Origin of the sequence: Cryobacterium sp. N19, from assembly GCF_002929595.1 — a bacterium.
Lineage (GTDB): Bacteria > Actinomycetota > Actinomycetes > Actinomycetales > Microbacteriaceae > Cryobacterium > Cryobacterium flavum.
The window spans coordinates 1-55298 of record NZ_PJJR01000051.1 but is presented as its reverse complement, the minus strand read 5'-3'; the positions used below and the strand labels follow the sequence as shown (position 1 = coordinate 55298).

Here is a 55298-nt window from a genome sequence, read left to right as displayed (position 1 = left end):
CCTCCTTCGACAGCGCGGCGCCGGCGATGTCGATCACGGTGAGAAGCGGAAGCCCGAGTTCTTCCGCAAGGCGCATGCCGCGGCGGGCCTCCCGCAGCGATCCGGGGCCCATCCTGGTGTCTTGCGACGGCCGCGGCCGGATGTGCCCGAGCACGATGCAGCTCTGCTGCCCGAACCGTGCCATGGCGAGCATGAGCCCCGGGTCCTTCTCACCCTGGCCCGTGCCGTTCAACGGCAGCACGTCGTGCGCGCCGTAGGCGAGCAGCTGGCGCAGGTCCGGTCGCCGCGGGTTGCGCGAAATCAAAATGGATGACCACGCGCCGCTCGCTGCCGGCCGCACGTTCAGGGTCTCCGGTGCCGCCACCGGCGTAGAGGCCCGGTCGGTAAGGATTGTGAGGGCGCGGTGCACGATCTCCGGCAACTGCTCCGGCGGCACAACGGCGTCGATCAGCCCTTGGTTGAACAGGTTTTCGGAGACCTGCACGTTTTCCGGAAATTTCTTGCCGTACAGCGCCTCATAGACCCGAGGGCCGAGAAACCCGAGCAGCGCGCCCGGCTCGGCCACCGTCACGTGCCCGAGTGAGCCCCATGAGGCCATCACCCCGCCCGTGGTGGGGTGCCGCAAGTACACCAGATACGGATGCCTCGCCTCGCGGTGCGCGCGCACGGCCGCGGTGATCTTCACCATCGACAAAAAGGCCAACGTGCCCTCCTGCATGCGGGTACCGCCGGATGCCGGTCCGGCCAAGACCGGCAACCCCTCGCGTGTGGCCCGTTCGATCGCGTTCACAATCCTGTCGGCAGCAGAAAGCCCGATCGATCCGGCGAGAAACGCGAACTCGCTCACCACGATCGCCACCCGGCGGCCGCGGATCAGCCCCTCGCCGGTGAGCACCGACTCGTCGGTGCCGCTCTTCGCTCGGGCCTTCACGAGGTCGGCCCGGTACTCCTCGTTCGGGGCGGGGTCGACCACGGGCTGATCCCAGCTCGTGAAGGAGCCGTTATCGAGCACCACGTCGATGAGCTCCGTGGCGTTCAGGTGGCGAGTTGTGAGCGCGGATTGAGAAATCACAGTGAGATACCTTCCAGTGAGCGGTTGAGCCAGGTGCGAATGTCGGTGCCGTGCTGGTCGAGCACCGGCGGAGCGGAGTGCATCGTGTTCGTTGTCTCGACCGTATCGGCGGGTCCGAAGAACCGAAGCGGTGGACCGGGGAGGCTGATCCGGCCGAGCACCTCGTGTTCAACGTCGATCAGCAGCCCCTGCGAGAGCACCTGATCCCATTGATAGACCTCATCCAGGGAACGCACCTTGCCGGCCGGGATTCCGGCGTCGGTCAGTTTCTTCAGCAAGGTCGCGGCATCGAAGTGGGCGAAGGCATCCGCTATGGCCTCCTTGAGACCCTCCCGATTGCGCACGCGCTGCGCGTTGGTGGCCCACTCGGATTGCGCAGCATCGAGCCCGAACTCGGCTGCGAAGGTGGCCCAGAGTTTCTCACTGCCGATGCTGATCTGCACACTGCCGCCGCGGCAGGGAAAGAGCCCGTAGGGAGCGATCGACGGATGGTGGTTGCCCTGGGCCTCCGGCACCTCTCCGGCCACCGTGGCGCGGGTACCCTGGAAGGCGTGCACTCCCACCAGCGCGGCGAGCAGTGAGGTGCGCACAATCTGTCCCTGACCCGTGCGCTCGCGCTGAAGCAGCGCGGCGAGCAGTCCGAACGCGCCATACATGCCCGAGAGCAGATCGGCGATCGGCACGCCCACACGCTGCGGGTCGTCGGGGCCAGAGCCGGTGAGGGACATCAGGCCGGCCTCGCCCTGGAGAATCTGGTCGTAGCCGCTGCGGCTCGATTCGGGGCCGTCGTGGCCGAAACCGGTGATCGAGAGAATCACCAGCGCCGGGTTGAGAGCGTGCATCGCCTCGGGCGAGAATCCGAGCCGGTCGAGCACCCCTGGACGAAAATTCTCCACCACAACGTCCGCGCGCAGCAGCAGCTCGCTGAGCACCTCCCGGCCGTCGTCACTCTTCAGATCGAGGGCGATGGATTCTTTATTGCGATTGCAGGAGAGAAAATACGTGGATTGCGGATCGTTCGCGGGGCCCACGAAAGGCGGGCCCCAGCCGCGGGTATCGTCTCCCGTGATGGGGTTCTCCACCTTGATCACGCGCGCGCCGAGATCGGCGAGCATCATGGTGGCGTGCGGGCCGGCAAGCGCGCGGCTCAGGTCTACGACGAGATAGCCCGACAGCGGGCCCTGCATACCGGTTTCGGAGCGGATGTTGGTACTCATGTTCGGTCCTTTCTCAGTATTACGGCAGGTGGCGGGTTACAGCCAACCGGGCAGCACGAGCACGGCCCAGGCGATGGCCGGCCCGGCCACGACGACGATTCCGCTGTAGGCGAGAATCTGCTTGTAGAAGCGGTCCTTGTCCACGTCGTCGGGGGCGTTGGCAAGCACGAGAGCACCATTGGTCGAGAACGGCGACACGTCCACGATGGTCGACGCGACGGCGAGCGCGCAGATCACGCCGATGGCGCTGATATCCCCGGTAGCGAGGAACGGCACGGCGAGCGGAATCAGCGCAGCCAGAATGGCCGTTGACGAGGCGAAGGCCGAGACGACGGCACCGATGTAGCAGATCAAGAGTGCCGCAAGCAGGGGCATGCCGAGGTTGGCCACCGCTCCCGATACGTATTCGATGGTGCCGGCCTCTTCGAGAACACCGACGAACGTGAGCATGCCGCAGATGAGCAGCACGGTCGACCAGCTGATCTTATTGACCGCGCCCTTCTGCGCCGCGGGCGAGACGAGGGCGAGGATGACGGCGATTGTGATGGCAACGAAGCCCACGTCAACTTTGAAGCCGAGCGCGATCACGGCGAGGGCGATGAGGCCGGCCACCGTCACAAGCTGAGGGATGCGCTCTCCTCGGGTGGCCGTGGCCTCGACTCCGTCGCCCGCGGGGTCGCGGGGGCCGTAGATGCCGGAGCCGAAGCCCTTGAACGCCACATCACCGCCGGCGCGCGCACCGACACTTACGGCCATGCGCGCTTCGGCGGCTTGCTCCACGAAATGTCCGACCCGGCTCGACATAAGGTTTCGGCCACCGAGAACGATGAACAGCACGACGGCGATCAGAAAGTTGAAGATGAGGCTCGACAGAAACACCGCTGTGGGGCTCGCGTCGAGCCCGGTGGTCGAGATGAGGCTGTTCACGATCACGCCGTAAACGGCGATCGGCGAGAATCCGCCGCCCTGCGCGCCGTGGATCACCATCATGCCCATCAGCAGCGGGCTGATCTTGTACCTGCGGGCAAAGCCGAGCGCAATCGGCGCCACGATGGCCACCGCGGCCGGGGAAAGCGCACCGACGGCCGTGATCACGGCGGTGATCACGAACATCACCCAGGGGATGAGGGCCACCCGACCGCCGACGAGCCGCACTGCGCCGCGCACCAGCAGGTCGATCGTGCCGTTGCCCTGCGCAATCGCGAACAGGTACGTAACCCCGACGAGCGTGAGGAACAGTCCGCCCGGGAAGTTGGCGAGAATATCGGTGGTCTCCATGCCGAGAAAGACGGCACCGAGCAGAAAGGCACCCACGAAGGCCAGCGCACCCATGTTGACGGGCAAAAGCGTGGCGATCAGAAACATCACCGCCAGGATGATGATTGAGATAACGGGAGCGGACATCGTTGTTCCTCCATAGGTTCAGGTGAATGTGGGCTATTGGCTCACTGGACTAGCCTCCTAGACAGTAGGCGACTTTGTCAAGAGCCGTGTAACCTTGGGTCGAATACTGATGGGGAGGCAGACATGACGAGGGATGCAATACCCCAGCCGCTCATGCGCGTCACGAAACCACGCCTGTACGAACAGCTCGTGGCCCAGCTTCTCGCCTACATCGAGTCCGCCCGCCTCGGCCCCGGCGACCTGTTACCCGCCGAGCGCGACCTCGCCGAACGCCTCGGCGTTTCCCGCGCCACGCTCGCCCAGGCCCTCGTGGCTCTCGAAGTGCTCGGCGTCATCGATGTTCAACACGGCACCGGCGCCGTTCTCGTCTACCGGCCGAGCATCGCAGCGGTGATCAGTGGGCTGCGGGAGCACCGCAACCGGCTGCCCGAGATTGTCGAAGCCCGCACCACCCTCGAGGTCAAACTCGCCGAGCTCGCCGCGGAACGCCGAACGGATGCCGACCTGCTCGCGATCGAGGATGCGCTCCGGGCGATGGCAGAGGAAATCGCCGTCGGCGACCGCGGGGCGCACGGCGACGAGCTCTTCCACCAAGCCGTCACTGCGGCGGCTCACTCCCCGGTGCTCGCCCAACTCATGACGTTCATCGCAGAGATGATACTCGAAACCCGGCTCGAATCCCTCGCTCAGCCGGGCCGGCCGGAGCAGTCCCTCGCCTCACACCGCACCATCACCGAGGCGATCCGGGCGCAGGACGCCACAGCGGCGACCGCGGCGATGCTCTCGCACATCGAGCTCGTCTCCGACGTAGCCCTGCTCAAGTAGGGGAGAACGGGCGTCCCGCCGCAGCCCGATCAGAGCGAGAGTAATCGAATAGTGGGCGCCACGGCCCAAGGTCACGGCATCGAGTCGGCCAGACGCGTCCAGCGCTGGCCGTGACCCGTGAGGGTCAGGGTGCGCGGTTCGTCAAGGTCGTGATCAAGGTCGAGAAAGGATGCCGCCGCATCCGTTTCACGCGCTGCCTCCGCGCGACCCTGCGGTCGCTCGATCTCGATGTCCAGCCAGGATTCGGTGATGCCGTCGAGCAGGCCGCGGCCCCACTCGACCACCACGATGGAGCGGGCGAAATCAATGTCGAGGTCGTCGAGTTCCATGGCACTACCGAGGCGGTAGGCGTCGACGTGCACGAACGGCGGCCCGCCGACCAAGCTTGGATGCGTGCGGGCCAGCACGAAGGTGGGGCTGGTGACGGCTCCGCGCACCTGCAGCCCCTCGCCCAGGCCGCGGGTGAGGGTGGTTTTACCCGCCCCGAGTGGTCCGGTGAGCACGACGAGGTCCCCGGCCTGCAGGATGCCGGCGAGGATCACGCCGAAGCGATGCATCGCCGCTGCATCCGCAATCGTACGAACGAGCTCAGCCATTGAGGTGCCGCCGGATCACCCGGTGCCCGATGCGGGTGACGATCTCGTAATTGATCGTGCCCGCTGCATCGGCCCAGTCGGTGGCGCTCGGCGCACCGGTGGCCGGGTCGCCGAACAGCACGACCTCATCGCCGACGGCGACGCCGGGGTTGTCGGCGCCGAGGTTGACCACGAACTGGTCCATCGCGACCCGACCGACCAGGGGATAGTTCTCGCCGTTGATGTGCACGAGCGCCGTTCCCGACGACTGCCGGGGAATGCCGTCGGCGTAGCCGAGCGGCACGAGCACGAGGGTGGAATCCTGCGGCGCCCGCCAGAGGTAATCGTAGGAGACACCGGCGCCGGCGCTCACCCGGCGTACCAGGGCCACCCGGCCGCGCAGGGTCATCGCCGGAACCAGCCCGAGGTCGTCGCTGCTCGCATCCTCAAACGGCGACAGCCCGTACAGGGTGATGCCGAACCGCACCATGGTGAAACGGGCGGCCGGCAACCGCAGGGCCGCAGCCGACGACGCGAGGTGCACGAGCGTGGGGGTCAGGCCGGCGGCGCGGGCAGCCGCAACGCCGCGTTCAAAACAGTCCAGGGCGTTCTGGTCGTCCTCGGCCGAGGCGTTGGCGAGGTGGCTCATCACACCGTCGACGCGCAGCAGGCCGACCCGCTCTAGGGCGGCGGCGAGCGCGAAGACGGCGGCCCAGTCGTATTCGTGCACGCCGTTGCGGCTCAAGCCGGTCTCGAGTTTCAGGTGAACGGATGCGGCCCTGCCGAGTTCCGCCGCTGCATCCGCTACCTGCTGCACCTGACGCACAGACGACAAGGCCAGGGTGACGTCGTCGTCGATGGCGGCGCTGAAATCAGCGTCGGGGTCGTGCAGCCAGGCCAGAATCGGTGCGTCGATGCCCGCGTCTCGCAGGGCCAGGGCCTCGTCGATGTCGGCGACGCCGAGCCAGTCCGCCCCGCCGGCCAGGGCTGCGCGCGCCACCGGAAGGGCACCGTGCCCGTAGGCGTTGGCTTTGACCACCGCCATCGCGTGCGGGGTGCCGGCTACGGCGCGCAGGTGGGCCATGTTGTGGCGAATGGCGGCGAGGTCGATCACGGCCTCGCGAAAGCCGGTCACGCTTCACCCTCCGCGACGACGAAGGCGCAGGCCACGCCGGCGTCGTGGGTCATAGTGACGTGCACCCGGCTGATGCCGCGGCCGGTCAGCGCGTGCAGGGCAGCCCCGCTCAGCTTGAATTCGGGGTTGCCGTGCGGGTCGTTCACGATTTCCATCTCTTGCCAGGTGGCCCCCGCGCTGTCGCCGAGGGCCTTGATCAGGGCTTCCTTGGCGGCGAAGCGCGCCGCGAGGGAATGCACCGGCAGATTTCGTTCGTTTTCGGTGAACAACCGCGGCACGAGGCGCGGTGTGCGTTCGACCTGGCGGGTGAAACGCGCCAGGTCGACCACGTCAACCCCGATGCCCTTGATCACGCTGCTCGATTCAACGTGGCTTATTCGACCGTGACGGACTTGGCGAGGTTGCGCGGCTGGTCGACGTCGAGGCCCTTGGCAATGGCCAACTCCATCGCGAACATCTGCAGCGGCACCACAGCCAGCAGCGGTTCGAACAGGGGGGCCGCGAGCGGAATGTGAATGACGGTGTCGGCAAACGGCAGCACGGCGGCGTCGCCGACCTCGGCGATGGCGATGATGCGGGCACCGCGGGCACGGATCTCCTGGATGTTGGAGACGACCTTCGGGTGCAGGTGGGCGGAGCCGCGCGGGCTCGGTACCACCACGAACACCGGCTGGCCGGGTTCGATCAGCGCGATCGGGCCGTGCTTGAGTTCTCCGGCGGCGAAGCCTTCGGCGTGGATGTAGGCGAGTTCCTTGAGCTTGAGCGCACCCTCGAGCGCGATCGGGAACCCGACGTGACGGCCGAGGAACAGCACAGCGCGGGTGTCGCTCATCCAGCGGGCCAGCTGACGCACCTCGTCTTCGACGCCGAGAACGGCCTGGATCTTCTCCGGAATGGCCTGCAGTTCGGCGACCTGCACGGCCTGTTCGGCCTCGGTGAGGCTGCCGCGCACGCGGGCGAGGTGCAGGGCGAACAGGTAGAGCGCGGTGATCTGGGCGACGAAGGCCTTGGTCGAGGCCACTGCGACCTCGGGGCCGGCGTGCGTGTAGATGACGGCGTCGCTCTCACGCGGGATGGTCGCACCTTGCGTGTTGCAGATGGAGATGGCCTTGGCACCGAGCGACATGGCGTACTTGACGGCCATGAGCGTGTCCATGGTCTCGCCGGACTGGCTGATCGAGATCACCAGGGTATCGGCGCTGAGCACCGGGTCGCGGTAGCGGAACTCGTGGCTCAGTTCAACGTCCACCGGCACCTGCGCCCACTTTTCAATGGCGTACTTGGCGGTCTGGCCGGCATACGCGGCCGTGCCGCAGGCGACGATGACGATACGACGGATGCCCGCGAGCACGTCATCGCCGAACGCGGTCAGTTCGGGAACGACGACCTGGTCGTCATCGATGCGGCCGCGCAGGGTGTTGGCGACGGCGTCCGGCTGCTCGGAGACTTCCTTGGCCATGAAGCTGGACCAGCCGCCCTTTTCGCTGGCGGAGGCATCCCAGGCGATGTCGAACTCTTCCGTCTCGACGGGGTGACCGTCGAAGTCGGTGACGGTGACGGCATCCGCTGTGATCGTGACGATCTGGTCCTGGCCGATGGCGACGGCGCGGCGGGTGTATTCGACGAACGCGGCCACGTCGGAGCCGAGAAAGTTCTCGCCCTCGCCGAGGCCGATGACGAGCGGGGAGTTTCGGCGGGCACCGACGACGACGCCGGGCTGGTCCTGGTGCACGGCGAGCAGCGTGAAGGCACCGTCGAGACGGGCGACGATGATGCGGAAGGCTTCGGCCAGGTCGCCGACGCGCTGGTATTCGCGGCCGAGCAGCACCGCGGCGACCTCGGTGTCGGTCTCACTCAGAAAGGTGTATCCCTCATTGAGTAGTTCCTCGCGCAGGGGGGCGAAGTTCTCGATGATGCCGTTGTGGATGAGGGCGAGCTTGTTGTTGTCGCCGAGGTGCGGGTGCGCGTTTTCGTCGTTGGGTCCGCCGTGGGTGGCCCAGCGGGTGTGACCGATTCCGGTCGTGCCGTCGTTGATGGGGTGAGCCTTCAGGTCATTGGTGAGGGCCGACAGCTTGCCGGCCTTCTTGGCGGTGTTGAGTACACCGAACTCATCGATGACGGCTATTCCCGCGGAGTCGTACCCACGGTATTCGAGCCGTCCGAGCCCGCCCATGAGAACGTCAACGGTTTTATTGCTTCCGACATAACCTACGATTCCGCACATGGAAGTCGATTTTAGTCGGACTAAGCTTGGGGGAATGTCCGATCCGGTGCTGGCCCCTGTATTGAACGGTCACGGTACCCCTTTTGTGGAGCTCGACCGGGCCGATTGGGCGGCCCTCGCGCCGACCACTCTGCTGCCGCTGAAAGAAACCGAGATCGTGCAATTGCGCGGCATCGGCGAGCCGCTCGACATCAACGAGGTGACGGATGTCTACCTGCCGCTGAGCCGCCTGCTCAACCTCTACGCGGCCAATGCCCGCACACTGCACCGCGCGACCAGTGGATTCCTGGGCGAACGCGCCCGCCCGACCCCGTTCGTGATCGGTGTGGCCGGCTCCGTCGCGGTCGGTAAATCCACGACCGCCCGATTGCTGCGGAAGATGCTCGCCCGCTGGGACGACACCCCCCGGGTGGAACTGGTCACGACCGACGGGTTTTTGTTTCCGAACGCCGAGCTGAACCGCCGCGGGCTGATGGAACGCAAGGGTTTTCCGGAGTCCTACGACCGACGGGCCCTGCTGCGCTTTGTGAGCGCGGTAAAGAGCGGCGCCCCCGAGGTGCGCTCACCGTTCTACTCGCACCTCAGCTACGACATCGTGCCCGACGCGCAGATTGTGGTGCGCCAGCCCGACATTCTCATTGTCGAGGGTCTCAACGTGTTGCAGCCGCCCGGCCCTGGGCACGGCCTCTCGGTCAGTGACCTGTTCGACTTCACCATCTACGTGGATGCCCGCACGCAGGACATTGCCCGCTGGTACGAGGAGCGTTTTCTCAAGCTGCAACGCGGCGCGTTCGCCAACCCCAACTCGTTCTTTCACCGTTACGCCGACCTCACCGAAGATGAGGCTCGCGGCAAGGCGCGCAGCATCTGGACCAGCATCAACCAGCCCAACCTGCTGCAGAATATTCGCCCCACCCGGTCGCGGGCGACCCTGGTGCTGCGCAAGGACCCCACGCACGCGGTCTCCACGGTGCTCCTGCGCAAGGTCTGACCCGTCCTGACACGGACGGGGCCCGGGCCCGAGCCGTGGGCCCAGTTTATAAACTGGTCCCGGGGACGGGGCCTGGGCCCCGTCCCCGGGACGGACTAGAGGGCCAGGCGCTCGCGGACCACGTCGGCCAGGGAGTGCGCCAGGCGGTCGGCGGTGTGCTGGTCGGCGGCTTCCACCATGACCCGCACCATCGGCTCGGTGCCCGAGGGGCGCAGCAGCACGCGACCGGTGTCGCCGAGTTCGGCTTCAGCGGCGAGCACGGCCTCGGCGATGACGTCGTCGGCGCCGAGACCCTTGTGGTTGACTCCGCGCACGTTGACCAGAATCTGCGGGTACACCGTCATAACGGATGCCAGTTCGGCCAAGGTTTTACCGGTGCGCGCCATTTCGGCCACGAGGTGCAGCCCGGTGAGGATGCCGTCACCGGTAGTGGCGAACTTGGTCATGATGACGTGACCGCTCTGCTCGCCGCCGAGGGAATACCCGTGGGCGTTGAGTTCTTCGAGCACGTACCGGTCGCCGACCTTGGTCTGCACCATGGCGATGTCGTTGGCCGCCATCGCCTTGCGCAGGCCGAGGTTGCTCATGACGGTCGCGACCAGCGTGCGGTCTTTCAGCACACCGCGTTCGGCCATCGACACGGCGAGAATAGCCATGATCTGGTCGCCGTCGACGATGTTGCCATCCTTGTCCACGGCCAGGCAACGGTCGGCGTCGCCGTCGTGGGCGATGCCGACGTCAGCGCCGTGCTCGAGTACGGCTTTGGCGAGGTTGTCGAGGTGGGTGGAGCCCACACCGTCGTTGATATTGAGGCCGTCGGGGTCGGCGCCGATCACCGTGAGGCGAGCACCGGCATCCGTGAACACCTGCGGTGACACACCGGCGGCGGCGCCGTGCGCGCAGTCGAGCACGACGTGGATGCCGTCGAGGCGGTGCGGCAGGGTGGTGAGCAGGTGCACCACGTAGCGGTCTTCGGCGTCGGCAAAGCGACGAATGCGTCCAACGTCGCCGGCGATCGGCATCAGGGTGTCGCGACCGATGTAGCTCTCGATGCGGTCCTCGACGTCGTCGGGAAGTTTGGTTCCGCCATAGGCGAAGATCTTGATGCCGTTATCGGGGGCCGCGTTGTGTGAGGCAGAAATCATCACACCGAAGTCGGCCCCGATGTCGTTGATCAGAAAGGCTGCAGCTGGCGTGGGGATGACCCCGGCGTCGAGAACGTCGACACCGCTGGAGGCCAAGCCGGCCGAGACGGCGGCGTTCAGGAATTCACCGGAGATTCGCGGGTCGCGGGCGACCACGGCGACGGGCCGGCGGCCCGCTTCAAGACGTGCTTGGGCACGACGTCCCTTGGTCAGCACTGCGGCGCTGGCCTGGGCAAGGCTCAGGGCCAGGCCAGCCGTGAGATCACGGTTGGCCAGGCCCCGAACGCCGTCCGTGCCGAACAGACGAGTCATTTCGTCGTCGGCTATCGGGTTAGCGCTTGCTGAACTGAGGTGCCTTACGGGCCTTCTTGAGTCCGGCCTTCTTACGCTCCTTGACTCGAGCGTCGCGGCTGAGGAAACCGTTCTTCTTGAGGATGGCACGGTTGTTCTCTTCGTCGATCAGGTTCAAGCAGCGTGCGATGCCGAGGCGAAGCGCGCCGGCCTGGCCGGACGGGCCACCACCGGTGATGCGGGCGATGACATCGTACGAGCCGAGCAGGTCGAGAACCTTGAACGGGTCGTTGATGAGCTGCTGGTGCAGCTTGTTCGGGAAGTAGTCAGCGAACTCGCGGCCGTTGACAACGATCGTGCCGGAGCCGGGAACGATGCGCACGCGGGCGATGGCCTGCTTGCGACGGCCGACGGCTGCGCCGGGAACGTTGAGGACGGCGCGGGGCGCCTTGGTTACGGTTTCGGCCGGAGTCTCGGTGGAGTAGCTCTCCGGAGCCTGGTCAATCTGGTCTGCGATCTTCGCCACGATGATGGGAATCCTTTTTATCTAAGAGTCGAGAAGTCTGGTTGCCGGCGCTACTGCGCGACCTGGCTGAGGGTGTACGGCTTGGGCTGCTGAGCGGAGTGCGGGTGCTCAGGGCCGGCGTAAACCTTCAGCTTGGTGAGCTGGGCGCGGCCGAGCGAGTTCTTCGGCAGCATGCCGCGGATCGCTTTTTCAACCGCACGGGTCGGGTGCTTCTCGAGCATCTCGGAGTAGTTGGTCGCCGTGAGGCCGCCCGGGTAACCGGAGTGGCGGTAGGCGATCTTCAGGTCGAGCTTCTTGCCGGTCAGGGCAACCTTCTCGGCGTTGACGATGATGACGAAGTCGCCACCGTCCATGTGCGGGGAGAAGGTGGCCTTGTGCTTGCCGCGCAGCAGGATTGCCGCGTGGCTGGCCAGACGTCCGAGGACGATATCGGTGGCATCGATGACAACCCAGTCGTGCTGGAGTTCGCTTGCCTTGGGGGTGTAAGTGCGCGTCACTGTTGTGCTGCTTTCTTCTTTTTCGAACGGAGGTGTTCGTGAATCCCGCTCCGGGCGTGTTCTAAAGGAGAACACTGTCGATGGAGGGCTCACGTTCGGGTGCCGCGCTGCAACGCACAGACACCAAGGGTCAACACTAGTCGGAGGCGACCGCGGACGCAACTTGCCCAGGAAGCGAGCGCCGGTTGCGCGTGTCGATGGCGCGCTGCGCCAGGGACGCGTCGTCGGGGTAGCCGACGTCGATCAGGGTGAGGCCGTGCGCCTGCATCACCTTGAACTCGCTGATGCGGTGCTTGTCGAAGTGCAGGTGCGCGAGAGTGCTGCCGTCGAGGCGCCCCTCCCCCACGGCCACGCAGGCGCCGACCATGGCGCGCACCATGCTGTGGCAGAAGGCATCCGCTTTGATCGTGGCGATGATCAGGCCGTCGTCATCGCGCGACCAGCTAAAGTCCTGCACGGTTCGGATGGTCGTCGCTCCGGGGCGCGGCTTGCAGTAGGCGGCGAAGTCGTGCAGGCCCACCAGCGTCGCGGCTGCGGCGTCCATAGCCGCGAGGTCGAGTTTAAACGGATGCCACGTGGTGCGCAGCCGCTGCTGCGGGTCGCGTAGGGCGAGGGGGTCGCTGATGCGGTATTCGTAACGGCGCCACATGGCCGAGAACCGGGCATCGAAGCCGCCGGGCACGACCGTGGCGCGGCGCAGCACGATGTCGGGCTTGGTCACCAGGATGCCGCCGAGGCGGCGCAGCACGGCAGTGCCGAGGTCGACCGGCGGGCGGTTTCCGGTACCGCGCTGGATGCGCACCAGGGAGTGCGCCTGCTCGGCGGTGAGGTCGAAGTGGGCGACCTGCCCGCGGGCGTGCACCCCGGCATCCGTTCGGCCGGCGACGATCAGGGTGGGGTGCGGGGGAAAGCTCTGCAGAATGCCGGCAAGGCCGTTTTCAATGTCGGCCTGAACGGTTCGAAAGCCCGGTTGGCGGGCCCAACCGGTAAAATCAGTGCCATCGTAGGAGAGGTCAAGACGGATGCGCGTGGAGCCGAGCGCAGCGTTCACGGCGCGGGGCACAAAAAGATTCACGAGGGTAAGCCTAGGCGGCGCGCTCGGGTTATCGTTGAAACCGGCCCATGGTCCACCCCCATAATGAGTGCCAAAGAAACCCTGTGTTGCCCATGACTCGTTCCCCGCGTTTGTTCCCATTCACCGGGAGAACTCGGCCAGCGACCGCCGCACTCGGGCGGGTCAACACTCCCCTGCTGGGGCCGACGAACGCCCCGCGCAGCTCTCGCCTGGCCGGCCTCGACGGCCTGCGCGCGCTCGCCGTCATTGCCGTCGCGCTCTACCATTTCTTTCCGGCGATGCTGCCCGGCGGTTTCATCGGCGTTGACGTTTTCTTCGTGATCAGTGGTTTTCTGATCACCGGACTGTTGGTCTCCGAGCACACCCGCACCGGGCGCATCTCGCTCCACCGGTTCTGGCAACGCCGCGCCCGCCGGCTGGTGCCCCCGCTCATTCCGGTCGTGCTGATCAGCTGCACCATCGCCTTCGTGATCGGCGGCGACGTGCTGGTCGGGCTCGGCGCGCAACTCGTCGGGGCCAGCACCTTCGGCTACAACTGGGTGTCGATCGCCAATGATGCGAGCTATTTCAGCGTCAACGAACCCGAACTGCTGCGCAACCTGTGGTCGCTCGCAGTGGAAGAACAGTTCTACCTGGTCTGGCCGCTGCTCCTGCTGGGCGTTCTGCTGATTCGCCGGCCGCGCGTTCGGCTGGCCATCGTCACCACGCTGTTCATCGCCTCGGCCCTGTGGATGGGCGTGCTGTACCAGCCCGGAGCGGACCCGACCCGGGTGTACTACGGCTCCGACACCCACAGTTTTGGCCTGTTCGCGGGCGCCGCCCTGGCCCTGCTGCTCCGTCGACCCAGCGGACAACGCAACGAAGTGCCCCGACTGCGTCCGTGGCTCGGCGGGGCTGCCATCCTTACGATCATCGCCTTCGCACTCTGGCTGCAGGAAGACGGCACCGCCACCTACCGCGGAGGCCTCGTCGCAGTCTCCGTCGCCACAGCCGTCGCCATCTGGGCGGGAGTGCGCGGCGGCCGGTTCGGGCGTCTGCTCGACGCGGCCCCGCTCCGCTACCTCGGAGAGCGCTCCTACGGCATCTACCTGTGGCACTGGCCGATCCTCGTACTGGTGCAGCTGCTCTGGCCGGCATCGTCCCGCGCGAGCAGCCTGCTGCCGATCGGCCTCGTTGCCACGGTCATCACCCTGGTCTTCGCCGCAGTGTCGTACCGCTGGCTGGAAGTGCCGATCCGGCAGGTCGGCGTGCGCGGCAGCATCCGTCAGATCGGTGCGCTGTGGACCGGACCCACCCGTCGCCGCCGCCTGATCGCGGCGACGGCCGCCCTGTCGCTGCTGCTGGTCGGCGGCACCACCGCCGCCGTCGTGGCCGCGCCGGCGCAGACCTCGGCGCAACTCCGCATCGAACGGGGCCAACGGGCAATGGATGCCGCGGCCCGGGCCGCCGCGCAGGCTGCGGCCTCCGAGGCTGCCCGCCAGGCCACCGCGACCCCAGCCCTGGTCGACGGACCGATCACCGCGATCGGCGACTCCGTCATGCTCGCCTCGGCTCCGGAGCTGCAGGCAACCTTCGCGGGCATGACCGTTGACGCGTCGGTCTCCCGCGGGATGTATTCCGCAGATGACATATTGCTGGCGCTCGAGGCGGCGGGCCAGTTGCAGCCGGTTGTGGTGATCGGGCTCGGCACCAACGGGCCGATCACGACCAGCGAACTCACCGAGATTCTGCGCATTCTCGGGCCCGACCGGCAGCTCGTGCTCGTGAACGCCTACGCCGAACGGGATTGGACCGACGGCGTCAACGCCAGGCTCGCCGAGTTCGCTTCGGGCAATCGCCGGGTCGAACTCGCGAACTGGCACGACGTGATCGCGGGGCGACTCGACCTGCTGGCCGGCGATCACGTGCACCCGGGGCCGACCGGCGGCCAGCTCTACGCCGACGAGGTGCACGCCGCGGTTCAGCGTCTGGCGGCGGTGCCGCCGCTGCCGGACACCAGCTGGTTGATGCGTGATTCCGACGCGCCAAGTTCGCCGCCCTACCGCTGACACTTCAGAACTCGAGCACGTAGGCGAGCTCCCGGTTGGTGGCGAAGAAGCCCATGCCCGTATACAGGTCGAGCGCGCCGGTCGGGCTCGCCGAGTCCACGTCGAGGGTGGCCCGCTCATGCCCGGCGGCCCGGCTGGCGGCCAGCTGCGCGGCCAACAGGGCCTGCGCGATGTGGCGGCCGCGCCATCCGCTCAGCACGCCGACCAGTCCGATGTAGCTGCTGCGGTAGCCGGCCGCCGCCCAGTCGTCTTCGTTCACGCTCGACATGACAAAGCCGACGACGTGTTCACTGCCGTCGGGCTCGGTCGCGAACGCGACGAACGAAAGGTCGTTGGTGAACGACGGCCCGGTGACGTAGGCGTTCCAGCTCTCGTCGGGAATGGGCTGGCTCGACCAGTGATCCATGAAGGCGGCATCACGCGCGGCGTGCACGGCCGCCGACAGCTCGGGCGTATACCCGGCCACGCGGATGCCCGCGCCCACCGTGACCTCGCGGATCGGGTCGGCGAGCAGGCGGTCGAGGGTGAGAAAGTAGCGCGTGCAGGCCAGACCGAACCGTGCGTAGAGGCGCCCGTTCTGGGGTGCACGCTCGTCAGAGAACGTGGAGATCCAGCCTGGGAGCATCTTGCCAGAGGTGGCCAGTTGCTGGTGGGCGCGGGCGACCTGCCAGCCCAGCAGTTCACGGCCGATGCCCCGGCCGCGCAGCGCGGGCAGTACCCCGCCGCTCAGGTTGGCTTTCACCAGGGTTTCCTGCCCGGGCTGCAGCACGACCAGGCCGTCGGCGACGACGTGACCGTCGGCGTCGAGAGCGACGAGGGTGTCGGTCGCCGGGTCGACGAACGAGAAGTCGAAGATCTCGGCGATCTGATCCCGCTCCAGCACATAGTTGGGGTGGTCGGCCCGGCCGATTGCCTTCTCCAGCTCCCAGATGGCGTCGATATCGTCGGACGTCGCCGGGCGCCACAGTGCGACCTCGGCATGCTCAGGAACGGGCAGCTGCGCGGGAGCGGTCACGCGCGCAGAGAGTGGAGTCGTGTGATCGGTCATGCTTCACCCTATCCGCGCCGTCCCGAACGGGGCGAGACTCAGAACTCGAGCGTGTACGCCATCTTCTTGTGGGTGGGCACGAAACCCATGCCGGTATACAGGCCGAGGGCACCGGTGGGGCTGGCAGAGTCCACCGCGAGGGTCACTCGTTCGTGGCCGAGTGCCTGCCCGGCAGCCAGCTGGGCGGCCAGGAGGGATTGCGCGATGTGGCGGCCGCGCCATCCGCTCAAGACGCCGACCAGGTCGATATAGCTGCCGGTGAACCCCTGCATGGCCCAGATATTCTCATTCGCTGTCGAGAGCACGAAGCCGACGACCTGCTCGGTGCCGGCCGCGTCGGTGCCGTAAGCCACGAATGACAGGTCGGGGCGAAACCATTTTCCGCCCACGAAGGCATTCCAGTTTTCGTCACTCATCGGCTGGCTGCCCCAGTGGTCCATGAAGGAGTCATCTCGGGTGCGGTGCACCTCGGCCGAGACCGCCGCGGTATACGCGGCGACACGGATGCCGGCGGCCGGGTCGATCACGCGCACCGACGCATCCAATGGGCGTTCGAGGGTGAGAAAATAGCGCGCGAGGCTGAGGCCGGCGTGCTCGAACAGGGCGGCGTTCTGCGGGGAACGTTCGTCGGCGTAGCTGAGGATCCAGCCGGGCAGCGTCGTGGTCGAGCTCGCTAGCTGCTGTTTCGCCCGGCCGAGCTGCCACGCCAGCAGCTGGCGGCCGATGCCCCGGCCGCGCAGTCGGGGGTGTACGCCGCCGATCGGCATCGAGCGCACGAGGCTGACCTGGCGGGGCGGGAACATGACCATGCCGACCGCAAGGATGCTGCCGGCGGCGTCGATGCCCACGAGCGAATCGAGCTCCGCATGAAAGTGGGAGTAGCCGAAGTCGGCGGCGATCGCACCGCGAGCCGTGAGGTAGTTGGGGTGGTCGACTTCGCCCATGGCCCGGCGCAGCTGCCAGATGCCGTCGATGTCGGCGGTGGTGGCGGGCCGCCACGCCGCAACATCCGGGTGCTGCGGAAGAACCGGAGCCGGGGCGACCCCCACGCGTTCGGCCAACGAAGTCTCGTGTAGATCCATCCCCCAACCCTATCTTTCGTCGAGAGCGCAAAAAGTGCCCGATTGAGCGATCCAATCGGGCACTTTTTGCGCTCTCGCGAGCGGGGGGTGATACTACTTCTTGTCGGCCTCTGCTGCAGCGTCTTCGACGGCTGCATCTTCGACGACAACATCGTCAGCGACGACGTCCTCGACTACGACGTCCTCGACTACGACGTCCTCGGACCCGATGGGGGTCGCGGCAACGGTCGCGGTCTTGGAGCGCATAACCTTGGGGGTCAGGGGCTCGAGAACGAGCTCCATCTGCACCATGGACGCGTTGTCACCCTTGCGGAAACCGAGCTTTGTGATGCGGGTGTAACCGCCCTGGCGCTCGTTGACCTGCGGGGCGATGACCGTGAACAGCTCGTGCACGACGGACTTGTCGGTGATCGTCGCGAGGACGCGACGACGGGCGTGCAGGTCGCCGCGCTTGGCGAACTGCACCATGCGCTCGGCGAGCGGACGCAGGCGCTTGGCACGGGTCTCGGTCGTCTTGATCGACTTGTGGGTGAACAGGGCCGCGGCCAGGTTCGCAAGCATGAGGCGCTCGTGCGCCGGGCCGCCACCGAGACGGGGGCCCTTTGTGGGCTTAGGCATGGGTAATCTCCAGTATCAAAAAATCGAAAGGCAGCGTTGAAGCGCGAGCCTTAGTTGGTCTCTTCTTCGTAGCCGCTGTAGAAGTGCGCGCCGTCGAATCCGGGAACCGAATCCTTCAGGGACAGGCCGAGCTCAACGAGCTTGTCCTTCACTTCGTCAACCGACTTCTGCCCGAAGTTGCGGATGTTCATCAGCTGGGTCTCCGACAGGGCGACCAGTTCGCTGACGTTGTTGATGCCTTCGCGCTTGAGGCAGTTGTACGAGCGCACCGACAGGTCGAGGTCTTCGATCGGAATCGAAAGCTCGGTCGAGAGCACGGCGTCAACCGGCGCGGGGCCGATCTCGATGCCCTCGGCGGCGGTGTTGAGCTCGCGGGCCAGACCGAACAGCTCAGTCAGGGTGCGGCCAGAGGATGCGATGGCGTCGCGCGGCGAGATGGCCGACTTGGTCTCCACGTCAACGACGAGGCGGTCGAAGTCAGTGCGCTCTCCGGCACGAGTTGCCTCGACGCGGTAGGTCACCTTGAGCACGGGCGAGTAGATCGAGTCGACCGGAATCTGGCCGGCTTCGGAGAACTCGTTGCGGTTCTGGGTGCTGGAGACGTAACCACGTCCACGCTCAATGGTCAGTTCGAGTTCGAACTTCGCCTTGTCGTTGAGGGTTGCGATGACCAGTTCGGGGTTGTGCACCTCGACGCCGGCGGGAGCCGAAATGTCAGCGGCGGTGACCTGGCCGGCACCCTGCTTGCGCAGGTACGCGGTGATCGGCTCGTCGTGCTCGCTCGAGACGACAAGTCCCTTGATGTTCAGGATGATCTCAGTGACATCTTCCTTCACCCCGGGAACGGTGCTGAACTCGTGCAGCACGCCATCGATACGGATGCTGGTTACAGCAGCGCCCGGGATCGAGGAGAGCAGGGTACGGCGAAGCGAGTTGCCGAGGGTGTAGCCGAAGCCAGGTTCGAGCGGCTCAATAATGAACCGTGAACGGAACTCCGAGATGTTCTCTTCGGTGAGCGTTGGACGCTGTGCAATAAGCACTGTTGATTCCTTTCGGCTAAGTGTCCGCTATATGACACTTGCAATGACGAGAGAGTGAAAAGTTGAAAGAAAAGAGTCCCGACGAGGCTCGGCAGCAACGAAGTGCCGAGCCCGTCGAGATACAGCGAGTGCTTTAGACGCGGCGGCGCTTCGGCGGACGGCATCCGTTGTGAGCCTGGGGCGTCACGTCGTTGATCGAACCGACCTCGAGGCCAGCGGCCTGCAGTGAACGGATCGCGGTCTCGCGGCCTGAGCCGGGTCCCTTGACGAACACGTCAACCTTCTTCATGCCGTGTTCCTGCGCCTGGCGGGCGGCCGACTCGGCGGCCAGCTGTGCGGCGAAGGGGGTCGACTTGCGCGAACCCTTGAAACCAACCTGGCCCGACGAGGCCCAGCTGATGACGGCACCGGTCGTGTCGGTGATCGACACGATCGTGTTGTTGAAGGTGCTCTTGATGTGGGCCTGGCCCACAGCAATGTTCTTCTTTTCTTTCTTACGCGGCTTCCGTACGGCCGACTTGGGTTGTGCCATGAATTTCTCCTGAATCCTAAAGGCGTTAGCGGGCTAGGCCGAGGGCCTAGCGCGCCTTCTTCTTGCCGGCTACGGTGCGCTTCGGGCCCTTGCGGGTGCGAGCGTTGGTCTTGGTGCGCTGTCCGCGAACGGGCAGGCCCTTGCGGTGGCGAATGCCCTCGTAGCTGCCAATTTCAACCTTGCGGCGGATGTCAGCGGCAACCTCACGGCGGAGGTCACCCTCAACCTTGAAGGAACCCTCGACGTAGTCGCGGAGAAGGACGAGCTGGTCGTCGCTCAAATCCTTGACGCGGATGTTTCCGTCGATTCCAGTGTCGGCGAGGGTCTTGAGGGCCCTCGTACGGCCAACACCGTAAATGTAAGTCAATGCAACTTCCACGCGCTTATCGCGCGGGATGTCGACGCCGGCTAGACGTGCCATTGTGTCTCCTGTTAGTGATGGAGGTCTGTAACAGCTCCTGTACACCGGCCTCCAACCGATGGTGTCACCCTCACGGGCTCCCGGAACTGCTAGTAAATATTCAGTTATTCAGGTAAATCTCGAAGGGAGACTTAACCCTGGCGCTGCTTGTGACGCGGGTTCTCGCAGATGACCATCACGTTGCCGTTACGGCGGATGACCTTGCACTTGTCACAGATCTTTTTGACGCTGGGCTTGACCTTCATGGTGATTCCTTGTTTTTCGCTGTCTTCGTACCCGCGGGATGCCGAGGGCCGTTACTTACAGCAGTCGTTACTTGTAGCGGTAGACGATCCGGCCGCGGGTCAGGTCGTACGGGCTGAGTTCTACGATCACGCGGTCCTCCGGGAGGATGCGGATGTAGTGCTGGCGCATCTTGCCCGAGATGTGGGCAAGAACTCGGTGGCCGTTTGACAGCTCAACGCGAAACATCGCGTTGGGCAGAGCTTCGACTACTGCGCCCTCGATTTCGATGACACCGTCTTTTTTGGCCATACCCTCACTGTCGCTCTGTATTGATTGCTGGTCATGCGGGATTGATGCCTGACACGCCACAAAAGACGACACCAGACACCAAGGATCAATCCTATGGTATGAGATTGCCTTTTGGCAATTCAGTCCTATAATCTCCCGCGCACCAGCGTCCCCGACTCGGCGGAAGCAGGTATGGCCGCAGGAGTCAGGGGCGCCGGTGGGCGCGGCTCGGGTTCTGGTTCAGCGGCTCACCCGCTGGGCTGCGGCGATGTCCCGGGTGACCGCGTCAAACAGTGGATGCCCCGGCGCCAGCCCGCAGACCACCTCCGCAATCCGAGGCGCAGCTTTCCCGGCCAGCAGGCGCTGAAGCTCGGCGGTCTGCGAATCGCCGGGTACGTCGAAGCGGAAAGCCGCGCGAATCGCCTCCAGCAGGGACACCGCGCTGCCGCCGCCTTCGGCGAGCTCCGCCGCCGGCCCGATGAACCGCTCAGACCGGCTGAGTGCGCGCATCGGCTCTCGCCCGGCCCTGCACGACCGTCCAGCCGGTGCGGCGACTCATTGACGGAACGGCGTCTGACGACCCGGTCGGGCTCGACCTCTAAGCCCCGCCGGCCGATCTCCCGCCGGAACTGGCGAGCACCCTCGCCGACCGAGCCGACGGCCACTTGATGGACCAGTAGCTACGCGATCAGCCAGCTACGGAATTGGGACGGGAACGATTCCGAACTGGGCGAGGCCGGAAGCTCCGCCGTCCTCGGCGGTGAGCACCCAGATGCCGTCCTTGTGCACGGCGACGCTGTGCTCCCAGTGCGCTGCGGCCTTGCCGTCGCTCGTGGCGACGGTCCAGTCGTCGTCGCGGGTGTAGGTGTCGATCGAGCCGAGCACGACCATCGGCTCAATGGCTACCACGAGGCCCGGCTTCACATCCGGGCCCTTCTGGCGCACGCGGTAGTTGAACACCGGCGGGGCTTCGTGCATGGAACGGCCGATGCCGTGGCCGACATAGTCGGTGAGGATGCCGTAGGTGCCCTGCGACTCGATGTAGTCCTCGATGGCGTCGCCGACCTCGTTCAGGTGGCGCGCGGTGTGCAGTCGGGCGATACCGTGCCAGAGCGACTGCTCGGTCACGTCGGAGAGCTTCTGGCGTTCGGCCACGAGCTCGGGGCGCGACTCGTCGGGGAGCACGAAGCTGAACGCAGCGTCACCGTTCCAGCCTTCGATGATCGCTCCGCTGTCGATCGAGACGATATCGCCGGCGCCGAGGCGACGTGCAGACGGGATCCCGTGCACGACGTCGTCGTTCACCGAGGCGCACACAGTGTGGTGGTAGCCCTGTTCGAGTTTGAAGTTCGGCTTACCGCCGAGCAGGGCGATGGCGGCCTCAGCAGCGGCATCAAGCTCGAGCGTGGTCGCGCCGATGACCATGGCCGCGCGGGCAGCTTTGAGCGATGCCGCGGTGGCCAGACCCGGTGCCACCATGAGGCGCAGCTGGGCTGGGTTCTTGTAGATGGAACGTCGAAGACTCACTGATTTCCTACAAACTAGCTCCGAGAACGGGAGCGATTATTCAATTGGTGGTGCACATGATGATGGGCCGGGCCTTTCGGCCCAGCCCCAAACTGTTGCTAGAGAGTGCTGCTGCCCTGGAGCAGGCCGCGTTCGGCCAGCGCAGCGAGAATGCGGTCGGTGACCACTTCAACGGCACCGAGGCCGTCGATGGTGACGACGAGGCCGCGGGCGCTGTACACATCGATGAGCGGAGCGGTCTGCTCAGCGTAGACGTCAAGACGGTGACGGATGACCTCGGCAGTGTCGTCCGCGCGGCCCTGCTCGGCTGCGCGCTTCAGCAGTCGGGCGACAACCTCGTCGGTGTCGGCGGTGATCAGAACGACCACGTCGAGCTGGGTGCCGCCAGCAACGAGCAGGCGGTCGAGCTCAACGACCTGATCGGTTGTGCGCGGGTAGCCGTCCAGCAGAAAACCGTTGGTGGCATCCGATTCTTTCAGACGGTCAGCGACGATCGCGTTGGTGAGGGTGTCCGGCACGTAGGCGCCGGCATCCATGAACGACTTGACCTCGAGCCCCAGCGGGGTGTTGTTGGTCACGTTGTAGCGAAAGATGTCACCGGTGGAAATAGCGGGAACGTCGAAGGCGAGCGCCAGACGCTCCGCCTGGGTGCCTTTGCCCGCGCCGGGCGGGCCGATCAGTAGTAAGCGCGTCATTTAAGAAGCCCCTCATAGTGTCGCTGTTGCAGTTGCGAGTCGATCTGCTTGACCGTCTCGAGCCCCACGCCGACGACGATGAGAATGCTCGCGCCGCCGAACGGAAAGTTCTGGTCGGCGCCGATAACCGAGAACGCGATCAACGGGATGAGCGCGATCAGGCCCAGATAGATCGAGCCGGGGAGCGTGATTCGGGTCAGCACGAAGTCGAGGTACTCGGCGGTCGGGCGGCCGGCGCGAATGCCGGGAATGAACCCGCCGTACTTCTTCATGTTGTCGGCGACTTCTTCGGGGTTGAACGTGATGGCCACGTAGAAGTAGGTGAAGCCGATGATGAGCAGGAAGTACATGGCCATATACAGCGGCTGGTCGCCGCCGGTGAGGTTCTGCGAAATCCAGACTACCCAGGCCGGCGCTTCGGTTCCGGCGGCCGGCTGGTTGAACTGCGCGAGCAGGGCTGGCAGGTACAGCAGCGAGGAGGCAAAGATCACGGGGATCACACCGGCCATGTTGACCTTGATCGGAATGTAGGTGTTGTTGCCGCCGTAGGTGCGTCGGCCGACCATGCGCTTGGCGTACTGCACTGGTATTCGCCGCTGCGATTGCTCGACGAAAACCACGCCGGCGACCACCAATATTCCGACGATCAGAACGATGATCAGGGTGTCGGGACCCTGCTGCTGACCGATCGAGGCGAGCGAGCCGGGGAACAGGGCGGCAATCGAGATGAAGATCATGAGCGACATGCCGTTGCCGACGCCGCGTTCGGTGACGAGCTCACCCATCCACATGATGACGCCGGTGCCGGCGGTCATCGTGATGACCATGAGCATGATGGCATACCAGGCGTCGTTGGTGATCAGCTGCGTGCACTCGGTGCTGGCGGATGTCCCGAACAGGGCGCCGCTTCGAGCCACCGTGATCAGCGTGGTCGACTGCAGAATACCCAGGGCGATGGTGAGGTAACGCGTGTACTGGGTCAGAGTGCTCTGGCCCGATGCACCCTCTTTATAGAGAGTGTCGAAGTGGGGGATGACCACGCGCAGCAACTGCACGATGATCGAGGCCGTGATGTACGGCATGATGCCGAGCGCAAAGACGCTCAACTGCAGCAGGGCGCCACCACTGAACAGGTTGACGAGCTCGTAGAGGCCGCTCGTGCCCTGGTTGGCTGCGAGACACAGCTGCACATTGCCGAAGTCCACGAACGGGGCCGGTACGAACGAGCCCAGACGGAACAGAGCAATGATGCCCAGGGTGAAGCCGATCTTCTTACGAAGGTCGGGTGTGCGGAAGATCCGCGCAATGGCGCTAAACAAAAAGGCCTCCAGATTTTTACGCAGATCGACAGTGCATGTCGATGTAAAGCGGCAGATCGACTTAAAACGATCGAGCTTGTCGAATCACACCAAACGATTTACTCGATTGACGGATTCGACAAGCTCGATTGAGCGTCTTCGGACTTACTTTACAGATCCACCCGCGGCGACAATTTTCTGCTCAGCTGAAGCAGAGACCTTGTCGACCGTCACGTTCAGCTTAACGGTAATTTCACCGGTTCCAAGAACCTTGACTTTTTCGTTGTCACGAACCGCACCCTTGGCGATCAGGCTGGCAATGGTGACATCGCCGCCGTCCGGGTACAGCAGTTCGAGCTTTTCCAGGTTGACAACCTGGTACTCGACGCGGAACGGGTTCTTGAATCCACGCAGTTTCGGGGTGCGCATGTGCAGAGGCATCTGCCCACCCTCGAAGCCGACGCGCACGCTGTAGCGTGCCTTGGTGCCCTTGGTACCTCGACCCGCGGTCTTACCCTTGGATCCTTCACCACGGCCAACGCGCTGGCGGGCCTTCTTCGCTCCGGGAGCCGGGCGAAGGTGGTGTACCTTCAGCACGTGCTCGCGGGGCTCAGTCGGTTCTGCTGCAACGGCTGCCTTTTTGGGGGCAGTAGCCTTCTTCGGTGCTGCGGCCTTTTTGGGGGCAGCAGCCTTCTTCGTGGCGGGCTTGTCGGCTACCTTGGTAGCTTCCTTCTCGTCAGCCATTAGTCAATCTCCTCGACCTTTACGAGGTGAGCGACGGTGTTGACGTAGCCACGGTTCTGCGAGTTGTCCTCGCGGATGGTGACGGCGCCAATGCGTCGCAGACCCAGGCTGCGAAGAGTGTCGCGCTGGTTCTGCTTCTCACTAATTTTGGACTTGATCTGTGTGATCTTCAGCTGGGCCATCAGGCACCTGCCTTCGCGGTTGCGGCCGCTGCAGCTGCAGCGGCGTCGGCACGAAGAAAACGGGCCGGAGCCACGTCTTCATAGGCGAGGCCACGGCGAGCCGCAACCGCACGCGGCTCTTCGAGCTGGTGCAGTGCCTCGACCGTGGCGTGCACGATGTTGATGGTGTTCGACGAACCGAGCGACTTGCTCAGCACGTCGTGGATGCCAGCGCATTCGAGTACGGCGCGCACCGGGCCACCGGCGATAACGCCGGTACCTGCTGCTGCCGGACGAAGCAGAACGACGCCGGCTGCGGCTTCACCCTGCACGGGGTGCGGGATGGTCAGGCCAACGCGAGGAACGCGGAAGAAGTTCTTCTTCGCTTCTTCGACGCCCTTGGAGATAGCGGTCGGGACCTCGCGGGCCTTACCGTATCCAACGCCGACCAGGCCGTTACCGTCGCCGACGACGACGAGAGCGGTGAAGCTGAAGCGACGACCACCCTTGACGACCTTCGACACGCGGTTGATGGTGACGACGCGCTCCAGGAACTGGCTCTTGTCGGCATCGCGGCTTCCGCGGTCCTTGTTCGGGTTGCGCTCACGGCCACCACGACGAGCCTCGCGAGGCTCGTTCTGCGGCGGGGTCGTGGAGGCAGCGGTTTCAACCGGCGCCTCGGCAACGGCAGCAACAGGTGCTGTGGTTTCGATCTTTTCAGTGCTCACAGGTTCAATCCACCCTCTCGAGCTCCCTCAGCGATGGCTGCGACGCGTCCTGCGTACTTGCTGCCACCACGGTCAAATACAACGGCTTCGATGCCGGCGGCTTTCGCACGCTCAGCAACAAGCTCACCGACCTTGCGGGCCTTGGCGGTCTTGTCACCATCGAAGGTGCGCAAGTCCGTTTCGAGCGTGGATGCCGACGCAAGGGTGAAACCCTTGCTGTCGTCGACGACCTGCACGAATACGTGGCGAGCCGAGCGCGTGACGACGAGGCGCGGGCGAAGAGCCGTTCCCTCGATCTTCTTGCGAAGACGTGTGTGACGACGTCCGCGGGCTGCGGCCTTGCTCTTGCCTCTAGTTCCGAGTCCCATGGTTACTTACCGCTCTTTCCGGCCTTGCGGCGAACAATCTCGCCGGCGTAACGCACACCCTTGCCCTTGTAGGGCTCTGGCTTGCGAATCTTACGGATGTTGGCGGCAACCTCGCCGACGGCCTGCTTGTCGATTCCGCTGACCGTGAGCTTGTTGACGCTCTCAACGGTCAAAACGATTCCGACGGGCGGCTCGACGACGACCGGGTGCGAGAAGCCGAGGGCGAACTCAACGGAGGTGCCCTTCTGCGCCGCGCGGTAACCGGTACCGACGATTTCGAGACCCTTGGTGTAACCAACGGTTACGCCGATGATCTGGTTGTTGATCAGGGTGCGGGTCAGACCGTGCAGCGAACGCGACTGGCGCTCGTCGTTCGGACGGGTGACGAGAACGTGACCGTCCTCGATCGACACCGAGATGGGGTTGGAAACGACGAGCGCGAGCTCGCCCTTCGGGCCCTTGACGGAGACGGCCTGGCCGTCAGCCACAACCGTGACCCCAGCGGGGATCGGGATGGGGAGTCTTCCAATACGTGACATTCTCAGTTACCACACGTAGGCGAGAACTTCTCCGCCTACGCCCTTCTTCTCAGCCTGGCGGTCGGTGAGCAGACCGCTGGAGGTGGACAGGATGGCAACGCCGAGGCCGCCGAGAACCGTGGGGATCTCAGTCGACTTTGCGTACACGCGGAGGCCGGGCTTGGAAACCCGCTTGATGCCTACGATGGAGCGCTCGCGGTTCGGACCGAATTTGAGGTCCAAGGTGAGGGTCTTGCCTACTGTTGCATCCTTGACGGTCCAGGCGGAGATGTAACCCTGAGCCTTGAGGATGTCAGCGATGTGCGCTTTCAATTTGCTATGCGGCATCGACACTGTGTCGTGGTACGCCGAGTTCGCGTTGCGCAGTCTGGTCAGCATGTCTGCGACCGGATCTGTCATTGTCATTTTGTGGTGCCTTTCTCGCCTGGTTTCGCCCATCCGTTACACGAATGACGACCTGTGGTGGTGAGGAACCCGATCGGTTGATCGGATTCCGGGGTGAAAATCTGTGTGCGCCCAGTGAAAAACTGTGGGCGAGGCCAACCATAGTTGGGAGCTTGCAAGCGCAAGCTCCCAACTCTAGTTGAATTTGTTCCTCTGTAGTGAGGAACTGCTACTTGACGTCGTCCGTCTTGAACGGGAAACCGAGCGCCTTGAGCAGCGCGCGACCCTCGTCGTTGGTCTTCGCGGTCGTGACGACCGTGATGTCCATGCCGCGAACGCGGTCAATGCGGTCCTGGTCGATCTCGTGGAACATGACCTGCTCGGTCAGACCGAAGGTGTAGTTGCCCGCACCGTCGAACTGCTTGTCGGACAGACCGCGGAAGTCACGGATGCGAGGAAGGGCCAGGCTGAGCAGCCGGTCCAGGAACTCCCACATGCGGTCGCCACGAAGTGTGACGTGGGCGCCGATGGGCTGTCCCTCGCGCAGTTTGAACTGCGCAATGGACTTGCGGGCCTTGGTGACCTGCGGCTTCTGGCCGGTGATCTTGGTGAGGTCAGAAACCGCACCGTCCATCACCTTGCCGTCGCGTGCTGCTTCTCCGACACCCATGTTGACGACAATCTTCGTCAGGGTGGGGATGCGGTGCACGTTGGTGAAGCCGAGTTCTGCGGAAAGCTTGGCACTGATCTCATCGCGGTACTTCTGCTTCAGACGCGGCAGGGCCTTGACGGGCGCGGCTCCGCCTGTTCCTTCAACAACTGCGGTGTCAGTCATTAGAGGTCCTTCCCTGACTTCTTGGCGTAACGAATGCGGACCGTCTTGGAGACGCCGTCCTTCGTTACCTCTTCCTGGCGGAAGCCGACGCGGGTCGGCTTCTTGGTCTCCGGGTCGACGATGGCAACGTTGGACACGTGGATGGGGGCTTCGAAGGTCTCGATGCCGCCCGTCTTTGTGCCGCGCTGGGTCTGTCCGACGCGAACGTGCTTGGTCACGAAGTTGATGCCCTCAACGAGGACACGGTTCTTCGTGGCGTCGACGGAGATGATCTTGCCCTGCTTGCCACGGTCTCCGCCGCGAGCCTGGCTGCGGCCGCTGATGACCTGAACGAGGTCACCCTTTTTGATTCTAGCCATGATTAAATAACCTCCGGTGCCAGCGAGATGATCTTCATGAACTTCTTGTCGCGAAGCTCGCGACCGACCGGTCCGAAGATTCGGGTGCCGCGGGGGTCACCGTCTGCCTTCAAGATCACTGCAGCGTTCTCATCGAACTTGATGTAGGAGCCGTCTGGACGACGGGTCTCCTTCTTGGTGCGAACGATGACAGCTTTGACGATGTCACCCTTCTTGACGTTGCCGCCCGGGATTGCATCCTTGACCGTGGCGACGATGACGTCTCCGAGGCCGGCGTAGCGACGGCCTGAGCCACCGAGAACGCGGATGGTCAAGAGTTCCTTGGCACCGGTGTTGTCGGCAACTTTGACTCGTGATTCTTGCTGAAGCACTTTATAACTCCTTTACGTCAAGTAAGCGCGAGGCTTACTTGGCCTTCTCAAGAATCTCGACCAGGCGCCAGCGCTTGGAAGCGCTGAGCGGACGGGTCTCACTGATCAGGACCAGGTCGCCGATGCCGGCGGAGTTCGCCTCGTCGTGCGCCTTCAGCTTGGATGTACGGCGGATGACCTTGCCGTACAACGGGTGCTTCACGCGGTCTTCGACCACGACAATGATGGTTTTGTTCATCTTGTCGCTGGTCACGTAACCACGCAGCGTCTTGCGGTAACCGCGTACGAGCTCGGTGGCTTCGCCCGCGACGACCGTTTCGTCAGTCTTCGCCATGACTAGGCCTCCTTCGTCTCGACGGCCTCAGCTGCAGCGTCGTCGGTGGACTCCACTGCGGCCTTGGCCTTCTTGGTCTTTTTCTCGCCCTTTTCAGCCTTGGCCGGAGCCGGGGCTACGACCGGGGTGGCACGAATGCCCAGCTCGCGCTCACGGAGAACCGTGTAGATGCGAGCGATGTCGCGCTTGACCGCGCGGAGGCGGCCGTGGCTTTCGAGCTGACCGGTGGCCGACTGGAAGCGCAGGTTGAACAGCTCTTCCTTGGCCTTCTTCAGCTCGTCGAACAGCTTCTCATTGTCAAAAGTATCGAGCTCGACTGAGGCGAGCTCCTTGGTTCCGATCGCCATTATGCGTCGCCCTCCTCGCGCTTGATGATGCGTGCCTTGAGGGGCAGCTTGTGAATTGCGCGGGTCAGCGCCTCTTTCGCAACGGCGTCGGTGACACCGCTGAGCTCGAACAGAACGCGACCCGGCTTGACGTTGGCAACCCACCACTCGACCGAACCCTTACCGGAACCCATGCGGGTTTCGGCCGGCTTCTTGGTCAGCGGGCGGTCGGGGTAGATGTTGATCCACACCTTTCCGCCACGTTTGATGTGACGCGTCATGGCGATACGAGCGGACTCGATCTGACGGTTGGTCACATACGCGGGGGTCAGCGCCTGAATGCCGTACTCACCGAAGGACACCGTGGTGCCACCGGTAGCGTGGCCGGTGCGACCCGGGTGGTGCTGCTTGCGGTGCTTGACTCTACGTGGAATCAACATTATTTAGCCTCAACTCCTGCTGCGACCGGTGCCGCTGCCGGAGCATCTGCACGAGGTGCACGGCGCGGTCGATCGTCACGACGCTCGGGGCGGGACGACTTAGCGTTGGCCTGCTCGCGAGCGAGTTCCTTGTTGGTGATGTCGCCCTTGTAGATCCAAACCTTCACGCCGATACGGCCGAAGGTGGTCTTGGCTTCGTAGAAGCCGTAGTCGATGTTCGCGCGCAGGGTGTGCAGGGGCACACGGCCTTCGCGGTAGAACTCGCTGCGGCTCATCTCGGCGCCACCCAGACGACCCGACACCTGGATGCGAACACCCTTGGCGCCGGCGCGCTGTGCACCCTGCAGGCCCTTACGCATCGCGCGGCGGAAAGCCACACGAGCGGAGAGCTGCTCGGCAATACCCTGCGCGACGAGCTGGGCATCCTGCTCGGGGTTCTTGACCTCGAGGATGTTCAGCTGAATCTGCTTGGCGGTGAGCTTCTCAAGGTCAGAGCGGATGCGCTCGGCCTCCGCGCCGCGGCGACCAATCACAATGCCCGGACGGGCGGTGTGAATGTCAACGCGAACACGGTCACGAGTGCGCTCGATCTCGATACGGCTGACGCCGGCACGGTCAAGGCTGGTGCTCAGCAGGCGACGGATCTTGACGTCTTCTGCAACAAAGTCAGCGTAACGCTGACCTGGCTTGGTCGAGTCAGAGAACCAACGCGATACGTGATCGGTGGTGATTCCCAGACGGAAGCCGTAGGGGTTTACTTTCTGACCCATTACTTCGTACCCTCCTCAGGAGTGGTGAGCACAACCGTGATGTGGCTGGTGCGCTTCTTGATTTCGAATGCGCGACCCTGGGCACGAGCCTGGAAACGCTTGAGGGTCGTACCCTCGTCAACGAATGCCCGGCTGATGAACAGGTCCTGCTCGTCCAGATACGTGTTGGCTGCATCTGCTTTGACTCGGGCGTTGGCGATGGCCGAGGCCACCAGCTTGTAGACCGGGTCGGAAGCGCCCTGGGGCGCGAACTTCAGAATTCCCAGCGCTTCGTGCGCCTGCTTGCCGCGGATCATGTCAACGACGCGACGAGCCTTCTGGGGGGTAACGCGGATGTGACGCACGCGTGCGATCGACTCCACCATTTCTTCTCCTCCTTCACGTCCCCGCGTTAGCGGCGACGGCCCTTCTTGTCGTCCTTCACGTGTCCACGGAAGGTGCGGGTGGGCGCAAACTCACCGAGCTTGTGTCCGACCATGCTCTCGGTGACGAACACCGGGATGTGCTTGCGTCCGTCGTGCACTGCGATGGTGTGTCCGAGCATGTCGGGGATGATCATCGAGCGGCGCGACCAGGTCTTGATTACGTTCTTGCTCTTGGCTTCGTTCGCCGCGAACACCTTGCGAAGCAGGTGGTCGTCAACGAAAGGGCCTTTCTTAAGACTTCTTGGCATCGTCTACTCCTACTTACGCTTCTTGCCGACGGTGCGGCGACGAACAATGAGCTTGTCGCTTTCCTTATTCGGGTGGCGGGTGCGCCCTTCCTTCTGGCCCCAGGGGCTGACGGGGTGACGTCCACCGGACGTCTTACCCTCACCACCACCGTGCGGGTGATCGACCGGGTTCATGGCAACACCACGAACGGTCGGGCGAACGCCTTTCCAGCGCATACGTCCGGCCTTGCCCCAGTTGATGTTCGACTGCTCGGCGTTGCCGACCTCGCCGATCGTCGCGCGGCAGCGAGCATCCACGTTGCGGATTTCACCAGACGGCAGACGAAGCTGGGCGTAGACGCCCTCCTTCGCAACCAGGCGAACCGACGAACCGGCGGAGCGGGCCATCTTGGCGCCACCACCCGGACGCAGCTCGATCGCGTGAATGATGGTACCGGTGGGGATGTTCTTCAACGGCAGGTTGTTGCCGGGCTTGATGTCAGCCCCGGCTCCAGACTCGATGATGTCGCCCTGGCTGAGCTTGTTCGGCGCGATGATGTAACGCTTCGTGCCGTCGATGAAGTGCAGGAGCGCGATGCGCGCCGTGCGGTTCGGGTCGTATTCAATTTCAGCGACGCGGGCGTTGACGCCGTCCTTATCGTTGCGCTTGAAGTCGATCACGCGGTACTGGCGCTTGTGGCCACCACCGATGTGACGGGTCGTGATGCGGCCCTGGTTGTTACGCCCACCGGTCTTGGAGAGCGGACGCAGAAGCGACTTCTCCGGGGTGGAACGCGTGATTTCCGCGAAGTCGGCAACGGATGAACCGCGTCGACCCGGAGTCGTGGGCTTGTACTTACGAATAGCCATTAGTTATCCCTCTGCCTTGTCGCTTAGCCGACGGCCGTGAAGATGTCGATGGAGCCAGACTTGAGCGTGACAATGGCACGCTTGGTGTCCTTGCGCTTGCCCATGCCGAACTTGGTGCGGCGAGTCTTGCCCACGCGGTTCAGGGTGTTGATCGAAGCGACCTGCACCTTGAAGATCTTTTCGATCGCGAGCTTGATCTCCGTCTTGTTCGAGCGGGGGTCAACGATGAAGGTGTACTTACCCTCGTCAATCAGGCCGTAGCTCTTCTCAGAGACAACCGGAGAGATGATGATGTCGCGGGGGTCCTTGTTGGTCGCGATAGTCATTATGCGGCCACCTCTTCCTTCTTGGTCTTGCTCTCCACGAACGCGTTGAACGCGCCGGTGGTGAAGACAATGTCGTCGCTGACGAGCACGTCATAGGCGTTGAGCTGGTCCCACGAAAGGATGTGCACCGTCGGGATATTGCGAATGCTGCGCAACGTGGTCTCGTCGGTACGCTCGAGAACAACCAGCACGTGCTTGCTCGTGGCGATCTGCGTGAGCAGCTCCAGGGCAACCTTGGTGTTGGGGGTCTCAGCCGTGAACAGTGCCTCGACGATGTGCAGGCGGCCACCGCGGGCGCGGTCGCTCAGTGCACCCTTGAGGGCTGCGGCGATCATCTTTTTCGGGGTGCGCTGGTCGTAGCTGCGCGGGGTCGGTCCGTGGACGATTCCACCACCGGTCATCTGAGGAGCGCGGATGGAGCCCTGACGAGCGCGACCGGTTCCTTTCTGCTTGAACGGCTTGCGGCCGGCACCGGAAACTTCTCCACGGCGCTTGACCTTGCTCGTTCCCTGGCGTGCGGCAGCGAGCTGCGCAACAACGACCTGGTGGATGAGAGGAATGTTGGCGGGAACGTCGAAGAGCTCGTCGGGAAGCTCGGCAGAGCCTGCCTTCTTGCCCTTGGCGTCAATGATGTCGAGTGCTGTAGCCATAGTGACTAGGCTCCCTTCACTGCGTTGCGAACGAATACGAGGCGGCCACGGGCACCGGGAACGGCACCCTTGACGAGCATGAGGCCCTTGTCGGCGTCAATAGCGTGCACCTTGAGGTTCAGCACGGTTACGCGCTCGCCACCCATACGACCGGCCATGCGCATGCCCTTGAAGACACGGCTCGGGGTCGAGGAAGCACCGATGGAACCGGGCTTACGGTGGTTGCGGTGCGAACCGTGAGAGGAGGAGACACCCTTGAAGTTGTGACGCTTCATAACACCGGCGAAACCCTTACCCTTGCTGGTGCCCATGACATCAACCTTGGTGCCGGCAACGAAGACACCGTCAACGGTGAGTTCCTGGCCCAGGTTGTAATCAGCGGCATCCGCGGTACGGAGCTCGGTGATGTGGCGACGAGGCGTGACGCCGGCCTTGTCGAAGTGACCGGCAAGGGGCTTGTTGACCTTGCGCGGGTCGATGGGGCCAGCGGCGATCTGAACGCCGTTGTAGCCGTCGACGGCCTTGGTGCGGATCTGCGTGACAACGTTCGGCGCGATCTCGATGACGGTAACAGGAACAAGCTTGTTGTTCTCGTCCCACACCTGGGTCATGCCGAGCTTCTTGCCGAGGAGACCCTTGGTGGTCTTGGTATCGGAGTAAGACATCGCGGGCCCTAGAGCTTGATCTCGATGTTGACGTCGGCCGGAAGGTCGAGGCGCATGAGCGAGTCAACAGCCTTCGGGGTCGGGTCAATGATGTCGATCAGACGCTTGTGGGTGCGCATTTCAAAGTGCTCCCGGCTGTCCTTGTACTTGTGAGGGGAACGGATGACACACACCACGTTCTTCTCGGTCGGAAGCGGCACCGGGCCGACGACTGTAGCGCCCGCACGGGTCACTGTGTCGACGATCTTGCGCGCCGAAATGTCGATGACCTCGTGGTCATACGACTTAAGTCGAATGCGGATCTTCTGTCCCGCCATGTCGAACTCTCTCTCTGTCGAGGCGTCTTACAGACCACGGCAGGATTTGCCGAGGTTGCATTGGACGCCGTAGTAGCACTGCTGCTATTAGCACCACTGTTCATATGTCAATTTTGATTCACGCCAAATAATCGACGCTCATCGTCAACGCCGACTCCCAGAAGCAGAACCTGGGGGACGGCACGGTTTTACCCACGCCGACCAGATCGTTGATTTATGCTGCGCTCTGCTCCCTGCGGCCTAGCCTGCGATCTGCACATTTCGACACGTGTTATTCGAAAGGGTGTGACGCGACTATGCACTGCCTGGCAGTGATTCCGGCGACGCGTAGCGCACGCCGAAAGTGTTGAACTAGAAGAGTCTGCCACACAGTTGCCATTACATGCAACCCGGGCGTGTCGCGCGCGGCGTGTCGCGCGATTTACCAGCGGATGCCCGCGGCCGACCAGCCACGAGCATCCGTTTTAGTGCGGCGGGTGACCTAGCCCTGAACGATTCCGGCGGCCACTCGCGGGCTTTGCTCCGGGCAGCTCTTGGCGGTGGATTCGGTCAGCACACGCTGGGCCATGATCTGACGGGATTGGTCGGACAGGCCGGTGGTCGGGTATTCGGCGAGCACCTTGGTGATGATCTCGGGAATCGACAGGGCGGCATATTGTTTAAGGCTGTCGCAGACCAGCACGCTGTAGACGCTGACGGTGCTGGTCACGATGCCGTCGAGAATCTGCTGTTCGGTCTGGGCTGTTGGCGCTGGTACGGGTGTGGACGTGGCAATCGCCGACGGCGTCGGCGTCTGCGTCACCCGGGCGATCGATGACTGGGCAGCGGGAGCGGACCCGGCCAGGCGGGGCACGATCACCACGGCGAGAATGGCCACCACAACGATCGCGATCCCCAGGAGGATGCGCATTTCCAGTTTCGATATCTGCATGCGCAGACCATAACCGGATATTCCCAATCCCGCGTCGGGTAGTGAGCGATCGTCATCCGCTTGAAATATTCGATTGCGTCAGGGGTGCAAAAAAGGGGCCGAACCCGAAGGTCCGACCCCTTTTCTTCAGATCTAAGTAAAGGAAATTACTTGATGATCTTGGTCACCGTGCCGGCGCCGACGGTGCGGCCACCTTCACGGATAGCGAAGCCGAGGCCCTCTTCCATGGCGATCGGCTGAATCAGCGCGACAGTCAGGTCGGTGGTGTCGCCAGGCATGACCATCTCGGTGCCCTCGGGCAGCGTGATGACGCCGGTGACGTCCGTGGTGCGGAAGTAGAACTGCGGGCGGTAGTTCGCGTAGAACGGGTTGTGACGGCCACCCTCGTTCTTGCTGAGGATGTACGCGGTGCCCTCGAAGTCGGTGTGCGGCGTAACCGAACCCGGCTTGACGACGACCTGGCCGCGCTCAACGTCTTCGCGCTTGGTGCCACGAAGAAGAAGTCCACAGTTCTCGCCGGCCCAAGCCTCGTCGAGCTGCTTGTGGAACATCTCAATACCGGTAACCGTGGTCTTCTGCGTCGGGCGGATGCCGACGATCTCGATCTCGGAGTTGATCTTGAGGGTTCCACGCTCGGCGCGGCCCGTAACAACGGTGCCACGGCCGGTGATCGTGAAGACGTCCTCGATCGGCATCAAGAACGGCTTGTCCTTGTCGCGGATCGGGTCCGGAATGAAGTCGTCAACAGCCTTCATGAGCTCAAGGATGTTGCCGGTCCACTTCTCGTCGCCTTCAAGCGCCTTGAGTGCGGAGACCTGGATGACGGGGGCGTTGTCGCCATCGAAACCCTGGCTGGAGAGAAGTTCACGAACTTCGAGCTCGACGAGCTCCATGATCTCTTCGTCATCAACCATGTCGGCCTTGTTCAGCGCGACGAGCAGGGTCGGAACGCCGACCTGCTTGGCGAGAAGAACGTGCTCACGGGTCTGAGCCATCGGGCCGTCAGTAGCGGCAACCACGAGGATTGCGCCGTCCATCTGAGCAGCACCGGTGATCATGTTCTTGATGTAGTCAGCGTGGCCCGGAGCATCGACGTGCGCATAGTGACGCTTGTCGGTCTCGTACTCAACGTGCGAAATGTTGATCGTGATGCCGCGCTGGCGTTCTTCCGGAGCCGAGTCAATCGACGCGAAGTCGCGCTGAACGTTGATCTTGGACGGGAACTTATCGGCAAGAACCTTGGAGATCGCTGCAGTCAGCGTGGTCTTTCCGTGGTCAACGTGACCGATCGTTCCGATGTTTACGTGCGGCTTTGTCCGCTCGAACTTGGCCTTGGCCACTGTGGGTCCTCCTCAGGACTCGCGTGCAAATTCACGGCCGCCGTTATGAGCGGCCGGTATGCGCTGGATGTGTCTACTTATGTTACTAGGGCCAGGTGGCCGAAGCGATTTTGGCCCGAAGGCCACCTTAGGGGCTATTCGCCCTTGTTCTTGTTGATGATCTCGTCGGCAACTGCCTTCGGGACCTCCGCATAGCTCTCGAACGTCATCGAGTACACCGCACGGCCGCTGGTCTTCGACCGCAGGTCACCGATGTATCCGAACATCTCCGACAGTGGAACGTGTGCGCGAATTACCTTCACGCCCTGCGCATCCTCCATGGTCTGGATCTGCCCACGACGCGAGTTGAGGTCGCCGATTACGTCACCCATGTATTCCTCAGGGGTACGAACTTCGACGGCCATCAGCGGCTCGAGCAGAACGGGGTTCGCCTTACGAACGGCTTCCTTGAAGCCCATCGAGCCAGCAATCTTGAAGGCCATCTCCGAGGAGTCGACGTCGTGCGCAGCGCCGTCAAGCAGGCTGGCTCGAACGCCCACCATCGGGTAGCCGGCCAGGATGCCTACGCGGAGCGCATCCTGAATTCCAGCATCCACCGAGGGGATGTACTCACGCGGGATACGACCACCGGTGACCTTGTTGAGGAACTCGTACGACTTCTCAGCAGTGATTTCCATCGGTTCGATCGCGATCTGAATCTTCGCGAACTGGCCGGATCCACCGGTCTGCTTCTTGTGCGTGTAGTCGTGACGCTCAACGGCCTTGCGGATCGTTTCGCGGTACGCCACCTGGGGCTTGCCGACGTTCGCCTCAACGTTGAATTCACGCTTCATGCGGTCGACCAGGATGTCCAGGTGAAGTTCACCCATTCCCTTGATTACCGTCTGGCCAGTTTCCTGGTTCTGTTCGGTACGGAAAGTGGGGTCTTCTTCGGCGAGCTTCTGAATGGCAAGGCCCAGTTTTTCCTGGTCCTGCTTGGTCTTGGGCTCGATAGCGACCTCGATAACCGGGTCAGGGAACGTCATGGACTCGAGTACGACCTGGGCATTCGGGTCGCACAGGGTGTCGCCCGTGGTGGTGTCCTTGAGGCCGATGACCGCGTAGATGTGACCGGCGGTGACGAAGGCCACCGGGTTCTCCTTGTTGGCGTGCATCTGGAAGATCTTGCCGATGCGCTCCTTCTTACCCTTGGTCGAGTTGATGACCTGGGCTCCGGAGTCGAGACGGCCCGAGTACACGCGCACGTAGGTGAGGCGACCGAAGAACGGGTGCACCGCAACCTTGAACGCGAGCGCCGTGAAGGGCTCCTCGGCGTCGGGGTGACGCATGATGACCTTTTCTTCGTCGCGCGGGTCGTGGGCCTCAATGGCAGGCACGTCGAGCGGCGTCGGAAGGTAATCGATGACAGCGTCGAGCATCGGCTGAACGCCGCGGTTCTTGAACGCAGAACCACACAGAACCGGGTAGATCTCACTGTTGATGGTGAGCTTGCGGATGGCGCCCTTGATCTCGGCAACCGTCAGCTCTTCGCCGGCGAAGTAACGCTCCATGAGGTCGTCGTCGGTTTCGGCAACGGTCTCGAGCAGAAGCTTGCGGTACTCGGCAGCCTTCTCCACGAGGTCGGCGGGGATCTCTTCGATGGCGTACTTCGAGCCCATCTCCACGTCACCCTTGGAGTCGCCGCGCCAGGTCAGTGCGCGCATCTGAACGAGGTCAACGACACCCTCGAACTCAGACTCTGCACCGATCGGCAGCTGGATGACCAACGGCTTCGCGCCGAGGCGCTTGATGATGGTGTCGACCGTGAAGTAGAAGTCGGCGCCGAGCTTGTCCATCTTGTTGACGAAGCAAATGCGGGGCACGTCGTACTTGTCGGCCTGACGCCACACGGTTTCGGACTGGGGCTCAACGCCCTCCTTGCCGTCGAACACGGCAACAGCACCGTCGAGAACGCGGAGCGAACGCTCCACCTCCACGGTGAAGTCCACGTGTCCGGGGGTGTCGATGATGTTGATCTGGTTGTTGTCCCAGAAACAGGTCGTCGCAGCGGAGGTGATCGTGATGCCACGTTCCTGCTCCTGAGCCATCCAGTCCATCGTCGAGGCGCCGTCGTGGGTCTCGCCGATCTTGTGGTTGACACCCGTGTAGAACAGGATGCGCTCAGTCGTGGTGGTCTTGCCAGCATCAATGTGAGCCATGATGCCGATATTGCGGACCTTACTCAGGTCGGTGAGCACGTCAAGTGCCACGGGGGTCCTCCGGAAGGGTAGGGGTGGGAATGCGGAACAAGGCCTTGAGCATCCGCTTAGCAGCTGGGCAGGCGCGTGTTTCACACGCGCCTGCCTGCTGATCAGGAATGCTCGATGGTTCTAACTACCAGCGGTAGTGCGCGAAGGCCTTGTTCGCTTCAGCCATCTTGTGAGTGTCTTCACGACGCTTGACAGCGGCACCGAGGCCGTTGCTCGCGTCGAGGATCTCGTTGGTGAGGCGCTCGGTCATGGTCTTCTCGCGACGCGCCTTGGCGTAGCTGGTCAACCAGCGAAGGGCCAACGTGTTGGCGCGGTGCGGCTTCACTTCGACGGGCACCTGGTAGGTGGAACCACCGACACGGCGCGAACGCACCTCGAGGGTCGGACGAACGTTGTCGAGTGCCTTCTTCAGCGTGACGACGGCATCCAGCTCGTTCTTGGCGGAGACTCCCGCGAGGGCATCGTAAACGATGCGCTCGGCGAGGCCCTTTTTGCCATCGAGAAGGATCTTGTTGACGAGCTGGCTGACGATGGGGGCACCGTAAACCGGGTCGGCAATGACAGGGCGCTTGGGAGCGGGTCCTTTACGGGGCATTACTTCTTCTCCATCTTTGCGCCGTAGCGGCTGCGGGCCTGCTTACGGTTCTTGACGGCCTGGGTGTCCAGTGCGCCGCGAATGATTTTGTAACGCACACCGGGGAGGTCCTTAACACGGCCTCCGCGCACGAGCACCATGGAGTGCTCCTGCAGGTTGTGGCCCTCGCCGGGAATGTAGGCGGTGACCTCGGTGCCGTTGGAAAGCTTGACGCGGGCGACCTTGCGAAGAGCCGAGTTCGGCTTCTTCGGGGTGGTGGTGTAGACGCGGGTGCAAACGCCGCGCTGCTGCGGGTTGGACTTCAGGGCGGGAGCCTTGGTCTTGGTGACCTTGGGGCTACGGCCCTTCCTGACCAACTGCTGAATGGTGGGCACTAATTACTCCTTGATATTGCTGCACGGTGACAGCTTTGTGATGGTTAGCATTCGATCTTGTCCTGACGGGTGGGATCGAGTTCATCTGGACCCGCTTGAACCCACACGATTGCTCGCGCGTGTTTTGGTGGGTATGCCGTGGGGGCGTGGTCTTTGACCAGCCCTACATGTGTGGAATCTCGCACCTGTGCTCTCAAGAGGGCATAATTCAGGCGCACGACAAAGCGCACACCGGGTAATTCTAGCCCGGCTGAGCCTCCATGGTCAAATGGGTTGCGCCCCGCGTCAGGCCCGCCGCCGCGCGGCCCTTTTCCCCGTTTAGCACTGTCAGAACAGGCCCTCTGCGGACGGGGCCCGGGCCCCGTCCGTGGGCCCAGTTTATAGACTGGGCCCGCGTTCACAAGGTGGGCCCGGACCGAGAACGGATGCTGCGGCTCGGCTAGGGATTGCGCGGCCACAGCGGCGAGTCGAGGGTGCTCTCGAGGTCAGCCAGCAAGGCCTGCACCTGGGGCTCGACGAACTCCGCAATTGCGGCGAGCAAGCGGGGCTTTTGTTGGGCGAGCTGGGCGCAAACCCGCAGGCCGACCTGGGTGGCGAACTCGTCAGCGAGGGCCATCTCGGCCTTCAGGGCGGCCTTCTCTTCGGGGCTGAGCGGCGGAAGCGGTTCGAACGGTGTCGGGGCGGGGAGCTCGAGCTGGAGTTCCTGCTCTGCGGCATCGAGCGAGGACGGGGGTGCCGGCTGGGGTTCGGCGGGCTGCTGGTCGGCGAGTTCGCTGAAGGTGAAGAGGTACGGGGCATCCGCTGCGGGTTGCGGGTCGAGATCGAGCCCGCGAAACTCCGGTTCGAGGCCCTCAGCCGGCCGATAGGCCTGGGCGGATTCGCGGCGCTCGCTCAGGTTGAGCTCGTGCGCGAGCAGCGGCAGATTGCGCTCGGTATATTCGTCGACCGAGGCGTCGATGACGATCTTCATGCGCATGGAAAGGGCGTGCTGAACGACGTGGGGAACGTCGACGGCGAGTCCGGCGGAGGCGATGATCGGGGATCCGAAGCATCGGCGGCACAGGCGGGCACGGCCGCGGTGCGTTGCGGGGCGCCACCGGGTGATCCAACGCAGCCAGTTCTCAACCTCGTGGTTGACGCGCGACTCGATGGACCTATCCATAATTCATAAGGTTACTCGTACGCGGGTCGTGCGCGAGATGCCAACATCGGCCCCATGAATGGGGCTGCTGAGGGTGCCGCGCGCGCGAGACGTCACGAAACGCCCCATCAGCGCGCTAGTTGTCGTCGTTCTTCTCCCAGGGCCACTCGGGAGCGCCGGAGCCAGCGGGTTTGGCGAGCAGCACCACGAAGAACAGAAAGGCGATGAGCCAGCCGCTCACGGCGACGGCGATCGCGAACGGGCCCATCATTTCGCCGCCGATGAAGATGACCGAGCGAAAGAGTTCGCCGGCGCCGAGGCTATAGACCACTCCCCCGGAGACGCAATAGCCGAGGTAGGCGGCGACTCCGGCAATGAAGATCGGCAACGGCGGAACCTGCGTCAGCCGTTCGGGCGAGCGCAGCACCGCGCTGAGCATGACCCAGACCAACGCGAGGGCCGCTGTGGTGACCATGATGGGGCCGAGGAGGGCGCCGGCATCCGTTTCGTTGATGACGTCACGATTGAGCAGCAGACTGAGCACGCCGAACGCCGCGACGATGAAGGCAACGTAGAGGGCGACCGAGAAGGCTGCCATGGTGATCGCGTACTTTCGATATTCCCGCATGGCTCCAGCGTAGGCCCGCCCGCCGGCTACCGGTGCCGGACGGGGCCTGGGCCCGAGCCATGGGCCCAGTTTATAAACTGGGCCCATGGACGGGGCCTGGGCCCCGTCCGCAAGGAGCTAGGGGCGGGAGACCTGGGGGCCGTCGGCGAGCAGGCGCTCATACTCGGTGCGGGCCTCGAGGTTCTTCGCGGTGACGCGGCGTCCGCGGCGGGCGATCCAGGCTCCGGCCCAGATCGGCACCTCGCGGGCGATGAGCCCGGCAGCGATGGCGCCGGGGTTCAGCCACAGGGTCGATACGATGCGGCTGAGTTCGGTCGGGGTCAGGCCGTCAGACTGGCCGTCGATCACGAGGCCGAGCATGGCCCCGCCGATGTAGGAGAAGTACACCACGACGCCGACGAAGAAACCGAACAGCACGTACGCCCACCAGCCGCCGCGGTTGACCAGCACAATCAGGGCGGCATAGGCCAAGAAGAAGAAGATGACCGGAATGTAGAATCTCGGCAGCCCGACGAAGGACGTGAAGGTGCTCACGGTGACGGCCATGGTCGCGCTCGTCACGCCGATGATGATGAACGCCGCGACGGCGTACAGCACCGCGAAAACCACCGTGGCGAGCAGGGCGATCAGAATGCCGCCGCCCCGGTTGCTGCGGTCCTTGGGCTTGGTGGGTGCCTGCACGTAGATCGGCGACTGGGCCGGGGGCGTGTACGACGGCGGGGTCGAGACCGGCACGTCACGGGGGGCCTCGACGACGGAGTAGTCGATCGGCGTCTCCGCGGCGGCGGCCGTTCCCACGGCGAGCGCGACCGGCACGACGGGCGACGCCGGCTCTGACTCAATGGCTGTGCTCGTGGCCGGAACCGTTTCGGCGGGAGTATAGGAGTCGGAGTAGTCGTCGGCAAGGCTCGGTGCGTCGGCATCGCGGGGCGCGACCGGAGCGGCCGTTGACATGGGGGCCAGGTTGCGGGCGTCGGCCGAAGCGGATGCCACGTCGGCGCGCTCGGCAGCGCTCAGGTTGGCGTTGATGGCGTCATAGTCGATGACGATGGGTTCCTGAACGGGCTCGGCGAGCGAAGCCGTTGGCTCGACCACGACCGCGGCGTGCTCGGGGGCACCGCTCTGGTCGGTGGAATCCTGCTCGGGCGCGCTCGAATCGGGCGCTGCGGCAGCATCCGTTTCCGGGTTCTTCTTGCCGTCGGTTGGCGTGTTGTCGCTCATGCTGAACTCCTCGTGGCCTTCGCCGTGACTGACCTCTACTGTACCAAGGGCACAGCAAATGCCACGGAGACTCGGCGCGCCGCCGCATTATCCAGCGGATGCCGCCGCCGGCGCCACCAGCGAATACGCCTGCCCCGAGTTGAGCACGTCGACTCGCCCTTTCACGTTCGTACCCCGGGTGTCGCGACCGGTGTAGCTGAAGACCAGTGTCTCCGGCATCAGAGAACCGCGCGGGAAAAGCCGGCGTCGTAGTCGGCAGCGCGGCCGGTGTCGTAGCCGCCGCTGCTGTACCCGCTCGCGCCCGCGAAGGCGAAGGCTCCGCCGCCCGCCGCCGACTCGGTGCGGTGAATGAGCAGCTCAACGCCGATGACATCGTGGGCCTTGGCGAGCGCGGCCGTACGGGCGATCTGGCCGGCGTTGACCAGTTCGGCGAGGTGCTGGTCCATGGTGTGCATGCCCTTGTCGCGGCCGCTCTGCATCATGGATTCGATCTGGTGCGTCTTGCCCTCGCGAATGAGGTTGGCAATGGCCGGCGTGGTTACAAGCACCTCGGTCGCGGCAACCCGGCCGGAACCGTTCGCCCACTTCACCAGGGTCTGACAGACCACGCCCTGCAGGGTCTGGGCGAGCTGCGCCCGCACCTGGTTCCGCTGGTGCGGCGGAAACACGTCGATGATGCGGTCGATCGTCTGGGCAGCGCTCTGCGTGTGCAGGGTCGCGAAGACGAGGTGGCCGGTTTCGGCGGCGGTCAGCGCTACCTGAATCGTCTCAAGGTCCCGCAGTTCGCCGATGAGAATCACGTCGGGGCCCTGCCGCAGCACGTGTTTCAAAGCGGATGCGAAACTCGCCGTGTCGTGCCCCACCTCGCGTTGGGTCACGATTGACTTTTTGTGCGCGTGCAGAAACTCGATCGGGTCTTCCACGGTGACGATGTGGTCGGCCCTGGTGCTGTTCACGAGGTCGACGAGGGCGGACAGGGTGGTGGACTTCCCAGAGCCGGTAGGCACGGCCACGAGCACCAGCCCGCGAGGCAGCGCCGCGAACGTGGCCACCGATTGCGGAATTCCCAGGGCCTTGAGGTCTTTGATCTCGCTCGGAATGAGCCGAAAGACCGCACCGACTGCGCCACGCTGCTGGTGCACGTTGACTCGAAAGCGGTTGGACGTGCCGCTGACCGCGGTGTCCTCGAGCGTGTACGCGAAGTCGAGTCCGTGGTCGCGATCGAAGCTGGTCTGCTGGGCGCGGGTGAGAATGCTGCGGATCGCGAGGTCTGCCTTTTGGCGCGACCAGGCCGGGCCAATGCCCACCGGGCCCAGATCGCCAGCGCGGCGAATGCTCGGCGGAGCTGCGACGGAGACATGCAGGTCGGAAGCCTTGCGTAGCACAACCTCGGTGAGCGCTTCGATCAGGTCGGTGTCTGGAGCGCCGAGCACATCGGGCTCCGCCTGGCCGACGCTTCGCAGAATGCGGTCGCCGGGAACACTGCGTAGCGCCATGCGCGTGCGCCTGCGGTTCGTGGGAAGCACGCGAATTTCGTCGCGGTGGGTGGCGTTCACTGCGGCGGAGGCCGAAACCGGGGTGAAGCCCACCAGATCGGCGTAAAGCAGGCCAGCGCCTGGCGACGCGGTGTGGTCGATCAGCGCAGAGTTTTTCGGGCCGTCCATGAGGAATCCTTTTCGCAAAGCAAGTGTCGGGTACTGACTGCCGCGGAACAGGTACGGCCGTGCGGGTAGATCACGAGCGGATGCCGAGGGTGCGGCACACGGTCGAGGCAGGCCTCGCGAGTGGAGCCAGAGGGTAAGTCTTGTTCGCGAGAGGCCTACGTGACTCGCAACGCTATTGAGACTGGCGGTTTAGCGGTAGTCCCGCGATCTGGGGGTCTGCGGGCGGGCATGGGCAGCCGCCTACAGACGCTGGCAGGAATGCGAAAGCCCCCGATACTGGAGGTATCGGGGGCTTTGGAGTGCTGCGCCAGGTTACTCGGCGGCTGGTGCGGTGGGGTCGACCAGCACGTAGATCTCGGCCGCAATGGTGACGGTGGCCTCCCCCGCGCTCGCTCCCGCGCCGGTGGAGAAGGTCTTGATGGCAATGATGCGATCGCCGTATTGCAGCCCGGAGAGAAAGTCGAGCACACTGGCATTGGTGCCGCTCGCCTCGATGGAAACCGGCACCGAGATGTAGTTCGCGGGCGACAGGCGCGGGCTCATCGTTGGAGCCGAGTCGGCGCCCGCTAGGTCGGCAGTGGCCGCGTCGGTACTAGCTGCGGCGGCCTCGGGAGCGGCGACCGGTTCGATCGGCACGTAACCGGTGCCGTCGCTGATCGAAATCTGGTCGAGCGTCACCTGGTGCTCGGCGGCAATGGCGTCGAGCTGCGCCACAAACGCGGGAATGTCGGCGGTCAGGGGAATGCCGAGCTGCAGCTCAGCCAGATTATTCTTGAGCACATCGATGTGCGCGAACTCGTCCTTCAGGGTGGCGAGGGCCAGCTCGTGCTGGGTGTTCTGGGCTTTCACGTTGGTCAGTTCGCGGGCGGCAGCACTGGCCTCTGCTACTTTCGGCGCGATACCGAGCAGCGTGCCGAAAACCACGACGGCGCCCACGATAGCGACCCAGGTGAGCCCCCAGAGTCGGTCCCTATTCATCTCTCTACTCCTCTGCGGCAAAGCGGTTCGACAACGCGGCCGCGTTGATGTTGAGTGCGAGACTCACGACATAGCTGCCGTCTTGCGAGCGAGAAATGGATCCAGGGCTCGCGTCGGCATAGCCGGGCAGGTCTTTCAGGCCGACCAGCCACTGCGGCACCGTGGGCAGCCCCGGGCTGGTGGTTTCCAATGCGAGTGAAGCAGTTCGGGGTTGAGTGAGTGGCACCGCGCTCTGAACAAAGCCGGCCCAGGGTGACGACGTGGTCACAGTGACTGAATCGATCGTGACGTCGGCCGGCAGGATGGCGCGAATATCGGCGAGGTAGGCCTTCCAATCCACCTCGGTCGACAGGCCGAGACCACGCACGGCCAGGGTCGTGTCGTACTGGTCCTGCACCCGACTCACCTCGGCGAATTTGGTGGTCTCCATGAGGATCGCATCGGTGCGCAGCGTGGCTTCCGCCAAATCGTTCTGGTTTAATGCCGCCGTCACGGAGACCGCGCCGATGCCCGCGCCCATGATCACAACGACACCCATGAGGGTGATGGTCAATGCTCGGTGCAGTGCTCGGTTCGCTCGCCGGGCCAACAGATCCGGGGGGAGCAGATCTGCGCGCGGCTCCCCGCCGAGGATCAGCTCCTGCATATCCGTTGCCCGTTTCATGCTTTGCTCCCCAATGCCAGTCCTAGTGCGGCAACAAAGGTGCACTGGGAATTCTCCAAGTCTGTTTGATTGACGTCGGGTCCAAGTTCCAGCCCGCCGTAGGGCTGCGCCGGAACGACCGGGAAACGGGTCAATTCGCTGAGCGCGGCACCGAATCCGTCGAGTCGGGCACCACCGCCCATGAGCACGATGCGGTCGATCGGTAGCTCCGGCCGGTTATTGGTGAAATACGCGACTGTGTTGCGCAGGCTCTCCAAAAGTTCCGAGGTGATCTCCCGAATGATCGTGGTGGCTATCTCATCTTCGGGTGCCGCCTCCTTTGGCAGACCCAGCCGCTTCTTGAGCACCTCGGCCGCCTCCTCGTCGATGCCGAGGCGCACGCGTAGCGCTTTGGTGAGCTGATTACCGCCGGAGGGAATCACGCGCACGAACTGCGGCACGCCGTTCGAGGAGATGAGCACGCTCGACGAGCCGCCACCGATATCAATCTGCACGATCACGTCGGGGGTGGTCACTGCACGGTGAATGGCACGACTGCGAGCGAACGACATAATGTCAACGGTGACGGTGTGCAGTCCGGCCAGCTTTACGGCCTTGATGTGCGATTGCACGACATCTTTCAAGGAGGCGATCAGCAGGCCGGAGATTTGCGGGCCAGACTCACCATCACTGTCGACTTCGGCAATCGGGTAGAAGTCGAGCAGCGCCTCGGCGGTGGGAAATGACAGCAGGTCCTGCGCCTGAAAGGGCAGCGACTCGCGAATGCGGCGCAGCGACATCTTGGGCACGGTCAGGTTGCGCACGACCATTCGGTGGTAGCCCATCCCGAGCACGACGTCTTTGGTGGTGAAGCCGCCCCTCGCCCACATTCGCTGGAGCGCCGCGGCGACGACGGCCGGTTCCAGCACTTCGCCGCGGCTGACCGCACCGAATGGGAGGGGCTCTTCGTGGCAGCGCACGAGCACGGGGTGATCCGTCTCGCCATCCCGCAGTTCTACGGCCCGCACGGCGGTGGTACCGATATCGATTCCGACCACGCGTGTAGTCATTTGTTTCCCCCAGTGAGAAGTTGGTTCGTAAACGGTGGTCGAGGAGCGGGTCGAATGGTCGTGGCGGCAGCTGACGGTTAAGCGAGGCCGTACAGGGTGAGGTAGCCGATGGATATCTGGTCGCCGAAGAATACGCCGATCCAGGCGCCCAGCAGCATCCACGGGCCGAACGGAATACTGCTGCGGCGCTTGGCCTTTCGGCTGAGGAGCAGAAGGAGTCCGAATACACCGCCGAGCAGAAAAGCGCCGAAAGCGCCCACGATGAGCGGCGCCCAGCCCAGATAACCCAGGTAGAGACCGAGCAGGCCGGCTAGTTTCACGTCGCCGAGGCCCATGCCGCCGGGGCTGATCAATGCCAAGGCCAGGTAGAGGCCGAACAGTGTTCCGGCCCCGATGAGGGCGGTGAGCAGGCGACCGGGCTCGCCGGCCACGAGGGCGGCTGCCCCGAGCAGTACCGCGGCCACCGGATACGCGGGCAGCAGAATGCGGTTCGGCAGGGTGCGCGTGTCGAGGTCGATCATGGCCAGGGCCACGCTGATCGCCGCCAGGTAGAGAAACGCCGCGAGCACGATGAGCTGAGTGGCCAGGGTGTTGGTGGCGGTCGTCACGGCCGCCCAGCCGAAATTTGCGGACGCGAACACCCAGAGAGCGACGACAGCGAAGAACACCGCGGTGCCGAGTTCGATCATGGGGTAGCGGGGCGGGATGAGTGCCTTACAGTCGCGGCATTCGCCGCGCAGCACGAACCAGCTCAAGACTGGAATATTGTCATACGGCCGAATGCGCGCACCGCAACTGCCACACGCACTCGGCGGGGAAACGATGGAGCGGCCAGCCGGTATGCGGTAGATTACCACGTTGAGAAGTGAGCCGATTACGGCGCCAAGAATACCGAAGATCCCAGCAACGGTGCTAGCCATTCAGGTCTCGAATCGACTCCCGCGCACCTAAGGCAGGCGTCCCTCCACCGGTCGATGTCGCGCCTGGAAAGCCGACCTCAGCGTAGGTGTAGACGCCGGATGTAGCCAGTTTCACGGTACCGCCCCAAATCTGACCACGCCACTGGGACGAAGTGGAAATGTTTACGTTGCACGGCGTATAAACCATCACATCAACATTGAAGTTGACTTTAAATGATTCGATTACCGAAAAATCCTCGGCCTTTGCGTTACATTTTGACTTGCTGTTTGGCGACTTGTCAGAGGTTACCAACCACAATTTGTGCTTCGAAGCAGCATCGATCTGAGCGCTGTTACGAAATTGAAAGTTGTCCGCGATAATTGCGATGTCACTGCCAAGATTCAGTATCCCCGTACCTGAGACGTCAACCCCATTCGCGCATTCAATGATCCCAGGAGCGCCAGTCAGCGCATCGGCAGCAGCTTGCAGGGCGGCCAGATCACAGATCCCTCCAAGAACGACCTTATTTTCAAAGTAGTTCCATGCCATATCCTTTTGGCTTTTATCGTTCACGAACGTGCCGATTGTCGATGAATACTTGTACTTCAGGTCGTACCATCCCGGTGCGGCGAGGCCGGAAACCGGTCCAGGTTTGGTCTGCGATGAATTTCCGATCAAGCTGCCGAGAATACCGCTCGTTTCACCCGCCGTGAGACTTCCGCCGACGACCGTACCCGGACCAATCGCGGCAAGCCCTGAAACCCAGACATTGCCGCTAACCTGCGCGGTCGACGATGTGGTCAATCTGGCAGCAATCAGGCTTTGGTGGACAAGTGCGGATCCACCGATTGTGGCATTGCCCGATGCCCACACGTCTCCGAACAGACCGCAGGATTCTCCGAGGATGACGTCGCCCGCATGGACTATCAGATCCACGGTGTTTGCGCCCGAACTGATGCAACTGGCGTCACCCTGACGCACATAGATCGCAGCACCCGGTGCATGGATGGTCACGGACTCGATGATGGAAAAGCCGAGGTCAGCGTAGATCGCGATGCCGGCGCTCGGGCTGCTGCCCGATACGGCCACAGAGTAGACAGCCTCGACGCTGCGGGTGGTGCCCGCCGCTTTGCCACCGAGGCCGGCAGCCCCTGCGGTACCCGTCGAAACCATCTTGACCTGTCCCATCGCCGCTGGGCAACCCTCTTCCCACACCGGAGCCCCGCTATCCAGATGCGAGAAAATCACCTCGAATTGAGGCGCAGACCTCCTGAGCCGGTTGTCTTCGACGAGGGGGCAACCAGTGCTGAGCTGGACCACTCCGGCAGCGATCCCCGCCTCGGCCGCAGCCTGCGCCTGCACGCCGGCGAGGACCGAGGTTGTCAGTCCGAGCGATTGCAACGACGAAGAGGTTACGGTAAGGGTAACGATCACGAGCACGGCCATCACGCCAATCACAGCGATCAGCACGCTCCCGCGCTCGCCAGCGCCAGACTCCGGGATCACCCTGCGAAGCATGTTTGTCCTATCTCTAGCGTTCCTTGCGGCTTGATCGTCGTATCTACTCGGTCCGAAGTAGCTGAGCCGACTCCAAGGGACAACTCGACTTCGTCTCCGTTAAATCCGACGGTCGCCTCATTAATTAAGATCCTGTGATTGGTCCAACTGACAATCTCACTACTATTCGGAGCCTTCAATGGCGTCCCGGTTGCGGTTTCCTTGGAGTAGACCGAGCCGTCGTGGAAGAACCATGCCTGGCATGTCCAAGTGAGGTCTGTGTTTCGCCCTGCCGTCTTCACAATTAATAGATCCTGGCCTCGAACTGTGATCTGGTTTGCATTGCGCACGTCGGCCCTAATCGCTTCAACGATCACCTGCGTCGTGTTGGTCGTCTGTACGGCTGAAACGAGCTCCCGTTCCGCGCGCAAAGTAGTGACCAGAAAACCGCCAACCAGGGTGAGGATCACCCCTGCCAGCGAAGTGTAGATAATCAACTCGACCAGCGACATACCGTCCTGGCCTGGCGCGCTTGCGGTTGCAAGCTTCTCGGCTTGGCCAACATTCAACCTTTGTGCCTCTGCACCACGGTACCGGGCCAAGAACCACGTGGTCACGGTGAAACCAGAATGAGCGTAACGACCTGAGCGAGCACACTGCGGTCTGTGCGATCGATGACGGTGCTGGTGTACTTCACCATCGCGGGAACACCCGTCGAGCATCCGTCGGCGAGTTCCCACTCTCCGGTAACGGCTAATTCATCGTGCACTGATGCGGTGCTTGCGGGAAGCGGATTACAGGTGACTGCCAGTGGTCGCGCCTGCTCCAGATCCGCGCTAAGTAGCTGAGTTGCCGTTGCGATCGACGCGTTGGACGCAGTGAGGTGCATAGCCTGCGTGAGCACCGGCAGGAATACCAGTGCCATAAGGCTGAGAAGAAACATCGACACGATGACTTCAACCAGGCCGAAGCCGTCGGAACGTCTGCTGGACTCAACGCCGAGCACAGTCATTCAACGTTCCTTTCACTTATTCATTCTGATATCTCCAGCACGAAGCGAGAGCGCCAAATTATCGACGCCCTCTACTCGAATTTCTAGCTCTTTTTAGCCGAGGTTGATTCCGTGATTGTGTGCTCGTTTGTGCCGACTTGCCCGGCAGTGTCCACGTATGTTCCAGTCAGTGAGAATGCGTCCGGGGTGGCTGCAACGGGCGCAGCGGCTACAACGCTAATTTTCTCGCTGGCGGAGTACCCGGGAAGGGTTTCCAGTGCAGCTACGGCGGCGGCGACCGTTGAACCTTCAGCCACTGAGACGGAAATTGCGGCCTTCGCCTGCGCCAGTTGAGTAGCCACGGCGCTGTCCTTCGCGGAATCCTGCTGGCCGATGTAGATGGGAATTGCGATCGCGGAGAGAATGCCGAGGATGAGAACGACCACGAGGAGCTCGATGAGCGTGAAGCCCTTCTCCTTGTCGCCGAGAGCCTTGCGCTTGGCTAGGACGGTCGTGAAGAAGCGGTACATGTGTGTGTTTCCTTTGAGTGATTCTGCAAGGAGTAAATCGGCGGAGTTACTCCGTTGTCAGCTTAGGTTCAAGCCCCAGACCGAACCTTGTTTTTTCGGGGGGCTGACTACCCCCACTGGGAGTGCAGCCCAAACGGGGGCTACTTGCCTCGCCGGCTATTTGACGTAGTCGAAAACACTGAACATGGGCAGGTACAGCGACACGACCATGCCACCGATGATCACGCCGATGACGGCGATCATGAGCGGCTCGATCAGTGCCGTGAGCTGCTCCGTGGTCGACTGCACCTCCTGGTCGTAGAAGTCGGCGATCTTGGTGAGCATCTGCTCGAGCACGCCGGCACCCTCTCCCACCGCGATCATCTGCGTGACCATGGCCGGAAACACCGGCTCGAGTGCGAGCGGGGTCGCCATTGAACGACCCTGGCTCACCGATTCCTGAACTTTGATCAGGGCGGACTCGATGACATAGTTTCCCGAGGTCTCCCCTACGATCTTGAGCGAGTTCAGAATGGGCACACCGGCACCGATCATCGTGGCGAAGTTGCGGCTGAAGCGAGCGATGGCGAGCTTGATAAGTAGCTTGCCAAACACCGGCAGTTTGAGCTTGAACGGGTCGAGTACCCGCCGCACGGCCAGGGTGTGCTTGTTCTTGCGCCACCAAACGGAGAACACGATGACGGCAATGAGCAGCACCGGGGCCACCCAGACCATGCCGTTGGAGAGCGCGACGAGCACCCGGGTGGCCGGCGGTAGCTCGCCACCTAGATCAGCGAACATCTTCTCGAACACGGGAACGATGAAAATGAGCATGCCCACCACGGCGAGCACGGCCATGATCAGCACGATCACGGGGTAGGCGAGCGCGCTCTTGATGGTATCGCGCAGCTTCACCTCGCTTTCGAAGTTGTCGGCAATGGAGTTGAGGGCGTCTTCGAGAAAACCACCGGACTCGCCCGCGCGCACCAGGCTGATCATGATCGGCGGAAACACCACGTCCTGCTTATCGAAGGCTTCGGAGAGCGACACGCCGGTTTCGACGTCGCTGCGAATGACAGCGATCACCTGGGCGAGCTGCTTGTTCTCGGTCTGCTCCGACAGAATATTGAGCGTGCGCAGCAACGACAGCCCCGCCGCGGTCATGGTCGCCATCTGGCGGCTCATCACGGAGAGGTCGCTGAGTCCAATGTGCTTTTGAAACCCCGGAATGCTCAGATCTGCGTGAAGACCCGTGAGTTTATGGGCCGGCGTGATCGAAATGGGCGAGAGCCCCATGGTGCGCAGTTGCAGCAGCGCTGCCCGCTCCGACGCTGCGTTCATGCGGCCCTTGACCACGCGGTCGCGGGAGTCCCTGCTGGTGTAGCTGAAAGAGCTTTCGGTGGACATCTAGCGCCTTCCGGACGAGAACGAGTCATTGAAGTCAATTTCGCCGTTGCTCAGGCCGCCCACCGGGGTGTCCGGGGGATCAACCCTGTGCACGAGTTGCTTGAGCACGTCGACGTCCATGGCCTTCTCCTCTGCGGCCTGCCGAGTGATCTGGCCGGCGTCGACGAGTTCAGCGAGGTGCTGGTCCATGGTGTGCATGCCGAGGGTGCGCCCGGATTGCAGGGCTGAGGCAATCTGGTGGGTCTTGCCCTCCCGCACCAGGTTCGCGATGGCGGCGGTGGTCACCAGAATCTCGGTCGCGGCCACACGCCCACCGCCGATCTTGCGCACGAGGGTCTGGCAGACCACCCCGCGCAGCGTCGCGGCGAGCTGCGCGCGCACTTGCGCCTGCTGGTGCGGTGGAAAAACGTCGATGATGCGGTCGATGGTCTGGGCAGCATCCTGAGTGTGCAGCGTGGAAAACACGAGGTGACCGGTCTGGGCGGCGGTCAAAGCCACCGAGATCGTCTCCAGGTCGCGCAACTCGCCGATCAGAATGACGTCGGGGTCTTGGCGCAGCACGTGTGTGAGAGCGGATGCGAAACTGTGCGTGTCCTGCCCCACCTCGCGTTGGCTGATCATGGATTTCTTGGCCTCATGAATGAACTCGATCGGGTCTTCCACCGTGACGATGTGGTCGTCCCTGGTGCGATTCACCAGGTCCACCATTGCGGCCAGCGTTGTGGTCTTGCCGGAGCCGGTGGGACCGGTGACCAGAACGAGGCCTCGCGGCAGGTGAGCGAACCGCGCCACCGATTCCGGAATGCCCAGCTCGGCCAATGATTTGATCTCATTGGGAATGAGCCGAAAGGCGCCCCCGACCGTGTTGCGCTGCTGGTAGAAATTGACTCGAAAACGCGTGCCCTCCACCGTGTGGGCGAAATCGAGCTCGAGTTCCTGGTCGAATTCTTCGCGCTGCTCCGGCGACAGAATGCTGTTGAGAGCGGAAGCGACCTTCTCCGGCGACCAACGATCCCACCCGGGAATCGGCCGGAGGGAACCGTCCACCCGGATGCTCGGCGGTGCACCGCCAGAAACGTGCAGGTCGCTCGCTCCCTCGTCCAGCACGAGACGGAGCGCCAGGAGCAGGTCGGCATCGGGCATGGGTGCGCTGAATTGGGCTGATGATTCGGAACGCTTAAGCCTCCTCGAACGGATATCAACGGTGGAGGCGGGCGGGTCATCGGATTCCTGGACGGCATAACCGAAGTCGGGCGATCTCACTGCGGGACCTGCGCGGTCCGTCGGGGGCGAACCGGGGCATCCCGGAAATTAGGAAACAACACGGAGCACCTCGTCGATCGAGGTCAGCCCGAGGGCGACCTTGGCCCAGCCGTCTTCACGCATGGTGATCATTCCCTGCTTGCGGGCGGCGGCTCCGATCTGCGCGCTCGAGGCGTGCGCCACGGTCAGCCGCTCGATCTCTTCGGACACCGTCATGACCTCGTGAATACCAAGCCGTCCACGGTAGCCGGTCTGCGAGCAACTCGAGCACCCGGTCGGCTTGTAGATGATCGTGCCCGTCGTGGTGGGGTCGATGGCCGGGCCGAGATCCGGCATGACCGTCGAACGGTTCGAGACGTAGCCCACCGTTGGGTTGACTACAAAACCCAGATAGGCCAGGTCGGTGCGCTCGTCGGGCACCTTGCAGCGGTCGCACAGACGCCGGGCCAGTCGCTGGGCCACAACGCAGTCCAGGGCCGACCCCACGAGAAAGGGCTCGATGCCCATTTCGATTAGTCGGGTCATAGCGCTCGGCGCGTCGTTGGTGTGCAGGGTCGACAGTACGAGGTGACCGGTGAGCGAGGCCTCGATGGCGATCTTTGCGGTCTCCTGGTCTCGAATCTCACCGAGCAGCACGACATCGGGGTCGGCGCGCAGAATGGAACGCAGCGCAACGGCGAAGGTGAGGCCCGCCTTGCGATTCACCTGCACCTGGTTGACCCCTTGCATGCGGTATTCCACCGGGTCTTCAACGGTGATGACGTTGATCTCCGGGCGATTGATGGCGTGCAGGGTCGTGTAGAGCGTGGTCGACTTGCCCGACCCGGTCGGGCCGGTGACCAGGATCATGCCGTACGGCTTGGTGTACGCCATCTCGTACTCGTTGAAGTTGTCGGTGAGCAGATTGAGGCCGTCCATGCTCATCGACGAGGTGGCGTTGTCGAGAATTCGCAGCACGACCTTCTCTCCCCACACCGTAGGCAGAACGGCGACGCGCAGGTCGACGGTGCGCCCGTTGTGGTGCACCGACATGCGGCCGTCCTGCGGTTTGCGACGCTCAGCGATGTCGAGGTCGCTCATGATCTTGATGCGCGAGATGACGCCACCGGCGATGGTCGACGGAGCTCGCTGCATCTCGTGCAGCACCCCGTCTATGCGGTAGCGCACGCGCACATCGTTCTCACCGGGTTCGATGTGGATGTCAGAGGCTTTGTCTTGAATGGCCTGGCTGACCAACAGGTTGACGAAGCGCACGATCGGAGCGGCGTCATCCGTTTCGTTGGGACCGGCAAGCTCCTCGGGTTCTTCGCTGTCGGCGGTGAGAGTGGTGCTGAGGTCGATCAATTCGTTGTCGGCGCGGTGATAGCGGGCGATGGCCGCCTGCAGGTCGGACAGCTCGACGACAACCGGGCTGACCCGCATGCGCGCTGCCTCGCGCACGTCGTCGACGGCGAACACATCGCCGGGGTTGACCATGGCCACCACGAGGCGACCGTCTTCAAAGGCGATCGGCAAAACATTGGCCCGGTGGCAGACGGTGGCCGGCACTTTGGCCACGGCGAGCCGGTCAACCGGATAGTCCAGCAGCTCGACGAAGGGCAGGTTTTTCTGCTCGGCGCGTGCCCTGGCGAACTGCAGCTCGGTGATGGTGCCGGCCTCCACCAAGTTGCGCACGGCGACTTCATCGGCGCGATCGCTCAACCGAACGGTGTCAAGTCCCTCCACCGGCAGCAGTCCGTGCACGATCAGAATTTCGGTCAGGCTGGTCACGTCTGCGCTGCTCCCCCGGTTCTCAGTCATCTCAATGCGCTCGTGTGGAAGCACACCGCAGTCACGGCACGAGACTGACTCTTTACGTTATCGCGGCGGGTAAAGGCTGAACCAGTTCCCGCCGATGGTGCCCGTGCTTTTGTCGACCCCAGTTCAGGGGGAAACTTTGCCCATAATTGGTGATTATGCCTCTACTGCGGCCGGGTTACGCCCCACGAAAGCGGGTGAACGGCTATTACAGGAGGGCCGAAGTGACCGATTCCCGCACTTGGTCTTCAGAAGAAACTTTCGAACTTTTGTTTGTATTCGACTGAGATTTACTCGTCTTTGGGATCGATTTTGGCTATACTTGTGGGTGAAGGAGGCACCGACGCCATGACCCTCACCGCCCCGCCTGCCGCAGCCGGTTCGATGCCGCAGGGTTCTCGCGTTGAAGCGGTGGCTCAGGCCGGTGCCATTCTGGCGGCAGCGTTGGACGATGTGCGGTTC

Annotated in this window: 67 protein-coding genes (1 of these 67 running past the window's edge); 3 read left to right on the top strand and 64 right to left on the bottom strand. The window is 63.5% G+C overall.

Annotated elements, in window-relative coordinates; translation table 11 throughout:
* The 3 genes in view from CXY78_RS11920 to CXY78_RS11910 are tightly spaced (at most 36 nt apart) and all read right to left on the bottom strand, a layout consistent with a single transcriptional unit that may run on beyond the window.
* On the bottom strand, positions 1–1072 hold the 5' portion of the coding sequence (locus CXY78_RS11920) for a carboxyl transferase domain-containing protein (protein WP_092339398.1). Its footprint begins 440 nt before the window's first position; only the first 1072 of its 1512 coding nucleotides appear in the window; its start codon is at positions 1070–1072; its stop codon lies off the left edge, out of view.
* Positions 1069–2289 carry a CaiB/BaiF CoA-transferase family protein gene (locus CXY78_RS11915; RefSeq protein ID WP_092339400.1) on the bottom strand — a complete coding sequence of 407 codons (1221 nt, stop codon included), beginning with the start codon at positions 2287–2289 and terminating at the stop codon, positions 1069–1071. Before CXY78_RS11915 ends, CXY78_RS11920 begins: the two co-directional genes overlap by 4 nt.
* Before the next feature lie 36 nt (positions 2290–2325).
* Positions 2326–3693, bottom strand: coding sequence for an SLC13 family permease (locus tag CXY78_RS11910; RefSeq protein WP_104089503.1), 1368 nt, complete (start codon positions 3691–3693; stop codon positions 2326–2328).
* 123 nt (positions 3694–3816) lie between these two features.
* On the opposite strand from CXY78_RS11910, the gene CXY78_RS11905 reads away from it, so the two are divergent.
* On the top strand, positions 3817–4518 hold the full coding sequence (locus CXY78_RS11905) for a FadR/GntR family transcriptional regulator (protein WP_104089501.1): 702 nt from the start codon (positions 3817–3819) through the stop codon (positions 4516–4518).
* A gap of 71 nt (positions 4519–4589) precedes the next feature.
* On the opposite strand, the gene tsaE is transcribed toward CXY78_RS11905, so the two are convergent.
* Genes tsaE through glmS form a run of 4 tightly spaced genes read right to left on the bottom strand, consistent with a single transcriptional unit; the run spans position 4590 to position 8452 of the window.
* Positions 4590–5114: a tRNA (adenosine(37)-N6)-threonylcarbamoyltransferase complex ATPase subunit type 1 TsaE gene (gene tsaE, locus CXY78_RS11900; protein WP_199181913.1), complete on the bottom strand. Its 525-nt coding sequence runs from the start codon at positions 5112–5114 to the stop codon at positions 4590–4592.
* Positions 5107–6177, bottom strand: coding sequence for an alanine racemase (gene alr, locus CXY78_RS11895; protein WP_092339520.1), 1071 nt, complete (start codon positions 6175–6177; stop codon positions 5107–5109). Before alr ends, tsaE begins: the two co-directional genes overlap by 8 nt.
* 47 nt (positions 6178–6224) lie before the next feature.
* Positions 6225–6581, bottom strand: coding sequence for a holo-ACP synthase (locus CXY78_RS11890; RefSeq protein WP_092339405.1), 357 nt, complete (start codon positions 6579–6581; stop codon positions 6225–6227).
* Positions 6582–6601: 20 nt separating this feature from the next.
* Positions 6602–8452, bottom strand: coding sequence for a glutamine--fructose-6-phosphate transaminase (isomerizing) (gene glmS, locus CXY78_RS11885; protein WP_104089499.1), 1851 nt, complete (start codon positions 8450–8452; stop codon positions 6602–6604).
* 34 nt (positions 8453–8486) lie between these two features.
* On the opposite strand from glmS, the gene coaA reads away from it, so the two are divergent.
* Complete coding sequence (gene coaA / locus CXY78_RS11880) at positions 8487–9443, top strand: type I pantothenate kinase (protein ID WP_092339409.1); 957 nt, start codon at positions 8487–8489, stop codon at positions 9441–9443.
* 95 nt (positions 9444–9538) lie between these two features.
* On the opposite strand, the gene glmM is transcribed toward coaA, so the two are convergent.
* From glmM to truA, 4 genes are all read right to left on the bottom strand, one after another.
* A complete protein-coding gene (glmM, locus tag CXY78_RS11875) occupies positions 9539–10900 on the bottom strand; it encodes a phosphoglucosamine mutase (protein WP_104089497.1) in 1362 nt (453 codons plus the stop codon).
* A gap of 19 nt (positions 10901–10919) precedes the next feature.
* Entirely contained in the window at positions 10920–11405 is a 486-nt protein-coding gene (gene rpsI, locus CXY78_RS11870; RefSeq protein ID WP_092107287.1) for a 30S ribosomal protein S9, read from the bottom strand.
* 50 nt (positions 11406–11455) lie between these two features.
* Positions 11456–11902, bottom strand: a complete 447-nt coding sequence (rplM, locus tag CXY78_RS11865) for a 50S ribosomal protein L13 (RefSeq protein ID WP_092107284.1) — start codon at positions 11900–11902, stop codon at positions 11456–11458.
* Between the two features lie 136 nt (positions 11903–12038).
* Entirely contained in the window at positions 12039–12977 is a 939-nt protein-coding gene (truA, locus tag CXY78_RS11860; protein ID WP_233197343.1) for a tRNA pseudouridine(38-40) synthase TruA, read from the bottom strand.
* 92 nt (positions 12978–13069) lie between these two features.
* Between truA and CXY78_RS11855 the strand changes: the two genes are divergently transcribed.
* Positions 13070–15025, top strand: a complete 1956-nt coding sequence (locus CXY78_RS11855; RefSeq protein ID WP_158253313.1) for an acyltransferase family protein — start codon at positions 13070–13072, stop codon at positions 15023–15025.
* 4 nt (positions 15026–15029) lie between these two features.
* Here CXY78_RS11855 and CXY78_RS11850 read toward each other — a convergent pair whose 3' ends face one another.
* From CXY78_RS11850 to CXY78_RS11595, 53 genes are all read right to left on the bottom strand, one after another.
* Complete coding sequence (locus CXY78_RS11850) at positions 15030–16073, bottom strand: GNAT family N-acetyltransferase (RefSeq protein ID WP_092339414.1); 1044 nt, start codon at positions 16071–16073, stop codon at positions 15030–15032.
* Between the two features lie 38 nt (positions 16074–16111).
* Positions 16112–17155: a GNAT family N-acetyltransferase gene (locus CXY78_RS11845; RefSeq protein ID WP_092339416.1), complete on the bottom strand. Its 1044-nt coding sequence runs from the start codon at positions 17153–17155 to the stop codon at positions 16112–16114.
* 93 nt (positions 17156–17248) lie between these two features.
* Positions 17249–17773 (bottom strand): 50S ribosomal protein L17, encoded by a 525-nt coding sequence (gene rplQ / locus CXY78_RS11840; protein WP_104089494.1) that lies wholly within the window; start codon positions 17771–17773, stop codon positions 17249–17251.
* 50 nt (positions 17774–17823) lie between these two features.
* On the bottom strand, positions 17824–18813 hold the full coding sequence (locus CXY78_RS11835; RefSeq protein ID WP_092339419.1) for a DNA-directed RNA polymerase subunit alpha: 990 nt from the start codon (positions 18811–18813) through the stop codon (positions 17824–17826).
* A gap of 133 nt (positions 18814–18946) precedes the next feature.
* Complete coding sequence (gene rpsK / locus CXY78_RS11830) at positions 18947–19345, bottom strand: 30S ribosomal protein S11 (RefSeq protein WP_035834641.1); 399 nt, start codon at positions 19343–19345, stop codon at positions 18947–18949.
* 46 nt (positions 19346–19391) lie between these two features.
* Positions 19392–19766 carry a 30S ribosomal protein S13 gene (gene rpsM / locus CXY78_RS11825; protein WP_092107268.1) on the bottom strand — a complete coding sequence of 125 codons (375 nt, stop codon included), beginning with the start codon at positions 19764–19766 and terminating at the stop codon, positions 19392–19394.
* A gap of 131 nt (positions 19767–19897) precedes the next feature.
* On the bottom strand, positions 19898–20011 hold the full coding sequence (rpmJ, locus tag CXY78_RS11820) for a 50S ribosomal protein L36 (RefSeq protein WP_035834639.1): 114 nt from the start codon (positions 20009–20011) through the stop codon (positions 19898–19900).
* 67 nt (positions 20012–20078) lie between these two features.
* On the bottom strand, positions 20079–20300 hold the full coding sequence (gene infA, locus CXY78_RS11815) for a translation initiation factor IF-1 (protein ID WP_035834638.1): 222 nt from the start codon (positions 20298–20300) through the stop codon (positions 20079–20081).
* Positions 20301–20519: 219 nt separating this feature from the next.
* Entirely contained in the window at positions 20520–20789 is a 270-nt protein-coding gene (locus tag CXY78_RS11810) for a hypothetical protein (RefSeq protein WP_104089492.1), read from the bottom strand.
* Between the two features lie 186 nt (positions 20790–20975).
* A complete protein-coding gene (gene map / locus CXY78_RS11805) occupies positions 20976–21758 on the bottom strand; it encodes a type I methionyl aminopeptidase (protein ID WP_092339522.1) in 783 nt (260 codons plus the stop codon).
* A gap of 146 nt (positions 21759–21904) precedes the next feature.
* Positions 21905–22501, bottom strand: a complete 597-nt coding sequence (locus CXY78_RS11800; RefSeq protein ID WP_104089490.1) for an adenylate kinase — start codon at positions 22499–22501, stop codon at positions 21905–21907.
* The gene (gene secY, locus CXY78_RS11795; RefSeq protein WP_092339425.1) at positions 22498–23820 is read right to left on the bottom strand and encodes a preprotein translocase subunit SecY; all 1323 of its coding nucleotides are present in this window, start codon (positions 23818–23820) and stop codon (positions 22498–22500) included. Before secY ends, CXY78_RS11800 begins: the two co-directional genes overlap by 4 nt.
* A 144-nt stretch (positions 23821–23964) precedes the next feature.
* The gene (gene rplO / locus CXY78_RS11790) at positions 23965–24543 is read right to left on the bottom strand and encodes a 50S ribosomal protein L15 (RefSeq protein WP_104089489.1); all 579 of its coding nucleotides are present in this window, start codon (positions 24541–24543) and stop codon (positions 23965–23967) included.
* Positions 24543–24725: a 50S ribosomal protein L30 gene (gene rpmD / locus CXY78_RS11785; protein ID WP_066597599.1), complete on the bottom strand. Its 183-nt coding sequence runs from the start codon at positions 24723–24725 to the stop codon at positions 24543–24545. The genes rplO and rpmD overlap by 1 nt, the downstream gene beginning before the upstream one ends.
* Positions 24725–25432 carry a 30S ribosomal protein S5 gene (gene rpsE, locus CXY78_RS11780; protein WP_369827303.1) on the bottom strand — a complete coding sequence of 236 codons (708 nt, stop codon included), beginning with the start codon at positions 25430–25432 and terminating at the stop codon, positions 24725–24727. Before rpsE ends, rpmD begins: the two co-directional genes overlap by 1 nt.
* Positions 25429–25800 (bottom strand): 50S ribosomal protein L18, encoded by a 372-nt coding sequence (gene rplR, locus CXY78_RS11775; RefSeq protein WP_092107252.1) that lies wholly within the window; start codon positions 25798–25800, stop codon positions 25429–25431. Before rplR ends, rpsE begins: the two co-directional genes overlap by 4 nt.
* A gap of 2 nt (positions 25801–25802) precedes the next feature.
* Complete coding sequence (gene rplF / locus CXY78_RS11770; protein WP_092339429.1) at positions 25803–26339, bottom strand: 50S ribosomal protein L6; 537 nt, start codon at positions 26337–26339, stop codon at positions 25803–25805.
* Positions 26340–26345: 6 nt separating this feature from the next.
* The gene (gene rpsH / locus CXY78_RS11765) at positions 26346–26744 is read right to left on the bottom strand and encodes a 30S ribosomal protein S8 (RefSeq protein ID WP_092107248.1); all 399 of its coding nucleotides are present in this window, start codon (positions 26742–26744) and stop codon (positions 26346–26348) included.
* 208 nt (positions 26745–26952) lie between these two features.
* Positions 26953–27558: a 50S ribosomal protein L5 gene (rplE, locus tag CXY78_RS11760; RefSeq protein ID WP_092339433.1), complete on the bottom strand. Its 606-nt coding sequence runs from the start codon at positions 27556–27558 to the stop codon at positions 26953–26955.
* Positions 27558–27917 (bottom strand): 50S ribosomal protein L24, encoded by a 360-nt coding sequence (gene rplX, locus CXY78_RS11755; protein WP_092339435.1) that lies wholly within the window; start codon positions 27915–27917, stop codon positions 27558–27560. Before rplX ends, rplE begins: the two co-directional genes overlap by 1 nt.
* 2 nt (positions 27918–27919) lie before the next feature.
* The gene (gene rplN / locus CXY78_RS11750) at positions 27920–28288 is read right to left on the bottom strand and encodes a 50S ribosomal protein L14 (RefSeq protein WP_035834620.1); all 369 of its coding nucleotides are present in this window, start codon (positions 28286–28288) and stop codon (positions 27920–27922) included.
* Positions 28289–28322: 34 nt separating this feature from the next.
* Positions 28323–28622, bottom strand: coding sequence for a 30S ribosomal protein S17 (gene rpsQ / locus CXY78_RS11745; protein WP_035834619.1), 300 nt, complete (start codon positions 28620–28622; stop codon positions 28323–28325).
* Positions 28623–28624: 2 nt separating this feature from the next.
* Complete coding sequence (rpmC, locus tag CXY78_RS21900; RefSeq protein ID WP_092339437.1) at positions 28625–28969, bottom strand: 50S ribosomal protein L29; 345 nt, start codon at positions 28967–28969, stop codon at positions 28625–28627.
* Positions 28969–29388: a 50S ribosomal protein L16 gene (gene rplP / locus CXY78_RS11735; RefSeq protein WP_035880247.1), complete on the bottom strand. Its 420-nt coding sequence runs from the start codon at positions 29386–29388 to the stop codon at positions 28969–28971. The genes rpmC and rplP overlap by 1 nt, the downstream gene beginning before the upstream one ends.
* Positions 29388–30158, bottom strand: coding sequence for a 30S ribosomal protein S3 (gene rpsC / locus CXY78_RS11730; RefSeq protein WP_092107240.1), 771 nt, complete (start codon positions 30156–30158; stop codon positions 29388–29390). Before rpsC ends, rplP begins: the two co-directional genes overlap by 1 nt.
* Positions 30158–30523, bottom strand: a complete 366-nt coding sequence (rplV, locus tag CXY78_RS11725; RefSeq protein ID WP_092339439.1) for a 50S ribosomal protein L22 — start codon at positions 30521–30523, stop codon at positions 30158–30160. The genes rpsC and rplV overlap by 1 nt, the downstream gene beginning before the upstream one ends.
* Before the next feature lie 26 nt (positions 30524–30549).
* Positions 30550–30831, bottom strand: coding sequence for a 30S ribosomal protein S19 (gene rpsS / locus CXY78_RS11720; RefSeq protein ID WP_092107237.1), 282 nt, complete (start codon positions 30829–30831; stop codon positions 30550–30552).
* A gap of 9 nt (positions 30832–30840) precedes the next feature.
* On the bottom strand, positions 30841–31680 hold the full coding sequence (gene rplB / locus CXY78_RS11715; protein ID WP_092339441.1) for a 50S ribosomal protein L2: 840 nt from the start codon (positions 31678–31680) through the stop codon (positions 30841–30843).
* Positions 31681–31703: 23 nt separating this feature from the next.
* Positions 31704–32006, bottom strand: coding sequence for a 50S ribosomal protein L23 (gene rplW, locus CXY78_RS11710; RefSeq protein WP_092107233.1), 303 nt, complete (start codon positions 32004–32006; stop codon positions 31704–31706).
* A complete protein-coding gene (gene rplD / locus CXY78_RS11705; protein ID WP_092107231.1) occupies positions 32006–32656 on the bottom strand; it encodes a 50S ribosomal protein L4 in 651 nt (216 codons plus the stop codon). Before rplD ends, rplW begins: the two co-directional genes overlap by 1 nt.
* A gap of 5 nt (positions 32657–32661) precedes the next feature.
* The gene (rplC, locus tag CXY78_RS11700) at positions 32662–33321 is read right to left on the bottom strand and encodes a 50S ribosomal protein L3 (protein WP_092339443.1); all 660 of its coding nucleotides are present in this window, start codon (positions 33319–33321) and stop codon (positions 32662–32664) included.
* A gap of 8 nt (positions 33322–33329) precedes the next feature.
* Positions 33330–33638: a 30S ribosomal protein S10 gene (gene rpsJ, locus CXY78_RS11695; protein WP_035834607.1), complete on the bottom strand. Its 309-nt coding sequence runs from the start codon at positions 33636–33638 to the stop codon at positions 33330–33332.
* 481 nt (positions 33639–34119) lie between these two features.
* Positions 34120–34569, bottom strand: coding sequence for a hypothetical protein (locus tag CXY78_RS11690; protein ID WP_140425510.1), 450 nt, complete (start codon positions 34567–34569; stop codon positions 34120–34122).
* A gap of 146 nt (positions 34570–34715) precedes the next feature.
* On the bottom strand, positions 34716–35909 hold the full coding sequence (tuf, locus tag CXY78_RS11685) for an elongation factor Tu (protein WP_092107225.1): 1194 nt from the start codon (positions 35907–35909) through the stop codon (positions 34716–34718).
* 134 nt (positions 35910–36043) lie between these two features.
* Positions 36044–38158, bottom strand: coding sequence for an elongation factor G (gene fusA, locus CXY78_RS11680; RefSeq protein WP_092339447.1), 2115 nt, complete (start codon positions 38156–38158; stop codon positions 36044–36046).
* A 124-nt stretch (positions 38159–38282) separates the two neighbouring features.
* Positions 38283–38753: a 30S ribosomal protein S7 gene (rpsG, locus tag CXY78_RS11675; protein WP_092107221.1), complete on the bottom strand. Its 471-nt coding sequence runs from the start codon at positions 38751–38753 to the stop codon at positions 38283–38285.
* Positions 38753–39127 carry a 30S ribosomal protein S12 gene (rpsL, locus tag CXY78_RS11670; protein ID WP_035834602.1) on the bottom strand — a complete coding sequence of 125 codons (375 nt, stop codon included), beginning with the start codon at positions 39125–39127 and terminating at the stop codon, positions 38753–38755. Before rpsL ends, rpsG begins: the two co-directional genes overlap by 1 nt.
* A gap of 439 nt (positions 39128–39566) precedes the next feature.
* Positions 39567–40289 (bottom strand): spermidine/putrescine ABC transporter substrate-binding protein, encoded by a 723-nt coding sequence (locus CXY78_RS11665; RefSeq protein WP_104089486.1) that lies wholly within the window; start codon positions 40287–40289, stop codon positions 39567–39569.
* A gap of 115 nt (positions 40290–40404) precedes the next feature.
* Positions 40405–40896 (bottom strand): DUF6121 family protein, encoded by a 492-nt coding sequence (locus CXY78_RS11660; RefSeq protein ID WP_104089484.1) that lies wholly within the window; start codon positions 40894–40896, stop codon positions 40405–40407.
* Positions 40897–41013: 117 nt separating this feature from the next.
* Complete coding sequence (locus CXY78_RS11655) at positions 41014–42117, bottom strand: hypothetical protein (protein ID WP_104089483.1); 1104 nt, start codon at positions 42115–42117, stop codon at positions 41014–41016.
* 87 nt (positions 42118–42204) lie between these two features.
* Positions 42205–42336, bottom strand: a complete 132-nt coding sequence (locus tag CXY78_RS21860) for a hypothetical protein (RefSeq protein WP_255410014.1) — start codon at positions 42334–42336, stop codon at positions 42205–42207.
* Positions 42336–43781, bottom strand: a complete 1446-nt coding sequence (locus CXY78_RS11650) for a type IV pilus twitching motility protein PilT (RefSeq protein ID WP_304466263.1) — start codon at positions 43779–43781, stop codon at positions 42336–42338. The genes CXY78_RS21860 and CXY78_RS11650 overlap by 1 nt, the downstream gene beginning before the upstream one ends.
* A gap of 312 nt (positions 43782–44093) precedes the next feature.
* Positions 44094–44759 carry a hypothetical protein gene (locus CXY78_RS11645; RefSeq protein WP_092339457.1) on the bottom strand — a complete coding sequence of 222 codons (666 nt, stop codon included), beginning with the start codon at positions 44757–44759 and terminating at the stop codon, positions 44094–44096.
* Positions 44760–44763: 4 nt separating this feature from the next.
* Complete coding sequence (locus CXY78_RS11640; RefSeq protein WP_140425509.1) at positions 44764–45423, bottom strand: hypothetical protein; 660 nt, start codon at positions 45421–45423, stop codon at positions 44764–44766.
* Positions 45420–46472 (bottom strand): type IV pilus assembly protein PilM, encoded by a 1053-nt coding sequence (gene pilM / locus CXY78_RS11635; RefSeq protein ID WP_092339461.1) that lies wholly within the window; start codon positions 46470–46472, stop codon positions 45420–45422. The genes CXY78_RS11640 and pilM overlap by 4 nt, the downstream gene beginning before the upstream one ends.
* A 77-nt stretch (positions 46473–46549) precedes the next feature.
* On the bottom strand, positions 46550–47392 hold the full coding sequence (locus CXY78_RS11630) for an A24 family peptidase (protein ID WP_092339463.1): 843 nt from the start codon (positions 47390–47392) through the stop codon (positions 46550–46552).
* A complete protein-coding gene (locus CXY78_RS11625; protein ID WP_104089480.1) occupies positions 47385–48890 on the bottom strand; it encodes a hypothetical protein in 1506 nt (501 codons plus the stop codon). The genes CXY78_RS11630 and CXY78_RS11625 overlap by 8 nt, the downstream gene beginning before the upstream one ends.
* Positions 48875–49486, bottom strand: coding sequence for a hypothetical protein (locus CXY78_RS11620; RefSeq protein ID WP_140425700.1), 612 nt, complete (start codon positions 49484–49486; stop codon positions 48875–48877). The genes CXY78_RS11625 and CXY78_RS11620 overlap by 16 nt, the downstream gene beginning before the upstream one ends.
* Complete coding sequence (locus tag CXY78_RS11615; protein ID WP_092339469.1) at positions 49483–49881, bottom strand: prepilin-type N-terminal cleavage/methylation domain-containing protein; 399 nt, start codon at positions 49879–49881, stop codon at positions 49483–49485. Before CXY78_RS11615 ends, CXY78_RS11620 begins: the two co-directional genes overlap by 4 nt.
* A gap of 83 nt (positions 49882–49964) precedes the next feature.
* Positions 49965–50390, bottom strand: a complete 426-nt coding sequence (locus CXY78_RS21895; RefSeq protein WP_104089477.1) for a type IV pilin protein — start codon at positions 50388–50390, stop codon at positions 49965–49967.
* 156 nt (positions 50391–50546) lie between these two features.
* Positions 50547–51776 carry a type II secretion system F family protein gene (locus tag CXY78_RS11605; protein ID WP_104089475.1) on the bottom strand — a complete coding sequence of 410 codons (1230 nt, stop codon included), beginning with the start codon at positions 51774–51776 and terminating at the stop codon, positions 50547–50549.
* On the bottom strand, positions 51777–52919 hold the full coding sequence (locus CXY78_RS11600; protein WP_104089473.1) for a type IV pilus twitching motility protein PilT: 1143 nt from the start codon (positions 52917–52919) through the stop codon (positions 51777–51779).
* A 168-nt stretch (positions 52920–53087) separates the two neighbouring features.
* Positions 53088–54809 carry an ATPase, T2SS/T4P/T4SS family gene (locus CXY78_RS11595; protein ID WP_104089791.1) on the bottom strand — a complete coding sequence of 574 codons (1722 nt, stop codon included), beginning with the start codon at positions 54807–54809 and terminating at the stop codon, positions 53088–53090.
* Positions 54810–55298: the final 489 nt, after the last annotated feature.

Coding starts and splice junctions, on each gene's coding strand:
- CXY78_RS11800 (WP_104089490.1), bottom strand. CDS start 22,501: ATGACGCGCTTACTACTGATCGGCCCGCCCGGCGCGGGCAAAGGCACC.
- CXY78_RS11910 (WP_104089503.1), bottom strand. CDS start 3,693: ATGTCCGCTCCCGTTATCTCAATCATCATCCTGGCGGTGATGTTTCTG.
- rpsC (WP_092107240.1), bottom strand. CDS start 30,158: ATGGGTCAGAAAGTAAACCCCTACGGCTTCCGTCTGGGAATCACCACC.
- rplE (WP_092339433.1), bottom strand. CDS start 27,558: ATGACTGACACCGCAGTTGTTGAAGGAACAGGCGGAGCCGCGCCCGTC.
- rplB (WP_092339441.1), bottom strand. CDS start 31,680: ATGGCTATTCGTAAGTACAAGCCCACGACTCCGGGTCGACGCGGTTCA.
- rplR (WP_092107252.1), bottom strand. CDS start 25,800: ATGGGACTCGGAACTAGAGGCAAGAGCAAGGCCGCAGCCCGCGGACGT.
- CXY78_RS11810 (WP_104089492.1), bottom strand. CDS start 20,789: ATGCGCGCACTCAGCCGGTCTGAGCGGTTCATCGGGCCGGCGGCGGAG.
- rplP (WP_035880247.1), bottom strand. CDS start 29,388: ATGTTGATTCCACGTAGAGTCAAGCACCGCAAGCAGCACCACCCGGGT.
- rpsG (WP_092107221.1), bottom strand. CDS start 38,753: ATGCCCCGTAAAGGACCCGCTCCCAAGCGCCCTGTCATTGCCGACCCG.
- CXY78_RS11690 (WP_140425510.1), bottom strand. CDS start 34,569: ATGCAGATATCGAAACTGGAAATGCGCATCCTCCTGGGGATCGCGATC.
- rplQ (WP_104089494.1), bottom strand. CDS start 17,773: ATGCCTAAGCCCACAAAGGGCCCCCGTCTCGGTGGCGGCCCGGCGCAC.
- rplD (WP_092107231.1), bottom strand. CDS start 32,656: ATGGCTACAGCACTCGACATCATTGACGCCAAGGGCAAGAAGGCAGGC.
- infA (WP_035834638.1), bottom strand. CDS start 20,300: ATGGCCAAAAAAGACGGTGTCATCGAAATCGAGGGCGCAGTAGTCGAA.
- pilM (WP_092339461.1), bottom strand. CDS start 46,472: ATGACTACACGCGTGGTCGGAATCGATATCGGTACCACCGCCGTGCGG.
- tsaE (WP_199181913.1), bottom strand. CDS start 5,114: ATGGCTGAGCTCGTTCGTACGATTGCGGATGCAGCGGCGATGCATCGC.
- rplX (WP_092339435.1), bottom strand. CDS start 27,917: ATGGCTAGAATCAAAAAGGGTGACCTCGTTCAGGTCATCAGCGGCCGC.
- alr (WP_092339520.1), bottom strand. CDS start 6,177: ATGGCCCACCTGCGCGCCGTAGCCGGCACCCCGCACGCGATGGCGGTG.
- CXY78_RS11845 (WP_092339416.1), bottom strand. CDS start 17,155: ATGGATCTACACGAGACTTCGTTGGCCGAACGCGTGGGGGTCGCCCCG.
- CXY78_RS11640 (WP_140425509.1), bottom strand. CDS start 45,423: ATGAAACGGGCAACGGATATGCAGGAGCTGATCCTCGGCGGGGAGCCG.
- CXY78_RS11645 (WP_092339457.1), bottom strand. CDS start 44,759: ATGAATAGGGACCGACTCTGGGGGCTCACCTGGGTCGCTATCGTGGGC.
- CXY78_RS21860 (WP_255410014.1), bottom strand. CDS start 42,336: ATGCCGGAGACACTGGTCTTCAGCTACACCGGTCGCGACACCCGGGGT.
- rpmJ (WP_035834639.1), bottom strand. CDS start 20,011: ATGAAGGTCAAGCCCAGCGTCAAAAAGATCTGTGACAAGTGCAAGGTC.
- rpmD (WP_066597599.1), bottom strand. CDS start 24,725: ATGGCCCAGCTGAAGATCACACAGATCAAGTCCAAAATTAGTGAGAAG.
- CXY78_RS11600 (WP_104089473.1), bottom strand. CDS start 52,919: ATGCCCGATGCCGACCTGCTCCTGGCGCTCCGTCTCGTGCTGGACGAG.
- CXY78_RS11915 (WP_092339400.1), bottom strand. CDS start 2,289: ATGAGTACCAACATCCGCTCCGAAACCGGTATGCAGGGCCCGCTGTCG.
- rpmC (WP_092339437.1), bottom strand. CDS start 28,969: ATGGCGATCGGAACCAAGGAGCTCGCCTCAGTCGAGCTCGATACTTTT.
- rplC (WP_092339443.1), bottom strand. CDS start 33,321: ATGTCTTACTCCGATACCAAGACCACCAAGGGTCTCCTCGGCAAGAAG.
- glmS (WP_104089499.1), bottom strand. CDS start 8,452: ATGTGCGGAATCGTAGGTTATGTCGGAAGCAATAAAACCGTTGACGTT.
- CXY78_RS11605 (WP_104089475.1), bottom strand. CDS start 51,776: ATGTCCACCGAAAGCTCTTTCAGCTACACCAGCAGGGACTCCCGCGAC.
- CXY78_RS11630 (WP_092339463.1), bottom strand. CDS start 47,392: ATGGCTAGCACCGTTGCTGGGATCTTCGGTATTCTTGGCGCCGTAATC.
- rpsH (WP_092107248.1), bottom strand. CDS start 26,744: ATGACAATGACAGATCCGGTCGCAGACATGCTGACCAGACTGCGCAAC.
- rplV (WP_092339439.1), bottom strand. CDS start 30,523: ATGGTGGAGTCGATCGCACGCGTGCGTCACATCCGCGTTACCCCCCAG.
- rpsM (WP_092107268.1), bottom strand. CDS start 19,766: ATGGCACGTCTAGCCGGCGTCGACATCCCGCGCGATAAGCGCGTGGAA.
- CXY78_RS21895 (WP_104089477.1), bottom strand. CDS start 50,390: ATGTACCGCTTCTTCACGACCGTCCTAGCCAAGCGCAAGGCTCTCGGC.
- CXY78_RS11660 (WP_104089484.1), bottom strand. CDS start 40,896: ATGCGGGAATATCGAAAGTACGCGATCACCATGGCAGCCTTCTCGGTC.
- map (WP_092339522.1), bottom strand. CDS start 21,758: ATGGTGGCACCGGGTCTGGCCACCGCGGCATCGCTCAAAGCTGCCCGC.
- rpsQ (WP_035834619.1), bottom strand. CDS start 28,622: ATGGCGAAGACTGACGAAACGGTCGTCGCGGGCGAAGCCACCGAGCTC.
- rpsJ (WP_035834607.1), bottom strand. CDS start 33,638: ATGGCGGGACAGAAGATCCGCATTCGACTTAAGTCGTATGACCACGAG.
- rpsS (WP_092107237.1), bottom strand. CDS start 30,831: ATGCCAAGAAGTCTTAAGAAAGGCCCTTTCGTTGACGACCACCTGCTT.
- rplF (WP_092339429.1), bottom strand. CDS start 26,339: ATGTCACGTATTGGAAGACTCCCCATCCCGATCCCCGCTGGGGTCACG.
- rpsK (WP_035834641.1), bottom strand. CDS start 19,345: ATGGCACAACCCAAGTCGGCCGTACGGAAGCCGCGTAAGAAAGAAAAG.
- CXY78_RS11615 (WP_092339469.1), bottom strand. CDS start 49,881: ATGACTGTGCTCGGCGTTGAGTCCAGCAGACGTTCCGACGGCTTCGGC.
- rplW (WP_092107233.1), bottom strand. CDS start 32,006: ATGACTATCGCGACCAACAAGGACCCCCGCGACATCATCATCTCTCCG.
- CXY78_RS11655 (WP_104089483.1), bottom strand. CDS start 42,117: ATGAGCGACAACACGCCAACCGACGGCAAGAAGAACCCGGAAACGGAT.
- CXY78_RS11905 (WP_104089501.1), top strand. CDS start 3,817: ATGACGAGGGATGCAATACCCCAGCCGCTCATGCGCGTCACGAAACCA.
- CXY78_RS11625 (WP_104089480.1), bottom strand. CDS start 48,890: ATGCTTCGCAGGGTGATCCCGGAGTCTGGCGCTGGCGAGCGCGGGAGC.
- CXY78_RS11665 (WP_104089486.1), bottom strand. CDS start 40,289: ATGGATAGGTCCATCGAGTCGCGCGTCAACCACGAGGTTGAGAACTGG.
- CXY78_RS11650 (WP_304466263.1), bottom strand. CDS start 43,781: ATGGACGGCCCGAAAAACTCTGCGCTGATCGACCACACCGCGTCGCCA.
- CXY78_RS11850 (WP_092339414.1), bottom strand. CDS start 16,073: ATGACCGATCACACGACTCCACTCTCTGCGCGCGTGACCGCTCCCGCG.
- CXY78_RS11855 (WP_158253313.1), top strand. CDS start 13,070: ATGACTCGTTCCCCGCGTTTGTTCCCATTCACCGGGAGAACTCGGCCA.
- coaA (WP_092339409.1), top strand. CDS start 8,487: ATGTCCGATCCGGTGCTGGCCCCTGTATTGAACGGTCACGGTACCCCT.
- rplO (WP_104089489.1), bottom strand. CDS start 24,543: ATGGCTGACGAGAAGGAAGCTACCAAGGTAGCCGACAAGCCCGCCACG.
- glmM (WP_104089497.1), bottom strand. CDS start 10,900: ATGACTCGTCTGTTCGGCACGGACGGCGTTCGGGGCCTGGCCAACCGT.